We start from the raw sequence: 53,592 nt of genomic DNA on the forward strand, positions 1-53,592 counted from the left end.
CTAGGGAATCTCTGCACAGGGAGGAATCGAGCGAGAAGCGGGAGTCGCCGCCTGAGCAAGAAGCGTGATCCGATCGCAGATCCGTAGATCTGCAGAGGGTCGCGCGACGCAGCGCAGGCGGATGCATCGCGCTGCGCAGCCGCAGCCTCACTGTGCAGAGGTTCCCTAGGCAGCTCCGGACACTCGATGTTCCGAGGCCGGGCTCATGGCGCGGCACTCGGGTGGATTGCACCGACCGGGAAGACGATCGTCTGGTGCATGACGGCGAGCACGAGCCACAGCGCCGCAAATGCGAGCCAGCGCTGCTTCGGACTCCAGTTCGCCAACTCGAGTCCGGCCGGGAACGCAACCAGCGGCACGAGGAACGCCCACACGCGGGCAGTTTCGACGCGCAGCAGACCACTGCCCGCAACGATCGCGACCTGGAGGACGCACAGGCCGACGATCCAGGCCAGGCGCGTGAGTTTCTGGCGAGCAGTGATGCGATCCAGGACGTAGAAACCGAGCAAGAGAATCGGCAGCCAGGCCGCGCCGCGCGCGAAGTCCTGCAGGTCCGAGGGGATCGTCGTCGGCCAGGGACGGTTGTGCCGGGCCGCAAGATCCGCCTGGGTCGAGACGGCGACCAGGAAGGTCTGGATCGGATCGAAACCGGTCACGAGCCACAGCAGTGCGTACGGCACGACGATTGCGGCGAGTGCGAGACCGACCTGAGACAAGATCGGGCGAATCGTCTCGGGGCCTTCGACCGCGATGCGCAACCCGGCCAAAGCGACGATGAAGGCCCCGAGCGTCAGTAACGCGTAGCTGAAAAAGATCCCCACGGCGATCGCGCCACCGGCCAGAAGCGCCCAGCGAGCCCGATCGCTACGCAGGGCCTTGGCCCATGCGCCCAGCATCACGCCCGTGATGCCGATGTACGCCGGATCGAAAAGGGGGGCAAACAAGAGGAGGCTCGGCATCAGCGACACCACGCAAGCGCCGTAAAACGCCGGAGGTCCGGTCGCGCCGAAGCCACGCGCCATGACGTAGGTCGCGGGAACGGAAACGGACGTGAGCAACACGAGACAGAATGCGGCCGTGAGCGCGCGCAGGTTCACATCTTCAAACGCCCAGATGAAGGGCATGTAATAGAGGATCGGACCGGGCGGGTGAGTTCTGCTGTGCAGACTGTAATCGGGTGAACGCTCGTGGAACCGGCCCAGCACTTCCTCTTGTCCGAGTAGTTCGGTCGCGTCGGTGAAGTAACTGGTGGTCTTCGCGTCGTTCACCAGATTGCTCGTGCGTTGAAACGTTCCCGTCTCTTCGAGCCAGCGCGAGCCGACCTGCAGGGTCACGGTCGACAGCGAGACCAGCCCCAGCGCCAGAACGATTCGCAAGCGCTCCTCGCGATAGACCCACAACCCGGCCGCAAGAGGTAGAGCGCAGAGTGCCATGACCGGATAGGCACTCGACGAGGGCAGCATTCGCCACCACCAGAACCAGTACGCTGAACCGTTCAGGCCCTCGACGTGATTCCACAACAGAACCGCCAGGCCCAGCGCACAGGCGACCAGGAGCACTGGTTTCCAGATCGGTGCGGATTCCGCGCCCGATGTTCGCTGGGGTCGCTTGCGGCTTCGACCCACGGCCGCCTAGAACTCTGCGGAACCGGGGACGCGGGGGAATGGAATCACGTCTCGGATGTTGGCCATGCCGGTTACGAACTGAATCACGCGCTCGAAGCCCAGTCCGAAACCGGAGTGGGGAACCGACCCGAAGCGGCGCAAATCCAGATACCAGTCGTAGGGCTCGTGCGGCAGACCGCATTCGGTCAGGCGCGACTTCAATACGTCGAGTCGATCCTCCCGCTGTGAACCTCCGACGATCTCGCCGACCTTCGGTACGAGCACGTCCATCGCCCGCACAGTCTTCTGATCGTCGTTCAGGTACATGTAGAACGCCTTGATGCTCTTGGGGTAGTCGGTGACGATCACCGGTCGACCCACGTGCTCTTCCGCCAGGAAGCGTTCGTGTTCGCTCTGCAGGTTTACGCCCCACTTCACAGGATACTCGAAAGACCGGCCGGTGCGTTCCAGGATTTCGATCGCCTCGGTGTAGGTCAGACGCTCGAAAGAGCTATCGACGATGTGTCGCAGCGTCTCGAGAACGGTCTTGTCGATGCGCTCGTTGAAGAACTCCATGTCGTCGGGACAGTCCTCGAGCACGGAACGGAAGATCTCCTTCAAGAAGGCTTCGGCCAGATCGGCGTCCCCGCGCAGATCGCAGAAAGCCATCTCCGGCTCGATCATCCAGAACTCGGAAAGATGCCGACTGGTGTTGGAGTTCTCCGCGCGAAACGTCGGCCCGAAGGTGTAGACATTGCTCAGCGCCAGAGCGCCGATCTCGGCTTCGAGTTGGCCGGAAACCGTCAGATAGGCCTCGCGTTCGAAGAAGTCCTGTCCGTAATCGACGTCTCCGGATTCTTTTCGCGGCACGCGCGAGGGATCGAGCGTGGTTACGCGGAAAAGATCCCCCGCGCCCTCGGCGTCCGAGGTGGTAATGATCGGCGTATTCAAATAGATGAAGCCGCGCTCCTGAAAGAAGCGGTGCACCGCGCGAGCCGCGGAGTTGCGAACCCGCATCACCGCACCAATCGTGTTCGTGCGCATGCGCAGATGCGCGATCTCGCGCAGGAACTCGAAACTGTGTCGTTTCTTCTGCAACGGATAGTCATCCTCCACCTGCCCGATGACTTCGATCCGCGACACCTGGATCTCGAAGGCCTGGCCCTTGGCAGGAGATTCAGCGAGCGTTCCCTCGACGGCGACGGAACAGCCTGTGCGCAGCTTGCGAAGCTCCGCGTCGTAGTCCGGCAGCGCGGGATCGAGTACGGCCTGTATGCCTGAGAAACACGATCCGTCGCTCACGTCCAGAAAAGACACGCCTTTGGAGTGGCGGGCCGTCCGAACCCAGCCGCGCACGGCGACAACACCCTCGGCCGCCGAACGGCCGAGAACTTCTTTCACCGAGCTGAACGGATTTTCAAACTGCGCCATCTCTCACCCCCAGAGAACCAGACGATAGCCCGACGGCGACGCCCCCCCCACCCCCGAGGACCACCCGGGGTTCCCGTCAGGTGGCATGAACTCCTCGGACAGAGCCCCGGCTGCTGTAGCTTTCGCGCGAGCGCTCAGGCTCGACACCGTTGGACAGTCTGGCCATGGCCGTGGACCTGGTGTCCCGAATCTGCGGATCGCGCGGGACCTGTATGCTGGGTCAGGCAGAAGAACCTCGAGGAATTTCACCATGAAAAACTGCGCATTGTTTGTCGTCTTCTGGCTGGTATGGATACCGGCCCATGCCTTCGAACTGGGTGATCACCAATTGATCGACCTGAGTCATTCCTACGGCGACGACACGCTCTACTGGCCAACCTCTCCCTCGCGTTTCGAGAAACAGCAACTGGCCTACGGCCCGACAGACGGTGGCTGGTTCTATTCCTCCAACTCCGTCTGCACTCCAGAACACGGCGGCACGCATCTCGATGCCCCGATTCATTTTGCCGCGGACGGCCTGACTACAGATCAGATTCCGTTGAAAAATCTGATCGCCCCGGGCGTTGTCATCGATATCAGCCAGAAGGCGGCGAACGATCGAAACTATCGACTTAGCGTTGCTGATGTAGAAGCGTTCGAGAAGAAGCACGGACGCATCGCTTCAAACACGATCGTACTACTGCGGTCCGGCTGGAGCAGATTCTGGCCGGACGCCAAGAAATACCTCGGCGATGACACCCCGGGGGACGCCAGCAAGCTGCAATTCCCGGGTTACGGTGCCGAGTCCGCCCGGTTCTTGGTCGAGAGCCGAAAAGTATCGTTACTCGGCATCGATACGGCCTCCATTGACTACGGCAAGTCCGACGACTTCACGGTGCATCGCATAACAGCTGCGCTGGGTGTTGGCGGACTCGAGAACCTGACCGGACTCGAAAAACTACCGCCTGTCGGTTTTCTCGTCATGGCACTACCGATGAAGATTGCCGGTGGATCAGGTGGCCCGGTGAGGGTGGTGGCAGTCGTGCCCAGGTAGTTCTCGGTGCCAGAGGCCAAGCCAAGGCGGCAATCCACCCGGCGATGAAGACTGGGAGGCGCAGCACCGCAGACCAGATATCCCGCGTCGAGCAAGCTGATCCCTCATTTCAAGGCTAATCTCCTCCAGTGCAGGACGCACCCCCAAAACCCCTCCCTGGCCCTGGCTCGCCTGAAGATTCAGCTGCAGGCGCAGGTCGCGACTCCTTCCTGTCGCGTGTGCGCAATCGCGACCACACGCAGGCGAATCTTCTGGGTTCGATCGCCGCTCTTTCGATCCCGGCGATCTTCATGTCTCTGATGGGCGGAGCTCTGTTTCAGCTGGTAGACCTGAGCTTCCTGGGTCGACTCGGCGACGCTTCACTGGCCGCGGCGGGTGCGACGAACCAGACGCTGCGCCAGTTCTTCTTTCTGATGTCGTTTGGCCTGTCGGTTGCGGCGCAGATGTTGATCGCGCGCTTCGTGGGTGCGGGCAGCATCGAAGGCGCCGAACACGTGGCGGGCCAGACTTTCCTGCTGGGAATCCTTCTGGCGCTGTTCACCGCGGTCATCGGTTTTCTTTTCGCCGAACCGCTGGTTGCACTGGTCATGCGCGACCCCGAAGTGCAGGCGCTCGCGACCACCTATCTGCGCATCACCTTCGCGACGCTCACCTTCACCATAATGGTGCAGTCGTTCAGTTCGGTACTCAACGGTGCCGGAGACTCGACCACGCCCATGCTCATCAGTTTCGTCATCACTCCCATGGGAATCCTCGGCGAGTACACACTGGCCTTTGGGCATTTCGGTTTCCCGGAAATGGGTATCGCGGGGATCGCCCTCGGAGCTGGACTGGGTGGATTCAGCGGTCTGCTCGTCGCCAGCTGGGCTCTGTTCAGTGGACGCTGTCGCGTACACCTGCGAGCCCGACATCTGAAACCCGACCTATCCGTGTTGCGCAGGATCGTCCGTTCAGCGTGGCAACCGGCGCTGCACATGCTGGCCCGTACGTCGATGATCTTCTTCTTCATGTGGCTGGCGAGCCGGATCGGAGGGAAAGTCCAGGCCGCCTTCACGATCGGGCTGCGACTCGAGATGGTTCCGATCATGATCGCGTTCCCGATCGCCAACGCCTGTGCGACGCTGGTGGGTCAGAATCTGGGTGCGAACAACCTGCCCCGCGCCTGGCGGTCGATCTGGGTAACCTACGGCGTGCAGTGCTCGGTGCTCTGGCCCTTGGGTTTGTTCTACTTCGTGTTTCGACACGAACTCGTCGGAGCCTTCACCAGCGACCCGGAAGTCGCCGCGCTGGCCGCGGAGTACTTGACCTTCTCGAGTGCCATCCTGCTGACAGCCGGGCTGTACTTCACCTCGTTTCGAGCACTGCAAGCGGCCGGAGACATGAACTCGCCCATGCTCATCTCCGTGAGCGTCGCGTTCCTGGTCGGCGCGCCACTCGGCTACTATCTCGCCACCGCCAGCGACATGGGCGCGCGCGGTATGTGGATCGGGAACCTGGTATACGCCTACGTGAATGCCGCGTTGATGGTGGGCTGGTTGATGACCGGTCGCTGGAGCCACAAACACGCGAGGTCGATCGCGTGACCCTTCTGGACACTTGGAGTGAACGATGAGCGAGGAAGAAACCGTCCGCTATCCCGGCGCACGCCGTCCCGACCGGCAGCACTTCGTCGGCCCCGAAGGCGCACGCCTCGCCGTGCACGAATGGGGGGAACCCGACGGCAAGCCGATATTACTGGCCCACGGCGGCTTCGATTTCGCGGGCACGTTTGACGGATTCGCGCCCCTGCTCGCGGACGAGGGCTATCGCGTCGTGTGCTGGGATCACCGCGGTCACGGGGATTCCGATCACGCGGCCCTGTACTCCTGGCAGGCGGATCAGCGCGACGCGCTAGCGGTACTCGACACGATATCGCGCGAACCCGTTGCGATGATCGGTCATAGCAAGGGAGGCGGCGTGCTCATGCAGCTTTGCGAAGCGCGACCGCATCGCGTCAGCCGCTTCATCAACATCGATGGCATGCCTTCGAAGTGGAACGCGCCCGACGTGGCCGACCACGAACGCACGCGCCTGCGCGACAGCGAGCTTTCCGCCTGGTTGGATCATCGACGCGTATCTTCGGAACTGAAACGGAAGCCGGGCACGATCGACGAGTTGGCCAAGCGTCGAGGCCGAATGAACCCCCGGCTCACACACGAGTGGTTGCGTTATCTGGTCCCGATCGGCGCGCGCAAAGACGCTGACGGCTGGCGCTGGAAAATCGATCCCGTCATGCGCTTCGGAGGCTTCGGACCCTGGCGACCCGACTGGTATCTGAAGCGCCTGCCCGGCTTTCCGGTACCGCTGCTCGGAATTCTCGGCGAGCAGAAAGAGGAAATGGGCTGGGGCACGAAACCCTCCGAAGTCGAACCCTATCTTCCACCGGACGCAAAACTGGTGGCGTTCGAAGACTCGGGGCACTTCGTGCACATCGAACACCCGCGGCGCGTCGCGGACCTGTGTCTGGAGTTCCTGACTTGATCCACTACCTGGCGCATTCGAAGATCCGCCTCGCGCTACACGAAATCCGCGCGGGCCACGGACGATCTCTACTCCTGCTACACGGACTGGCCGAGCGCTCGCCCGAGCACCTTCCGGAAGAGTACGAGGACTGGCCCGGACCGGTACACGCTCTGGACTTCACCGGACACGGTCAGTCGACGATTCCGGTGGGCGGCGGGTACACCTGCGAACTTCTGATGGGCGATGTCGACATCGCACTCGCCCATCTCGAAACCGCGACGATCGCCGGGCGGGGACTCGGCGGGTACGTCGCGCTACTCACGCTGGGCGCCCGGCCCAAACTCGTGAAGGGGATCATTCTGGGCGACGGACCGGGACTCGCCGGTGGCAGTGCCCGTCCCGGGACTCCACTGGTGCCGGTCGCAGATCCGCATGCGGTCTCGCCGCCCGATCCCTATGCAATCGTGGAACTGGCGGGAGACATCCGGCCGCCGGACTACGCCTCCAGCTTCGTGCGTCAGGCCACCAGTCTGTCGGATCTCGACCGACCGATCAGCGTGTGCGCGCGCGAGCGTCCGGAATGGCTCGAGGCCGTCGCCAAGGAACCCGGAGTCCAGGAAGTCCCACTCGCCGAAGCTCTCGCGGAGTACGCGTCCGTCCAGTAGTCGCCAGCGAAGTGGCCGGTTGCCGAGTAGCCGCAAGCACTTCTGTGGGCGTACAATCTGCCCATCCAAGGGAGGACAGGCCGTGAAGCACGCCGGAGTTCATCACGTATCGCTCAATGTCGACGACACCCAGAAGGTCGCCGAGTTCTACGTAGACGTCCTGGGTATGAAGGAAATCTCGCGGCCGGATTTCGGCTTCCCGGGAACCTGGTTGCAGTGTGGCCCGCAGGAAGTGCACTTGCTGCAGGTCGATGATCACCAGGCCCCGCAGGGACAGCACTTCGCGCTTCGCGTCGAAGACATCGACGGCGCTCGCGAAGAACTGATTGGACGCGGCATCGACGTGAGTCCGATCAACGAGATCCCGCCGATCGCACGGCAGTGCTTCCTGAGAGACCCGGCCGGCAATATCGTCGAACTGAACCAGGCGTACCCGAAATGAGTCGACCGATCATTCTGGTTCACGGAGCGTGGCATGGCGCCTGGTGCTGGGATCACGTGGTTCCGCGTCTACGAGAACGCGAACTCGCCGTTGCGGCCATCGACCTGCCTTTCACTTCGTCTGCCAATGACGTGGAGGCGGCGCGGCAGGCGATCGAGACGCGCCCGGGCGCGGTCGTCCTGGGCCACTCCTACGGCGGCGCTGTCATCACCGAAGCCGCATCTGGGCTCGATGTTTCGCATCTCGTCTATCTGGCCGCATTCATGCAGAACGAGGACGAGACTCTCGCGAGTTTGATGGCCACGGCTCCTCCAACTCCCCTGGTCGGGGGAATGTCGTTCAACGACGACGGTTCGACCACCATCACCCCCGAAGCCGCGTTACCGGCATTCTACGAAGACTGCTCTCCGGAAGATGCTCAGTCCGCAATCGATCGACTGCGACCCGTGTTCTTCACGGCGCCGGAAGGAGAATCGGCCAGACCTGCGTGGTGCGACATCAACTCGACCTACGTCGTCTGCACACAGGACCGCGCACTCGACGCTTCGTTCCAGCGCCGGCTCGCGAAGCGGGCCACGAACATCGTCGAATGGGAGACCTCGCATTCGCCGTTTATGTCGCAGCCCGGGTTGCTCGTAGACCTGCTGACGAAACTCGCGCAGGCCTGAATACTGCGCATCCTGCTAGATCGTCTCGTCCGTCGACGGGCGCCGAGTCCCCCACGAGTTCCAGTACGTGACCTCTTGTGCTGGCTTGCGGTTCGCGGGCTTGAGGACGGCGTCGAGTGTGTAGGCAACCGGAAGCAATACGGTCTGGGTCACATTCTCGGGAATCCCGAGCACCCCCGCCGCCTCTCGTTCGTGCAGGAGATGCAGAGTCGTCCAGGTGGAACCAAGACCGCGGGCGCGCAGGGCAACCATCAACGACCAGGCGGCCGGCAGGATCGAGCCGTAAAACGCGACCTGTAGAGCCACATCGTCGGGGTGCGGACGACCTTCCGCGCACACCAGGACCAGTGCGGGAACCTCGTGCAGGCGTTTGGCCAGCGCCTCTTGAGCCGGTCGCGGCGCGGGACGTTCGCTTCCAGGATCGGCCGGCCCCGCTTGTTCGAGGGCGGTGCGGTAACGGGCGAGGGCCCGCCGGTAAAGCTCGGCAAGTGCGAGTTTCTTTTCCGCATCCGTGACGATCAGAAAACGCCAACTCTCCTGGTCGACACCCGTCGGCGCCTGCGTCGCCGTGTCGATGCAGGCTTCGAGCACTTCGGGGTCGATGGGGCGATCGAAATCGAGTCGTCGGCGCACCGATCGCGTGGTTCGCAGGGCGTGTTCGACGGACTGCGGATCGATCTCCATGCTATTCCGCGGCCGGGCCCGGAAATGCGTCCCTGAGAATGCGCTTCAGGATCTTGCCACTCGGGTTGCGCTGAATCTCTTCGACGAACTCGACACCCCGCGGCATCTTGAACTTGGCGAGCTTGCCGTTGCAGTAGTCGAGTACGTCTTGCGCTTCCGGGAATTCACCGTCGGCGGGAACCACGATTGCCAGTGGCGACTCGCCCCAGCGCTCCGAAGGCTGACCGATCACCGCTACATCCTTGATCTTCGGGTGACCGGACAGGAGGTTTTCGATCTCGGCGGGATAGACGTTCTCGCCTCCCGAAATGATCATGTCCTTCTTGCGATCCTGGATGTAGACGAAGCCCTCTTTGTCGACCGTCGCCAGATCCCCGGAATACAACCAGCCGTCGCGGATCGTTTCGGCGGTGGCCTCCGGGCGGTTCCAGTACTCGGTCATGATGTGCGGACCTCGGATGATCACCTCGCCAATCTCGCCGGGTCCCACATCCTGGCCCGCGTCGCTCACCACGCGCACATCGGTGTGCAGAAAGGCCGGCCCGGTCGAACCCGCCTTCGCGAGAGCCTCTTCCGGACTGATGAGACAGGCGGGGCCACAGGTCTCGGTCAGACCGTAGACCTGCTGGATCTCGATGTTGATTTCCGCGTATTTCTCGATCAGCGAGACAGGCACGGGAGCCGCACCGCTCATGATCCAGCGGATGCTGCTGAGATCCGCGCCCTCGCGCTTCTTTGAAGCCCACATGGCCTGGAGCATGGCGGGAACCGCGAGACCGGTCGTGATCCGCTCGTTCGCGATCACATCGAAGATCGCGTTGGGATCAAACGCGCGCATGACCACCAGGGTACCGCCGCGATGGATGACGCCAGTCGCCGGTGTGAGCGCGCCGACATGAAACAGCGGCATGACCTGCAGATAGCGATCGCGATAGCGCATGTCCGCCGTCATGTTCACGGTGATCGAAGCCCAGATCGTCGTACTGTGCGTCTGCACGACGCCCTTGGGCAGGCCGGTGGTGCCCGAGGTGTACATGATGAAGAGCAGATCGTCGTCGCTGGCCGTGATCTCGGGTTCTTCCTCGGACGCGGCATCCACTGCTGCGTCGTAGCTTTCGATACCCGTTCCCGGTGCGCCTTCGCCCGCGCTCAACCAGTGTTTGACCGTGGTCTTTCGGCCCTGCAGTTCCAGCACGGCGGACTCGAAGGCATCGTCGAAGATCAGAACGGTTGAACCCGAATCGTTGATGATGAACTCCAGCTCATCGGGAACCAGGCGCCAGTTCAGCGGAACCATGACCGCGCCGATCTTGGCCGCTGCGAAATAGGACTCGAGGTACTCGACGCCGTTCATCATCAGCAGCGCGACTCGATCGCCCTTTTTCACGCCTCGCTCCAGTAGAGCGTGGGCCGCGCGATTGGTCCGGATGTTCAATTCCGCGTAGGTAAAGCGACGCCCGCGCTCGACTTCGACCACCGCTTCGATCCCGGGGCAGAGTTGTGCGCGCTTCGCGAGAAAGAGGCCTAAGTTGTTCTTCATGAGGTCCTCCGTTCGTCGATTCAAAGGTCGCCGCATTGTACCGCGACCCGCCCGTCTACTGAGCTTTTTGCTTCTGGGAGCCGCTCTGTGGGGAATCGGACTGCTCCAGGGGTGCGTAACGCCACCACCGGCCCAACCAGACGATCTCTGCGCCGTTTTCTCCCAGCACCGCGCCTGGTATCGAGACGCCAGGGACTCGACCCGGCGCTGGGGCATTCCCGAAGCCACCCAGATGGCAATCATCCACCAGGAATCGAGCTTCCGCGCCCGGGCAAGGCCCGCGCGCTCGCGCTTTCTGTGGGTGTTCCCCGGCGTTCGCCCCTCCACGGCCTATGGCTACGGCCAGGTGATCGACACGACCTGGAGCAACTACATCCGCAGTAGCGGGAACCGCGGCGCGGATCGCGACGACTTCGGAGACGTGACGGATTTCATCGGCTGGTACGGCGACAAGCTCTCCAAGCGCACTTTTGTCTCCAAGGGCGACGCCAGGCACCTGTACATCGCCTACCACGAAGGACCCGGCGGCTATCTACGCGGTACGCACAAGAGCAAGAAGTGGCTGCTCAGCGTTTCCAAGAAAGTCGCGGCCCGTGCAGCCCGCTACGATCGGCAGCTCGGAGAGTGCCGCGAGCGTCTCGAATCCAAGCGCTGGTTCCAGATCTTCTAAACGCGTTGCAGCGGCGATCAGAACCCCGGAGGACGTCGACGATGCCAGTCAGTCACCTGTTGATAGGCGTGTCCGGCCCGACACAACAGCGCCTCGGAAAGATGCGGTCCGATCAGCTGGAAGCCGAGCGGAAGACCGGCCTCGCTGAAGCCTCCCGGTAACGAGATCGTGGGACTACCAGAATAGTCAAACGGCGCGGTGAAGATCAGCAGCGGTGCGAGATTCGGATCGTCGACTCCCGCCGTGCTGTCGGGCACAGTCGGTGGCGGCATCGGCATCGCGGGCGCAATCAAGAGATCGACGCGCTCCCACAGACCTTCGAGCCGTCCCTTGAAACTCGCACGTTCGACCTCGACGCGGGCGTAGTCGGCGCCCGAGACCGTCTGTCCCAGTTCGAGCAGTTGTCGCAGCTGCGGACCGTAGTCCTCGGCCCGACTCGGGAAGGTCTCTGCGTGGGCCATCGCGACCTCGACCGACGTCGTGATCGCCCAGCCCGCGATCAACGCTTCCAGCGCTGGAAGCTCGACTTCTCGAACTTCCGCCCCCAGTTCGCGAAAGCGATCCAGAGCCGCCAGGGCCGCCCCACTCGAGAGCGGGTCCACGCGATCGCACACATAAGAGCGATCCACTCCAATGCGCACGCCTCGAAGATCGCCCTCCAATTCGGCGACATAGTCCGGAACGTCTGCGCGCAGGCTCGTGGGATCTCGCGGATCGTACCCGGCGATCACGCCGAGCATCGCCGCCGCGTCCGCCACCGAACGCGTCATCGGACCGATGTGATCGAGCGAGTGGGCCAGGGGAAAGACTCCGTCGCGACTCACGCGACCGTAGGTCGGCTTGATCCCGACCAGACCGCAGCACGCCGATGGAAAGCGAATCGATCCACCGGTGTCAGACCCCAGGGAACCGAAGCAGAGCCCAGCCGCTGTGGCCACCCCCGAGCCGCTGGATGACACTCCCGTCCAGTGCTCCGCGCTCCACGGATTGACCGGAAGCTGGATTTCGGGGTGGTGCCAGCCGTAGGCCCCTTCCGTGAGTTGGAGTTTGCCCAGAATCACAGCGCCCGCCGCCTGCAGTCGTTCGACCAGAGTCGCGGTGTGATCGGGGACGCGATCGCGCATGACCTTGGTTCCGGCCGCGGTGCGCACACCTTTCATTGCGCACAGATCCTTGACCGCGATGGGAACGCCGTGCAGCGGGCCGCGAATCTCGCCGCGCTCGTACTCCCGCTCTGCTCGCTCGGCCGCTTCGAGAGCGGCTTCGGGCAGAAATTCGGCAAAAGCGTGCAACTCGGGATCGAGCGCTTCCACGCGCGCGAGCATCGCGCGCGTTACTTCGACGGCTGACAACTCGCGCTTGCGCAATCGCCGACTGACTTCGATCAGGTCCAGCGCGTGGATTTCACTCATACCTGCATTGTAGACGATGGCTGGCGACGCTCAGTCCGAAAACTCTCCGTGACGCCCGGCGCCTTCCGCAAAGCGACGCGCGCCGTCGAGGGTTTCTCCGGATCGGATCACTTCGAGCCCGATGCGCGTCTCTTCGAGCAGCGATTCATCGAGCGGCAGATTCCACTGCTTGTACGAGGACATGCGATCCCCGCGCAGGCAAAGCTGGGGAAAGTCGGCGAGTTGCTTTGCGAGCTTCTTCGCCTCGCCCAGTGCTTGTCCCGGCTCGACGAGGCGGTTCGCCAGACCCATGAGCCGGGCTTCTTCTCCCGAAACACCGCGGCCCGTCAGGATCATGTCCAGGGCGTGACTGTGACCCAGCGCGCGCGTCAGACGGATCGTACCGCCGTCGACCAGAGGGACTCCCCAGCGGCGGCAGAAGACACCGAAGACCGCGTCGGCGGCGGCAACGCGCATATCACACCACATCGCCAGTTCGAGTCCGCCGGCCACGGCGTAGCCTTCGACGGCCGCGATTACCGGCTTGCTCAACAGGAAACGGGTCGGACCCATCGGTCCGTCGCCGTCTTCCTGTACGCGGTTCCCCCTGCCCTCGGATACGCCCTTGAGATCCGCTCCGGCACAGAAACAACCGTCTGCACCGGTCAGGATCGCAACGGAGAGCGCGTCGTCCGAGTCGAAGCGCCGAAATACGGCGGCCAATTCGACAGCTGTCGGACCGTCCACACAGTTTCGCACCTTGGGACGATCGACCGTGATGATCGCCGTCTGCTCCTCGGTCTCGTAGCGAACGTTGCTCATCATTCGGACTCCTTCTTCGGGCGACTTCCGTAGTCGCCGAATGGATCATCGCGCTCCCGCACCGCATTTCGGAAACCGACGTCCTGTGCGCGCGAGACAAAATCCAGACCTTCCTGAGTGTGTCTCGCGACCCCGTCGAAGAGCGCTCCGAGCTGGCGGCTCGAAGCCAGACCCATGTTCTCGGCCGTCTGATTGCAGAGCAGCTTCAACATCACGAGCTGGTTGGTCGGAACCTGCGCCATTCGCTTGGCAAAGGCCAGCGCGTGTTCCTGCAGGGAATCATCGGGTACGGCTTCCAGAATCAGTCCGATTTGCGCAGCCTCGTCCGCGCGAATCTCATCTCCGGTCAGCAGATAGCGCTTCGCTCGCTCGAGCCCCATTCGATATACCCACATCGCCGTCGTGGGTGTGCCCCAGACGCGTGAAGGCGGATAGCCGAAACTCGCACCTTCTCCCGCGATGATCATGTCCGCACACAGAACCATGTCGGTTCCGCCACCGATACACCAACCCTGCACGGCCGCGATCGTCGGCTTGCTGGCGTACCACAGCTTCATATACGTATCGACGAAGCGGCCGATCATGCGCATATCGCTCACCGAGTCCCATGCGCGCTTTTTCACCTGGCCACCTTCTTCGGACTGCGCTCGAGTGGACCAGTCGAGTCCGTACCCGGCACAGAAGGCCTTCCCTTCGGCTCGCAACAGAATCACGTGTGCCTCTGAGTGCGCATCGCCCTCATCGATGGCCACCGCGAGTTCATCGCGCAGATCGGGCGTGATCGTGTTGTACTCGGCCGCACGCGTGAGCGTGATCGTGAAGACGCCATCCTCGATCCCTGTTTTGAGACTGGTGTAGCTCATCGCGACAGTATGCCCGACAACGACACCGGAGATTCGCTGCCGTGACTCGGGTCACCCAGTGCTCTACTCGGAAGCCGATGACGGACGGTATTGGGACTCCTTTCGTTTGACGCTCCATATGACCGCACGCGCATTCTGCAGGCCGCAGCACGAGCGCAGGCCCGGCGCCAGAGGCGCCGGGCCATCCGTCTCTACCGCCGGGTCATCGCACTGGAAACCGGCAACGCGGAGTTGCACACGCGCATCGCCCCACTTCTCGCGGAGGTCGGCCAGGATTTCGATGCCTGGATCAGCTATCGGATCGCCGGACGCACCTACCTGAAGGAGGGTCGACCGGAGAGTGCGCTCGCTACCTATCGCGACGCCGTGCGCTGCATGCCGCGTTGTGTCGAAGTCTGGCTGGCGATCGCAAAGCTACATCGACACGAAGGAAGAAGTCACGAAGCCGTCGACTCGCTGCTCGAGGGCTATCGCTACTTCCGCGGCCGCAAACTGCGTCCCCAGGCCATCCATCTTCTACAGGCCTTGCGCGAGATCGAGCCCAGGCATCTGCTCGGCACCCTCGAACTCGCGCGCACCCTGGCCCGTGCCTCTCGCGAAGCGGAATCCAGCGCCCTGCTTCACGACCTCTCCAGACATCTGCGCTCCCCCGAAGAACTGGAAAGGCTGCGCTTCACGCAATGGCGCCTCCACTCATCACTCGGCAACACCGTGCGCTGGCTGAGAGCGCGCTACGAACGCCACTTCCCGAGCGAACCGGAACGCCCCCGACTGCCCGCCCTACGCCCCTACCGGCGTTAACCTGATCGTGGTTCGAAGAATGGGTCTGGTGCCGGAAGGCTCGAAATGAGAACCTCCAGCAACTGCGAGAGTCACTCTGCGTGCCTCTCGCGAGGTTCAGAACCCCGGTAGACGCCGGACCCATTCTTCGGACCACAATTCTCGGGATGCAGCCAGGAGGGGGAATTCCATTGAACAAGAAGATCAACGTCGAAAAGGTCGGCCGATTACCCGCGTTCTCACACGCCACCATCGCAGGTGATCTCATCTTCGTTTCCGGAACGCTCGGCACCAGTGAAGGAGGTTTCGAGCTTGCGGACGGCGGCATGGGACCGCAGACGCGACAAACACTCGAGAACATCGGGGAAATCCTGAAAGGTGCGGGCGCAAGTTTCGAGGACGTGGTGAAGATGAATATCTACGTGACCGATATGTCGGTTTTTCCCGAAATGAACAAGGCCTACATGGAGTTCTTCGGAGACGAGCCTCCCGCTCGTATCACCGTGGGTTGCTCTGCGCTGGCGCTCGGCGCGCTCGTCGAGATCGATTGCATCGCCTGCAAGCCGAGCTGAATGCGTTCAGAGCAGCATGTGGGCGAGTGACTCGAGCCGGTCGTGGTCCAGGATGGTCACGTAGCCGCGATCGAATTCCACGATGCTCTCTTCCGACCAACTGCGCAGTTGCTTGTTGACGCTTTCGCGGCTCGATCCGACGAGTTCACCGAGTTCGCCCTGCGGGAGACGCATTTCGATGCGCGTTCCCTTCTCGCCGGGGCGACCATAGGACTGGGCGAGCGAGAGCAGCTTCTTCGCGAGTCGCGACGGCAGGGTGAGAAACAGCGTGTCTTCCATCAATTCGCTCAAGCGGCGCACCTGACCGGCCAGTACGGCCGCCAGGTTGACCGTGACACGAGGGTGCTTTTCCAGGAACGGAATCAGGTCGCGGCGATGGAGCGTCAATAGCTCACAGGAGTCGACGGCCTCGACGGTCGCCGAGCGTGGGTTCGAATCGAGTAGCGCGATCTCACCCACGACTTCACCGGCGTCCAGAAAACAGAAGACCACTTCCTTGCCGTCCTCGCCCGCGGCCGAAACGCGCAGTCGCCCGCTCATGATCCCGTACAACTGCTTGCCCGGATCGCCTTTCCGAAACAGGACTTCCTTGGGCTTGAGGCGCTTGGTGGTCGTGATCTGGAGCAGGAGATCGAGTTCGGCATCGGCGACATCGCGAAAGATCGAAACCTTCTTGAGCAGGCTGCGTTGGTCGAGACTTCCGACTGCACTCATGACGTCATTCTACAATGAGTTCGCGATTCGTTCGATGAGCCAGAAAGCCGCCAGGCCACCGACCGCGTAGGCCGCGGCGAGGTTCGCCCAGCGCGGCCAGCGCCGTACGAACCGGCGGAAGAGCCCGGCCAGCGCGATCAGCAGGCTCACGAAGAGCAACTGGCCCAACTCGATTCCGATGTTGAAGGATGCGAGGGCCAGCGGAATATCGCCCTGGGGCAAGCCCGTCTCGAGCAGCGCTCCCGCAAAACCCAGGCCGTGTAGCAGGCCAAAGCCGAGCGCCATCCAGCCGGGATGACGCCACATGGGCCGGTCATCGTCCGCAGATTCAACCAGCGCCAGGGCCAGCCACAGAATGCTGAGCGCGATTGCGATCTCGATCGGAGCGGCGGGCAGACGCAACCAACCGAGCGCAGCCAGAGACAGGGTCACGCTGTGCCCCAGCGTGAATGCGGTGATCGTGAACAACAGGCGGCGACCCAGACCCGAAAGCAGTACGAGTCCCGCCACGAAGAGCAGGTGATCCAGACCCTGGAGGATATGCGTGAAACCGAGCCTCTGGTAGGCGAACGCGGTCTCGATCCAGGAAGGCTGCGGAGAAACGAGTAGATTGGGCTGACCCGCATGCAGAACACTTTGCGCAATCCGGCCATCGCCCAGATCGATGCGTGCGATCGCGTTGGTACCACTCTCGCGCAGTCCGGAAACTCCGAAACGCGCACCCACTAGCGAAGCCTCGCCGCAATCGAGCAGTGACTCGACGACCGCGGCCGTCCCGCTCAGGTACACTTTTCCCGATTCCTCGACCCGGCAGCTCTCGGGGTACACGGGCTCGAGCCGCGCTCCCCGCGGTTGAACGACCGGCGTCTTGAAGAGCAGTTTCACACGTCCGTCTTCGCGCACCACGACTTCGAGTAGCGACGGTGCGAGCGGATGGGCACGCACCGTCGGCGCAATCAGCAATAGCACCGCCAACAGCATGAGTCCGCGGATCACTGCTTCAGCCTCACGATCCGGTAACCCTTCTTCAATTCCTGTAGCAGTGTTCCAAGTGCGACCCGCTCGCGTTCGGCGAGCAACTCTGCGGAGATCTTCGCTTTGACCAGCTCGAATCTCTGCGGCCCTTCCGGTTCGAAAGCGCTGATGCGCACGATATGCAGACCGTAGGCCGAGTTCAGCGGTTCCGACCAGTTGTCGCTAGCAAGCGAAAAGGCGGCTCGGGCGAACTCCGGACCGAAGATATTCGCGAGTTCGCGTTCGCCGAGTGACGTGAATTCGTGCCCCTGCAGAAATGGATCCCCCAACGCGATCGCTTCGCGGTTGGAGAGCGGATGTGCGCGAAGGCGTTCGGAAACGACCCGGGCCGTGACTTTGAGCGAAGAGGGGCGACGATCGCGGCTCAAGAAAACATGAGCCAGGGAGACGCGCGCCGGTACCCGAAAGCGCTCGGCCTGCTCATCGTAGACCTCGCGCAGTTCTGCTTCGGGGATCGACTCGCGTCGCACTCGGTCGCCGACGGCCAGCCGAATGCGCTGTATCAAGCGCCTGCGAACGATCGGATCGCTGCGGTCGAGTCCGAGTCGAAATGCCTCGCGTACCAGTTCGTCGTCGGATTTCTCGGTATTGCCATCGACGAAGCGCAGATTGCGCGCCAGACGCTGCCGAACAACGCTATCGGTCTGCTGCATTCCGAGAGCGATCGCCTCGCGAAACAACACCTCTTCGTCGACGGCGCGGGAGATCTCATAGGCGAGTTCACCCTCGGTCGGCTCGCGACCCATTCTCACCATGAACTGACCGCGAATCCCGATCTCCTGCATGGCGCTGATTTCGATGGGTTCGGGCCCAGGGGCGGGACGCGATGCCTCCAGCCAGGACTTCCCGGCGAAGAGCACCGCACCGATCAACAAGAACTGCCCGAGGCGCCAGATCACTCGTGCTTGGCGGGCGTGAACCAGATCGGTGAGGTCCAGGCCCGTTCTCGAACGGTTGTTGGCACGGACGGATCGCAACAGGCTTCGAAACCGTCGCTGATCGTATCCGGTCTCATACAGTCGACACCGCCGGCGTTACAGATATGTGTAGTCCAGCGGCAGGTGGGATTCTCGATCACTCGCGCGTAGTAGAATGCAGCTGACGAGGGGTCAAAGTCCGGATCCGACCACGTGGTGCACAGGGCATCGTCCCCACCGACTGCGACGCGGCAGGTCTTCAGATCGACGCCGGGCCCGTCGGGCCCCTGGCCCGCCACGTCATAGACCCGTTCGCGCGGCGTTCCTCCGGCGTCGAGCCAGCCCTTGATGATCTGGATGCGTTCCAGCCGTGTTCCGGGTCGTCCGGATGAACCCGGGTCTCGCAGTGCAGCGAGTGCGAAACGCGGACCGCGCGCCGCCTGGCGCTCGTCGGGTATCGGCAGGTCGCCACCCATGGGCACCCCCTGCGCGTAACCGATCCGCGCAAAATCAGCTCGGTCGCAGAGATCCTCCGGGTAGTCCCAACCGCCAAAGAAACGCACGAAGGGGCGCGTTCCGCTCGTTCCATAGGTCTCTCGCCGTTGCAGGCCCGCGAAGATCGCATCGCGCGAGTTCTCTTCGGCCCAGACCACTGCCAGCCCCCCGGGATTGAAATCCGCGGAATCGGGCAAGCCGGCGGGGATCGAACCTCGTGCGGGTCTTCCCGCGCCTCCGTGTCCGGCAAAGCTGGCGTCCTCGTCCGCCGCGCCCGGCGCAGCCAGATGCGTATCGGTACTCGCGATGAATCCGTACTTGAACGGATTCACTCCGAGCTTCGCCTGCTGTAGGAGTCCCTCTTTCAGCGCATTCCGCAAGAACTGGCGCGCCGAAGGCACCTCCTTCTCCCAGGGCACGAAGCGTCCGGCGAAGTTGCTGTAGCTGAGCTTCTCGAATCCACAGAGTTCGTCTTCGGTGTCCCCTCCGGGCAAACACTCCGAGTCGCCCTTGTGCTGCATGACTTCGGCCAGCACTTCAAACTCCGCCCGCGACTTCGCCTCGTTCACGCTGATCGCGCCACCGCCAAGCCGCTCGGTCGAAAACATCTGCCCACCACCCAGATTCGAGTTATGCGGGATCACCAGCACCTCACACCCGGGTGTGCCCGAGATGCAAGCCTGGCGTAACTGGTCCCAGAACAGTTCCGGATGTGGCGCCTCGATGAAGCTGACTGGCAGATCGGGCACGTTCTGATTTCGGAAGATGACGTTGCGGTGCATATTGTTTCCGAGGCCCGCTGCGCCGGTCCACTCGTAAGCGACAAAGGACGTGAACTCGCAACTCGAAGAGCGATCATAAGCGGCTTCGGCCGCATCCTGGATCTCCTTCCAGGGCGTGCGCGCGGCTTCGACACAGACTTCTCCATCCGGACCGCAGAAACCGAAACGCGTGGGTCGGTCTTCCGCATCTCCGGTGCTCGAACGGGTGTTCATCAGAAAAAAGGCGACCCGCGGCCACTCGCGGTACACCCAGCACGTCCACGAGCCGTATTCAGGGTGTTCCTTCGAAGTACAGACGTGGACTTCTCCGAAGAGCTCGGAGTGATCGGTAATCGACGCGAAATCGAGCGGCCGGGCGAGCTTCAACTGGCGCAATCCGCGACCGTTCTCGTCGTAGGGCTGGATCTCGAGCTTGTCGCCGCGTGCGAAGCGATAGGCGTCGGCTGGACGCTTGATCGTGCCCTGAGTTCCCGCGTCGAGCGAAATCGCGGTGTGAACGTGCAGATCTCCGAACAAAGGCCTGCGCTGCGGATCGTACGCGGCACAGGCTTCGCGAACCTCGGTGCGCTCGAACGAAGCCTCGCCAGCCTGGGAAATCGGCGAGATCAGCACCAGAAGTGCGAGTGTCACACCAGATCCGACCCTGGAATTCATCCGCACCTTTTCCTCTGTGAGCGCGGCGATTGTACAATACAGATATGGAAGCCACCGGATCGCCGAAGAACACCGTCATCGTGCTACTCGACAGCCTGAATCGCCACCTTCTCGGCGCCTACGGCAGCCGCGAGTTCGACACACCCAACCTCGACCGACTCGCAAAGCGCTCGACGCGATTCTTGCGCCATTACGTCGGCTCCCTGCCCTGTATGCCTGCCCGCCACGACATTCTGTGCGGTGTGCTGGACTTTCTGTGGCGCCCCTGGGGATCGATCGAAATCTGGGAGGAAGCGCTGACCGTTCCTCTGCGCCGATCCGGCGTCACGACCATGCTCGCAAGTGATCACCCGCACCTGTTCGAGGTCGGGGGAGAAAACTACCACTGCGACTTCACCGCCTGGGATTACCAGCGGGGTCACGAATCCGATCCGTGGAAGACACGGCCCGACCCCAGCTGGGTGGGCGCGCCGGATTTCGGTCGGGGACACACCGCCTACGACGATTCGCGGGGGTATTTCCGCGACGAGAGCGACTTTCCCGGTCCGCGCACGCTCGCGGGTGCCGCGGCCTGGCTCGAAGATCACGCGTCCCACCACGAGCGCTTCTTCCTATTCGTCGACGAGTTCGACCCTCACGAACCCTTCGACACGCCCGAACCCTACGCCTCGATGTACGACGACTCCTGGGAAGGTCCACATCTGATCTGGCCGCCGTATACGAAGGCCGGTTTCGCGGACGGCATCCTCAGCGAGCGCGAAGCCCATCAGGTACGCGCCAGCTATGGCGGGAAGCTGACCATGATCGATCACTGGCTGGGTCGCATCCTCGATGTCATGGACCGGCAAGACCTGTGGCAGGACACGGCGCTGATCCTGTGCTCGGATCACGGCCACTATCTGGGCGAAAAGGACTGTTGGGGGAAACCGGGAGTACCGGTCTACGAAACCCTGGGGCACACGCCCCTGATGATCTCGATGCCCGGTGTCGAGCCCGGTACCTGTGACGCGCTGACCACGAACGTCGACATCCACGCGACGGTGCTCGACATCTTCGGCGCTGAATCGTCGCATCGCACCCACGGGCAATCGATGCTCCCGCTGTTGCGGGGCGAAGCTTCCCAGATTCGCGAATACGCACTCAGTGGTTATTGGGGTCGCGAAGTCCACCTGATCGACGCTCAGACCAAGTACGTGCGCGGCCCCGTGGGCAAGAACGAACCGCTTTCCATGTGGTCGAATCGCTGGTCCACGATGCCGGTACACCGACTGCCGGATCTGAAATTGCCCCTACCCGACGAACGTGCAGTACTCGATCGCATGCCCGGATCGAACGTGCCCGTGATCCGCCAGCCGTTCTTCGATGGAGACGTCTTGCCGTTCTGGGGCTACGGCTCGTTTGCCGGAAACCTGCTCTTCGATCTTGCCGAGGATCCGCACGAAGAGCGCGACCTCGCTGGAACGCAGAAGGAAGATCGCGCGGCCGAACAGCTTCGCACGGCACTGCGCGAAATCGAAGCTCCTTCCGATCAGTTCGAACGTCTGGGGTACGGCGATTAGGCGGACGCGGAACTCGGGCGCGATCCGTTACAAGCCCCGGCCGACAATCAGTTCCCGGAGGGGCTGGCCGGTGGCACCTGAACCGAATCGATCTGCGCGTGGGCCCGGGTCGGAGCCTCAGGCCAGTCCGCCACAATCGTCTTCGGCCAGCTGGTCTGCACTCCGAGTAGTGCGGCCAGGGTTTGCGGGATCCCGCGCAGATGGGGTTGACCCGGCGCACGACCGTGCTCGATCCCGCCGCCGATCGCCGTAAAGATTGCGGCCTCGTCGTGCTCGAGCGCAGTGCGAATCCCGTGATCCGACATCACGACCAGCACGTCGTCGGCGTCGAGTTCCTGCCAGACTTCGCCGATGCGACGATCGAGATAGCGATAGGCCCAGAGCAAAGTATGTGCACCGTCATCCTGCTCGGAGCGCAGCATCTCGGTAAAGAAGGTATGAGTCAGAATATCCAGCGGCTCGATGCGAATCAGCAATAGATCGACTTCACCCGAACGCGCGAGATTGGTCGCGGAGTCGAACTCGGCCGCCATCTTCTCGACTTCGGATCGATACGCGCGGTGATGCTTGAAGATCTCCGGCAGCCCGTTCTTTTCTCGATTGTTCAAGGGCCGCATCGCCAGCAACTGGCCCGCCGGTCGACGCTTGCTCGAGGGCCCGATGAGTTCGGCGTGTTCACCGGCATCGATGTAGCCGTGCGAGAACAAGAGGTTCGCAGTCACGTGCGGCCCCGCTCCGACTCGTTCGAAAAGGTTCTCACCCTCTGGAAGCACCTTCTGCAAGAACGCGAACGGGTTCTTGCCCACGGATGCGAGACCGCCGATCTCCATGCCGAGCCTGTTTGCCAGACCCAGGAACGTGACGTGCTTGCCCCGCGTGGGCCAGACCAGGCTCTCCATGGCCGCACCGGTGAACGCGGGTGAGCTTTCGAGCACCGCCCGATAGCCATTGCGCAAGATGAAGTCGTGCACGGGCATCTCACCGCGCGCGCGCAGGTACTGGACGATGCGCCAGTCTTCACAGTCGGGAATCACCACGAACACGCGCCGACGACCGTCGCCCTGCGCGAGTTGCGGCTCGAATTCTTCGGGCGCCTTGGGCGGCCGAGGCTGAATATCGACTCTCGTTTCCCTGCGATCGGGCCACACGGTTCCCGAAGCCAGCGTCTGGCCAGTTTCACCGCGATAGACCCAACGCTGCGGATGGATGGCAGACTTGCGCTCGACGCGCAGACTGCGACCGGGCCGGATGGGTAGCGAGTGAAATTCAGTGTCGGGTTCTTCGTCGATCGCGGGCGAGATCAGCAGGCGACCCGGCGGCGCGTCTTCAGGCGTGTGAAACACGAGTGCGTTGGGAGCGCGATCGGCGCCGAGATCCGAGAGGCGGCTGGACGAAGCCGCACTGCGCAGGATCTCCTCTCGCGAAATCAGCACATTGTCGAGTTTTTCCTTCGCGCGATCGTAGACTTCCAGCGCCTCCGCAGTGTAGCCATCCACCAGGTAGTGGCCGATCAACCGCTCGTAGAGCGTGCGTTTCAGAGCATCGGAGCCGAGTTTCTCTTCGTCGTCCATCGCGTTCTTCAGCAACTCGATGCGCGTGAAATCGGGATCGGACAGACCGAACATGCTCACGCGAATCGCGTAGCGCGCGGCCATATCGGCTGAGTTGCCGCCCATCGACTGCCACCAGTCGTAGGTCTTCTTCAACTCCTCGCGTCGCTCGGAACCGGCAAAAGCTCCCGCACGCCCTTCGAACCAGGCCGTCTGAGCAGAGCCCGGTTCGGGTGGCGGCACTTCGCCCAGGACCTCGAGCGAACCATCCCAATCGCTGCGGCGCTCGTAACCCGCCGAAAGCACCAGACGCAGAGCCAGCGAAGTTTCCAGATCATCGCTCAGGCGTGTGCGCATATCCGCAAGCACGTCGATTTCGTCTTCGTAGATACTGCGGTTGATCATCTCGGCTTCGATCAGCTGGGTGTCGCGCGAGTAAACCTTGTTCGCACGACGCGCCAACTCCGCAGCTTCCTGGAACAAGCCCGATTCCGCGCGCTGGCGAACGACCATGCGGGCAATCGTCACATCGGGCACCCAGTCGTCCGCGGCGGGATCGGCGAGCACCTTCTCCACGAGTTGCACGCATTCGTCGAGCCGATCCTGGGCCGCATATGCCCAGCACAGGCACTCGGCAGCAATCCGGCCTTCCTCACCAGAATCCACCGCATCGTCACCCAGCGAGAGCGCAAGCTCCCACTCGCTATTGCGCGTGGCATCGCAGATTTCGCCGACCATCGCCTGCCGCTGGACGCGGCGAGCAGAGACCACGCCCAGGGAAACGGCGACGACCATCAAGACGACGGCAAGGGTCGCCGAGATCGCGCGGGACTTCACGAGTCGCCCTTTGCTTCGAGTTCAATCTGCAGACGATATTCGCCTTCGCGCACGGAGGTGCGTGCGATCAGACGATCCCACGCGTAATCGAACTTGAAGGCCGCAGGTGGCTTTGGCAGTGTGGCGCGAAGCATCTCGTCGGCTGCCGAGAAACGCTCCAGGAATACGAACAATCCGCCGCGCTCATCGAGAGCCGCCGTCTTTGTCTTCGACAGAGACCTGGAGACACTGGCTTTGTCCCAGCCGATCACCAGGGCCTCGTCGGTCGCGACGTAACAGGGCGCGAACTCCGGCAGGATCTTCAGATTGTCGAGGCAGGCGCCCGAGTGTTCACCAAGCGTCAGCGGTACCGGCGTTACCGGCCAGGTCTCGCGCAGATCTGAGACGAATTGATCCATCGCGGCGATGGCAGCCCGCTTGAAACGGAAGCCCACACTCAGCGCGAGTGGTGGAATCTGCCGTCCGGCTTCGGGCAGGTAGACGGCGAACTCCAGAGTGCCGTCGAGGACAGCCCCCGCAAAGAGCTCACTCTTCATGCGGAACAGGTCGCTCGCCTGGGAATCCTGCGGCACCAGGGCGGCGATGTTCAGACCGCCCTCCGGTCGGAAGCGACCGTGCAAGAGGACGTCGTCGCCGTTCAGTGTCGGCGCTCCGGGCAACTCCGAAGCGGGCAAAAGGAGCTTTCCGGCGTTCGAGTTCGCGTCGAGCTGGAAACGCGCGTCCAGTGACAGAGACCCGTCCGCAGCCACACGCGCAGCGCCCGCCACACGACCGGCGTCGCCAATCGGCAGCAAGACGGCGAAGTCGGCATCGCCCCGGATCTGCTTCAGGGCTTCAGGCAGGGCTTCGACCTCAGCGCAGCGGATCGATCGCATCAACGCGCCAATCTCGCCGTCTGCAGACGAACCGCTGAACGCCTTGCACGCTGCGATGCGCTCGCGCAGTTCGCGCGCGTCCCGGCCCAGAGGCGCCAGTTCGAGTCGTTCCAGGCGTGACAGGGCACGAACCAGGGCGTCCGCATCCCCTCCGATCATGGCGCCCTGGGGCAACTTCGAAAAGAAGTCCCCGCTCCGGCATCCGCCAGAGAAGAGCACCAGAATGCTGGCCATGACGCTCCCGGCCGTCACTGTCCAGTTGATTCTGCGAATCTTCGCCGCCGTCGTCGCGCGTGTCTCGTGTGGCAAACGGTCGACCCCTCTTCGATATGCGGGTCTCATCGGTAAGGCTGCGGTTCCCGTTGAGTTCAGGCGCGGCGAAAAGCGGTTTCCCTCCCGGGGTATTCGACACCTGTTGCGCCCGGCCATGCATAATGAGAACAGTGCAAGACCAGACAGAAACCCCGACGAAGGAACGCTCGGACCGGGAGCCGAGTGCACGGCGCAGCGGCCTTTCCATGGGTTCGGTTCTCGGCTACGGCTCGGGCAACTTCGCGTTTGCCCTGATTGGCCTGGTCGTGGCTGTGAACCTGCAGTTCTTCTACACCGATTACGTCGGACTTTCGGCGGGGCTCGTTTCCTGGTCCCTGCTCCTCGCGCGCTGTTTCGACGCAGTAACCGACCCGGTCATGGGCTACCTATCGGATCACACGCACACGCGCATCGGTCGGCGCAGACCCTATATCCTGGCGACCGCAATTCCCCTGGGGCTGTCGTTCTACATGCTGTTCTCGCCGCCAGCCATCGACGACCCGGCCAACCACCAGGGCTATCTACTGGCCTATATGCTCGGCTTCTACATCCTGACCTACTTCATGTGGACCATCGGGGCCGTCCCGTACTTCAGCCTGGGCGCCGAACTGACAGATGACTACGAGGAACGGGTCAAGGTAATCGCGGTGCGCGAAGGCTGGGCTCTCACCGGCCTGCTCGCGGCCACCGTGCTGCCCGCATACCTGATCAACGCCTACGGCGGACCTGCGGGCTATTCCTTCATGGGTGCGATTCTCGGCTTCAGCACGACGGTCTTCTTGATCGGTTGCGGAGTGACTACCCGCGAACGATCGGAGTTCCACGGTCGCGAACCCATGAACCCCTACGCAGGCTGGCTGGCGACCCTGCGCAATCCGCATTTTCGCCCGCTCTTGCTCGCGTTCACCTGCGCTGCGATCGCGGGAGCGATCCCGGCAGTGCTGGTCATATACATGTCGGTGTACATCATCGGAACGCCCGACTGGTGGTCTGCGGCGATGCCGGGGTGGGTGCCGACCTGGTCGTACTACCTGCTGGTGTACTTCGGAAGTGGCGTGGTCTCGCTGCCGTTCTGGAACCGGCTGGCCGGATCGCTCGGCAAGCGCAACACCTGGGGAGTGGCCCTCGCCATCGCCACCTGCACGAGCATGGCCTGCTTCTGGCTCGACGAGGGCAGCATCTTCTACTTCACGGGAATCCTCGTACTCGGTGGCATGGCTTTTGGGAACTATCTCTCGTTGCCACCTTCGATGGTCGCCGATCTGATTGACTGGGACGAAATGGAGACGGGCCGCCGGCGCGAAGGTTCGTACTTTGCGATCTGGGCTTTCGCTACGAAACTGGGAAACGCGATCACCGGGTTCATCGCCCTACAGGTGCTAGAACACGTCGGCTACCAACCGGGCGTTCCGCAGAGCGAGACCGTCAAGACCTGGATGGTGTGGATGTACTCCTGGTTCCCGGCGCTCTTTTACATGTTTGCGGGAATTGCCCTGGTGCGTTTTCGCTTCTCGCATAGCGACCTGAGAGCCGCTCAGGAGAGCATCGGGCGCGGGGAGGGTTCGTCGTTGTAGTCCACGCATATGGGTGTAGAATGCCAGACGAGTAAATGGCCCGAATCCTTGTCGTCGACGATGATGCGCAGATCCGTGGAGTCATCCGCGGGATGCTCGAAACTATGGGCCACGAGGTGCACGAGGTTTCCGACGGAATGCACGCGACGGTCGCCTACCGTGAGAAACCGGCGGATCTCGTGATCACCGATATCTACATGCCCGACAAAGAGGGCCTGGAACTCATCCTCGAACTTCGCACCGAGTTTCCGGACGTCAAGATCGTGGCAGTCTCGGGAGGCGGCGGCGCCTTCGATCTGGAGCCTCTCGAGACCGCCCAGAATCTGGGCGTGTGCGCCACCTTGAACAAACCCTTCCGCTCTGAAGAGTTGGGCAAACTCGTCGAGCGGGTACTGAAGAGTTAGTTGGCCAAACGATGAATTCCTTCCCACGCGAAGAAATGGAAGAGATGACGCGGCGCTGGGTCGCCGCAAATACTGAAGCCGGTCGCACGGGTGACTGGTCGAAGATGTCCGCCTTCTACACCGAAGACGCCCTGTACACCTGGAACAATGGTTCGGGCTGGGAGTTCGCAGCGCGCAATCGCCAGGAAATCCAGGACTGGGTGTTTGGCTCCGAGATGGAGGGACTGGAGCACTGGTCCTACCCGTACGTTCGCACTCTGATCGACGACCAGAAGGGAGAGATCCTGGGCATCTGGCGTCAGATCGCGCCCGAGAAGGACCCCGAGGGCAAGCCCTACGAGATCGCCGGCACGGGCGGATCCTGGTTCCGCTATGCGGGCGACTTCAAGTGGAGCTGGCAACGCGACTTCTTCGACCACATGAACGCGGGCGCGGTCTTCGGCGCCATGGCGAAGAACAATCAGCTGACTCCGAAGATGCTGGAGCGCATGAAGAAGGGCTCCGATATGCCGGGCTGGATCCGGCGCTCGGAGATCGACTGGTACGAGACGATCAGCGATCGCGAGGACTGAGCAGGTCCGGGGTCGGGTGCGCCACACCTGGCCGCATCGCATCACATCTGATGGGGCTCCGAGGGAGCCTAATCGAACCAGTCATGGGGCAGCGGAGTGTAGCCCCAACCGTCGTCGCCCCGAAGCGGACGCTCCCCCGATAGATGCTGGTAGACCGCCATCGGCACCGAACCATTGACGGCACTGCGCAACGGCGAAGCGGCCCTGCGCGACGCAAGTGGCGGCCCCCATACAGTGACCAGTGCGTTCTTTTCGTGAAACGATTCCCCGGCGTGGCGGCCAGGCACGAACGAGTTATAGCCAATGCCCGCGCGCGGAAAGAGATTGATCGTACCCGCACGCTCAGAGGCGTATAAATGGCCGAGTTGCACCACGGAATCGGGCCGCGGGGTATACGAACAGAGCCGGCGCCAGGCCTCCTCGGTACACCAGGTGCTCACATCGTCTTCCAGGGCACCGAGGCAGCGCTTGCGCAGGACGGCGTGATCGCGGAGATCGTCGTCCGTGAAAACCTCGTAGGGTGAAAGCCGATCCGTGTCGAGCAGGTCCGCTCCCTCGAAGCTGAAGTGCAGGCGATTCCCCCGGCGTCGAATCAGCGCTTCAGCGCGCTCGCCATCCCGCCAGCCGATCAGGCGAACCCTTCCCTCGTCGGGCGAATTGGCTGTCTCGCGCACGGCGAGGTACTCCAACGAGTCGGACAGGCGCGTGACAATCTCTTCCAGCAAGTCAATGGGCGCGGCGTCGGGCTGTGACAGTGGCCGGATCGCGCGCAGTTCCGAAGCCAACGGTTGGCGCGCGAAGCCCGCGTCCTGATCGACAAAGAGATCGAACATATAGTTGCCACCCGCAGTCGAGGCGATGACCACGTCGATGCCCTTCATGCTCGGTGGACGAAATGGATTGGTGAGCTTGGGTCCCTCGCCTTCATCCGACGAAATCTTCACGACCCGGAAATCCAGACCCCGCTCGCGCAATGCGTCGAAGATTTCGACCTCTGGATTCAGGAGATGGAACACGGGCGACAGGCCGTGGTCCCCGGACAGACCGAATACCGTCCTTTCGAGCAAACCGGCCTTCTGGTAGGCGCGTTGCCAGCGACCCAACCAGTAGTCCAGTCGATTGAGTTCGCCCGACGGGGCCAGGATCTCGTCGGCAAACGGTCCCTCGAAGTGCGCGAAATGATCGGGCCAGGGATCGTAGACCATCAGGAGTTCGGGCAGTGTGCGCTGTTCCAGTTCCGCAATCTCCTCGATCCAACCCTCGGCGAGTTTGCGGTCCTGCTCGTCGGCAATCCGCACCCAGAAACGCCACCAGGGAGAAGTCCCGTCGAAACTCGCGCGCTTGTCGAGCAGGCGGTTTCGCAGTTTGCGCAGCTTCAACTCGGTATCCACGCGCTTTTCGAGTTCGGCCGCACACTGACGCTCGCCGAAATCGCGCAGCTTCTCTCCCAGACCCAGGTTGACGAAAGGGTCGATACCGAACTGGGCTCGCTCGTCGTACTGAGCGCTGCAACTCATGCTTCCCACCTCAGGCAGGCGCTCGAAGAGAGTCCGCAGTTCCGCTGCGTCGGTGAGGCGCACCAGATCGACGGCATCACTGCCGTAGAAGTAGTACGCCCTGCCCTGCTGCTGACCGTTGCGTTCGTAGTTGCGCTCAACGAAGTGGAAGTTCGGCAGACCGGTCGAGTTCGCACCCGCCACCGGCGCGCCGGTGAGCCCGATCGGAATATTGCGCACGCTGATCGTGGGAGTGGTCGAGATACCGACGGGAAGCCAGTGCGTGTGCGCATCGGCCAGACGCTCGCGAAAGAACGGCAGATAGTCGGGATGCCGGTAGCCTCGCTGCGCGAAGGCTTCCAGGAAAGCGGTCTGTTGCGCCGCAGGCTCGCGCAGTGACTTCGCCTTCGGAGCGGGCCCACCCGCCGCGCGCTGCTCTTCGGCGATCCGGGCGATGAATGCATCGTCGGCGCCGGAGCCCGCGAGCGCTTGCACGAGGCGTCCCTGCAAGCCATCGACGACGACCACGACGCCGTGGCGTCGCTCGTACTGCGCGTGTTCGAGGTAGGACCAGAGCGCGCCGCCCTGCGGGCGAGCCAGCTCGGCCTTCAGCCAGTTCTTCAGCTGATTCGCGCGAAACGCACGCGACGCAAAGAAGCGGTAATTGCGGCAGACGGTCTGATCGATGAAACGGATCAGCGCGGCCGTCGCCGTCTCCAGCTTTTCGTCGTCCTTCAGCACAGCCGCCAGTGCCGCACCGAGATCCGCTTGCCCCTCCATCTGCTCGCCCAACGCCTCGAGCAGATTGCGGATCGAAGGCAGTGCGGCGCGCGTAGCCCGCTCGAGCGCGGGCAGTTCCGCCCGTCTCTCACAGGCGAGTCGCTCCTCCACCTGCGAAGCATCCGTGCGATCTCGCAGATACAGGACATCGTAGAACGCGAGCAACTCGCGCACGACCTCAGGCGCCAGTCCGGGAAGACTCGGACCTTCAGGCACCTGCTCGGGATTCCACTCGAACATCGAGTGCTCGATTCCCGGCACGTCATCTTCCGGCGCGAAATGCGCGCGAAGGTGATCATCGAAAGTCTCCGCAGACTCCCCTACAGGCGGCTGGTACATCTCGTGTACGAAGAGCAGGAACGGAACCAGCTCATCTACGAAGTCGTCGGCATTCACGCGCGCGCGCAGCCGTTGGTGCAGGGCTTCGGGAAGCTCGAGCTCCGCAAGAAAGCGCTCCAGCTTGACCCGGGCGTAGAGCGAAACCGCCAATTCCACGGGAACCCGTCGCAACCAGGCTCCCGTGTCGTAGATCTGTCGCAGGTGCAGCCGGATCGCGCCCGTCACCGGACGCTGGACTTCACCGCAACCGGTCGGGCCGCAGGCAGCCAGACAGATGGAAACGGCGAGCAGACCGGTGCGGAGTCGCATGGACCCGAGCATACCGAACAGATCGACCGAGCCACGGCCCAGCGGGTACAGGAACGGCCCGGAATTCAAACAGGTGGTGACCCCCGCGGGATTCGAACCCGCACTGCTCTCTGTAAATACCTGTTTGCAAAGACGTTTTTCCTGGACCTTCAGGTCTTGTTACGAGGGTGTGACAACTTTCGTCTCTCCGTGCGAGCGATCGTCGCCAGTCACGTTGCTCTGTTGATCTTTGCGGCGATGATCGAAACCGACCGCATCATGCGAGCTCTTCACCACAGCACGGCCGACCTTCGCTGCCCCAGCGCTGGCCAATGGAGATCCACGAACTCAAGACGTGGCCTGATCAGTTCAACGCCATGCGCTACCGGATGAAGACGGCCGACGTCCGGAGGAACGATCGGAACTTCTAGCCCGGCGACATGTTGCGGTTCCTTGAGTGGGAGCTAGCCAGAGACATGGAGACCGGCGTGATGCTAGGCGCGTCCAACAACTCTGATCGTTCTGGGCGGCAAGGGGCAACTGAGAATCCAAGATTCTCAGGACTAGACGTTGCGTTACTTCTTCTTGAGTACTGTCCCTGTTACATCAACCTTGTATCCGTTCATTACATATGCCCACCACCAGCTCTCCTTCACGGAGATGTTGACCAGCTCGTCGCCGTCTTTCTCCTCGAGGATCCTGTCCACCGCGCGCTGGATCTTGTTCGTGTTCTGAATGGGAATGATGTTGAGAATCATCAAGCCGGTAGCGCTCATCTCGCCTTCCCCGAGATTGGTGTACTTGCTGCTGTCCACATCTACCGCAGCCATCCTATACGCCGTGCCCGAGCAACCCACAGCCAGAGAGGCAACCAGGGACAGTGTTACGAGAGTGAGACGCGTCGTTTCCATCCATGCCTCCAATGTCGATATTCGTATGAATAATATACTCCGCTTTGGAGGGATCTTGCAGACGGGAGCCTTGCGAACTCCCGTAGGCAAAACACAGCAGAGCCTCACACTCTGCGTCGCTCGAATCGCAGGCTCGGGCGCTCCTGCCCGGCCGGGATGGATCCCCATCCACCCTTTGAATTGAGGCTGCAGCCAATAGCGGATCGGCGATGGCAAGTTGCCCGCGCGCTCCGCTAGGAATTGATCCGAGATTCTTTCGTGCGTACCATCGATAGATGGTCGCTCGTATCGCAGCTGCGTTGGATGCGCCCCAGTCGGTCCAAGCTCGTCTCCCCACCGCGGAGCCTTCTGTCGCGTCTCACGTACCGACATGGGCGACTGACCTGGCCGGCGGTGAACCCATCTGGGAGCGCGCTCGGCGCGACCTGGTTCTGAGCGAGGTGGTTGGCGACGAATTCTCCCTCATGTCGGCTCGCACGCCTTGGCCACCCGCGTGGCCTGACGAAGCCCTCGTAGGCGCTGTCATAGACGCATACGCTGCGGTCCTGATGAGGCTAGAGAAGCGGGGCGTTCATCCCGTCCGAATCTGGAACTTCGTTCCGCAGATCAACCGGGAGGCTCTGTCTAGACAACCAAGATATCACCTCTTCAACCGGGGACGTTTTTCCGCATTCCAGAGCCGTTGCGACGGGGAGCCCCTCTCACTAGATCTATGCGCAGCATCGGCGGTCGACATCGGCACGAACGAGCTGGAAGTCCACGTACTCGCGAGCGCACATCCCGGGATCGCCATCGAGAATCCTCGCCAAGTCGCAGCGTACGAGTACTCTCCGCGATATGGAGCGAACCCTCCCTGCTTCACCAGGGCCACGCGGCTGGCCCCACTGGCCCACCGAGATTGGGAAGGCGAGATCGCACTCGTCTCAGGGACCGCGAGCATCGTAGGGGAGGATTCCGAGCATCTGGGAGATGTAGAGGCACAAGCGCGTGAGACGCTCACGAACCTGGCAGTGGTCGCGGCCACTGCGTTCCCTGGCGCCGCCCGCGCTAGCTCGCGCCTTTTGAGCGGTGACCTCGCGCGGCGGGACCTTCTCGCGCTGTACCGTCTCGTTAGGGTCTACGTAGTACGGGAGACCGAGATCGGGGACGTCGTTCGGCTGTTCGAGGAACTCCTCGCGGCGGATTGCGAGCTCGAACTCGTGGTCGCGGATCTGTGCAGACCCTCCCTGTTGTTGGAAGCGGAAGGAGTGGCCGTTTGGAAGCAGGTGGCCATGGAGTCGAATCGTCGTTGATCGATGGCTTTCTCCTTTGTAAATGGATCCACCGAGCCCGTTCCCGCGCGAGTCGAGGAGAGAACAAGATGTCCGTCCATGCCGCCACGATCACCCTAGGGCTGGCCCTTTGCTGACGGGCTGCACCACCACGGGCCGCTTCGTCATCCCCGAGGGAACACAGCTCGAAGTCTATCGTCGGCCCGTGACCGTACAGGCGAGAGCCCTCCCAAAAGGAGCCACCGAGTTCCGACTATCCAAGAATGAGGAAGCGATCCAAGAGGGGCGGCTACACGCGACGTTCCGCGTGGCGTCGATTTTCCGGCTTCCCATCCTCAACGCCGTGATCTATTGGCCAATGGGCTTCAACCCGAGCATCACGCACGACCCCGTGCGGGAAACCCATGAGTAGCGCCGTGCCGGTGTGGAGGCGCACGGTCACGGCACTGCACTGCTGCCTGCTGTTCGGGTGCGCGAGCCTCCCGTACACACCGTCCACTTGCGATAGCGCCGATCTGATGCCACTACGCGCGGGCGAGCCGCAGATCGAGCGCGGTCGCCCGCACGCGCTGCTCGACGGGCTGGGCCACTACGTGCTCTCGGTGCCGAGCAAGATCACCCTGCTTGACTGGAAGGTTGACAACCACGACATCTCGGTGGAGACCGAGACTGCCCTCGTCGAGTACCTCCGAGCCAACGAACTGTGCAACGTCAAGGTGCGACTGAACCAGTACTCGGTTCCCGGCGAGTGGTCGCGACTGTTCCGCAACCGCAACATCGGTGGCTTCTGGCGCTATACTTTCGGGATCCTCACGTTGGCGACCTACACGGCGCTGCCGCAGCGCGCGTTCGGCGGAGACAACTACAATCCGTTCACGAACACGATCAACATCTACTCCGACGTCCCGGCGATCGTCCTTCACGAGGGCGGACATGCCAAGGACTTCGCGCGTCGCGAGTCGAAGGGCCTCTACTCGGCCGTGCGCATCCTCCCGATCGTGCCCCTGTGGCAGGAGGGAATCGCCTCGACGGACGCAGTGAGCTACCTGCGCGCCGAGGGCGACGCCGACGGCGAGAGCGCGGCCTACCCGGCGCTCTGGGGCGCCTACGGCACGTACATAGCGGGAGAGGGGCTGCGCTGGTACAGCGGCCCTGCCTGGGTCTCCTACGCTGTGTTGATCCCGATCGCCTGGACCGGAAAGTTCGTCGGCTGGATCAAGTCGTTGACTGTCTCAGATTCCCCGCCTTCACCCTGACAAACCGCTGACGAAGTCACGACAATGGGGGGCGTTCGATTTCCGGAACTGCTCTCATTATGCGATCTGTTCATCGATCCCGTGGATGCGAATTGCGAGGTCGTCGCTCGGGAAGACCGAAGCTTTCCCTTGGTCTGCCATCTCCTTAGTTCAGCGGGTAGGCCTTGGCATTCATGGGAGGGGTCTTCGTTCAGAAGGAGGCAATTCGATCCTCGACGAACGAAGCCCTTCGGCAGATCTACGCGGAACTCGTCCGCGGCCTCCGGAGAGCCTTGGCCCGACCTCCAGACTAGCTGGGACAGATGAGTTCCCGACGCGAGAGTGTCTCCACTTCGATCTCGTAGTCGTGCAGCCCGTTTCGAAGGTGGACCCGACGAGGAACCTCGCGCGGTGCGACGCCTCCTTTGTAGCTCACAACCACGCTGCCCATGCGTGCCCCCAAGCGGTCCGGGATCGTGCGCTCGACGAGCCGGCCGTCCTGCCAACGCTCGACGAAAGCGAAGCTCCCCAGAAACACAGTGTGACTGCCGTCGGCGAGCGGCGGGTCGGCCACGGGGTAGAGATAGGTTCGATGCACATCGAGCAGGACGCGGTCGGGTGCAAAGGGCCAGGGCTGGGTCGTGAAAGACTGCACCTGCGTCTCGTACCCGCGCTGGGTGATGGAGAAGAGGCGCTGGCCGAGCGGAGACAGGCCCACGATCACTAGCGCACCGCAATGGACCTGCAGCACGGCTTCGAGCGCCCCACTGGTACCGTCGGCGGCCCGGAAGCGCAGGCGCTGGCGCAGGGCGAAGTTCCCGGGAACCTGGCCGCTCGCGAGCAGCTTCACAGTGCTCGCATCGGACAGCATCGGCGGTGGCCGCTGTGGCGGACTGACACAGGCTGCCAGAAGCAGCCCTAGTGCGACGGCGGCGCAACGGCTCACGGGGCGGGCAACTCGAACAGCTCGTCGAGCTCGCGTTGTGTGAACACGCGCTGGCTGTCGACGTCCGTGAACACCATCAGTGTCTCGTCGCCGCCGCGCTCGAGGATCCGGAGTCGCGAGACGGAGCGACCTTGGCCGAAAATCTGCAGCACGCGCAGGCTCCGCTTCAAGGCTTCGGCCCGCGGCTCAAGCACGAGCTCCCAGCGGCGGCCCTCCGGCTTCCCGACGCTCCGAAGCTCCAGAACAAAGTTCATTTGCAGACCTGGAAGATCGCCTCGGAGGAGCATCCGAAAGCTGTCCACGAATACGCCCAGCATCGGATGCACGGCGAGGTCGAGCGCGCCGCGATCCTCGTCGGACGCGTAGCGCAATTGCTCTCCGTCCAGCAGCAGGGTCGAGCGCAGCGGGGCCTCGGTGTGACGCGCGAGCCGACCCGGTGGCGCGAAGTAGATCGTGCCGCGTGTCTCGAGCGGCTCGACCAACAGCGCGAGGTGTTTTTCTTCGTGGAAACGCGCCGCCAGCCCGGGTATGCGTGCGAAGTCGGCGAGGAGCGTCTCGAGATCGAGCGGGGTCTCGCGACCCGGTAGCGGAGACGCGGCGCGCACGGGCGCCTCGGGGATCAACACGGCAAACGCCAGCAGCACGAGCAGAGCGCTGGACAATGAACGTGCCATGGGGCTCCTAGAATATGTAGGTGAGCGTCGGATCATGTTGTTTACAGCCAACAGGGCCACTGGCATTCTGGCGCTCATCCAATGCGATGGCCAGACCGGATCGTTCCCTGCGCGTCCGGTATCATTCAGGAGCGACGAATGAGCGAACGCTGCCGAAATCACGAGAGGGCAAGAGACAAGGAAACGACGCCCCTTCCGGCACCATCGCGGAGCGGCATCGGGCGGCGCCTGGAAAGGCTCTGGCGGGTCTGCGGAACGGCTTTCATGTTCGCAGCCTTCGGTGTCGGCGCCGTCATCTTGGCGCTTGTTGTAGTCCCGCTTTCGGGGCGACTGACGCGAGGCGAGGTACGCCGCGACCTGCTGGCGCAGCGCTGGATCCAGCGTTCCTTCGCACTGTTCGTGCGACTCGGTGTTCTGATTCGGGTCTGGAAGACGAGTCATCATGGCATGCAACATCTCGCCGAGGGCCCTAGCCTGGTTGTGGCTAATCACCCCACCCTCATGGACGTAGTATTTCTCCTCGCGTTCATGCCGCAGGCGGACTGTGTGGTGAAGCGCGCAGCTTGGAGCAACCCGGCCTTACGCGGCATCGTGCGGGCCGCCGGCTACATCCCGAACGATAGCAGTGAGACGCTGGTCGAGGCCTGCGCGGACCGCCTGCGCGCTGGGCGCTCCGTGGTCCTGTTCCCTGAGGGGTCCCGCTCGCCAGATTGCGGCCTCAGGAGCTTTCGGCGCGGCATGGCGCATATCGCTCTCCGCAGCGGCTGCCGGATCGTGCCGGTCGTGATCGACTGCGATCCACCGGCACTCAAAAAGGGACAACCGTGGTACGCTCTGCCGAACGAGACTTTCCACTATACCTTTAGTGTCGGATCCCCAACATACGCGAAAGACCTAGTCGACGCTGACCTCGCACCGTCGGTGGCGGCAAGACGCATCAGCTCCTGGATGCGCAACTACTTCGAAGCAAGGCTGAACCATGGAGTCACTTGAAACGCTGGAGGCAGAGCTGAAGGAGCTGATCATCGGCGTGCTCGTACTGGAAGACATCACGCCTGAGGAGATCAGCAGCACGGACGCGCTCTTCGGCGAGGGTCTGGGCTTGGACTCGATCGATGCGCTGGAAATCGCGATGGGGCTAGAGAAGCGCTACGAAGTCCAGGTTGGCGACGATCCGGAGGAGAACGCGAAGCACTTTGCGAATGTTCGCGGCCTGGCCACCTTCGTGTCCGAAAATCGCAAGAAGTAGCCGCGCGCATGCCCGAGGCTATGACCAAAGAACAGATCTTCCAGCAGGTCAGCGAAATCCTGGTCCAGTCCTTCGAGCTCGACCCCGACGAGATCCTGCTCTCCGCGCACCTGATCGACGATCTGGACCTGGACAGCATTGACGCCATCGACCTTGCCGTCGGGCTTCAGGACGAGACCGGACTCGACGTGGCCGAGGAAGAGCTTCGGGAGATCCGGCGCGTGGAGGACATCGTCGAGCTGGTTCACCGCAGGCTGCAGGACGTGTAGCCAACCGTCGTGATGGCCGCCCTTCAGATCCTAGTCGGCGTCGCGTATCCCGCGTTGATCTACCTCGGGCTCCGCGTGCTCGAGCCGCGTCAGGTCGCGCTCTCGGTGCTCGGGTTGCTCGCGCTCCGCTTGGCGATCGCCGCACCCCATCGGCTCATCCCTTACACGAAGGTGTTCTGGCTGCCCGTGCTCGCCGTGGGCCTGATGGTCATGGCGACAGCCGCCACAAACCATCCGCTGAGCCTGCTGCTGGGTCCGAGTCTCATCAACCTGGCGCTCTTTGCCGTGTTCGCCAGCTCGCTCGTGGGAGCCGAGTCTACGATCGAGCGCCTAGCGCGGATCCAGGTCCCGGACCTGTCCAGAGAAGAACTCGCTTACTGCCGCCGCGTGAACGTGATCTGGAGCGCGTTCTTCGTGATCAACGGCACGATCGCCTTCGGGCTTGCCCTGGCTGCGACCCTCGAGGCTTGGGCGCTCTACACTGGCGGTATCGCCTACGTTCTTATGGGCGTGCTGTTCGCAGCCGAGTTCACATATCGGCACTGGCGCTTCCGGCGTTACCTGGGCGCGCCGACCGACTGGGTCTTCCGCATGTTGTTCGGCGAGGACGAGCAGAGTGACGCAGTGAAACCACGCCTAGACCCGGAGTTCGTGTCAGAGAGGACCGTCGAACAGGGTCGGGAGTTCGAGCTGCGCGTGCCCGAGGATCTCGCCTGCTGGCCTGGACACTTTCCGGTGTATTCCCTGGTTCCGGGCGTCCTCCAGCTCCGGTGGGTCGTGCAGGCGGTCGAGCGCTGCACAGGGACACCCGCCTTTGTCCGGAGCATCGAGGCGCTCAAGTTCAAACGGCCGATGCTCCCCGGTCAGGCCTTCACGCTGGCGGTGCAGCCGGACGAGACGCGCCGCCTATTCCGTTTCAGCCTCAACGCCGGGACCGAAGTCTTCTCTTCGGGACGCCTCCGAGTCGAGTTCGACGAGGAGGGGGCGTGAGGCCCTGCCTGCTGATCCCGAACTACGACCACGGATCGACGATGAAGGATCTGCTCGCCTCCCTCGAGAACCTGGGTCTGGAATGCATCGTGGTGGATGACGGCAGCGGTGCCGCAACACAGCAGATCCTACGAGCGCTAGACGAACGCTATAGTTGGGTTCGGGTCGTGATGCTGCCTGAAAACCGCGGCAAGGGTGAAGCGCTGCGCACAGGCTACCGCCTGGCCCACTCGCTCGGGTTCACGCACGCGGTCCAGCTCGATGCCGACGGCCAGCACGACGCGATCGACGTTCCCCTCTTTCTCGAAATCGCCGAGCAGCGGCCGGACGCGCTACTACTTGGCATGCCTAGCTTCGAAAACGCCTCGCGCGTTCGGCTTTACGGGCGCCTGTTGTCCTGCTTCTGGGTATGGATCGAGACGTTATCGTTCGAGATCCGCGATCCACTCTGCGGACTGCGCTCCATGCCGTTGGGCCCAACGCTTGGTGTTCTGGAGCGTACGCCTTGCGGCGATCGGATGGACTTCGACCCCGAGATCGCTGTGCGCCTGTTCTGGGCTTCGGTGCCGGTCGTCAACGTGCCGTGTCGCGTACGTTACTTTGCGGACGGTCTCTCGCACTTCGACTTCCTGTGGGACAATGTCCGCATGACGCGACTCCATGTGCGGCTGTTCTTTGGCATGGTCACGAGGCTTCCTTGGCTGCTGCGTCGTCGGAGCCGCAATTGAGTCGCGACCGGGACTGGTATGAGCGACGAGAACGCGGTTCGAGGCTCGGTATGCAGATCACCGGCTGGCTCTACCGACACGTCGGCAGCGGGGTGGCGAGCGTTCTGCTCTACCCGATCGTCGGCTACTTTTTCCTCACCGGCCGCGCTGCTCGCCACGCCTCCCTCGTCTACCTTCGACGCGTCTACGCCACGCCGGAAGCAGCCTGCAGACTCGGCGCGCCACCCGGCCTATTGCAGAGCTTCCGACACTTTCTCGAATTCGGTGTCGCCATCCTCGACCGTGTGGGCTTCTGGCTTGGGCGGCGTGACGACTTCGAGTTGGAAGTCGACGGCATGCATCACCTGGACCGGGTCGCGGAGGAAAAGTGCGGATGCTTGATCCTGGGATCGCACCTGGGCAGCTTCGACGCCATGCGTCTACTCGCCGCCACGCGCTCGCCGATCTCCGTCTGCGTGCTCATGCACACGGAGAACGCCGCGCGCATCAACGACCTGTTGAGCAGCGCAAGCGAGCCCGATGAAAACGTCAAGGTGCGCGTGATCCAGGTCCAAGCAGGTTCCTTCTCCCACGCGCTCGATGTCAAGGCCTGCATCGAGCGCGGCGAGGTGGTCGCAGTGCTGGGCGACCGGTTCCATCCCAACGAGAGTGACCGGGTGACGAGCGTTGAGTTCCTGGGAGCACCCGCGGCGCTCCCGCAGGGGCCGCTTCTGCTAGCTAGCGCGCTGGGCTGCCCGGTCCTGCTGATGGTGGGCCTGCGCGTAGGTACCCGACGCTACCGCGTTCACGTCGAGCCCTTTGCCGAGCGCGTGCGGATCCCCCGCAAAGAGCGTACGAAGGCGCTCGCCCACTACTGCCAGCTCTACGCGGACCGAATCTCGTATTTCTGCGTACGAAACCCGCTCCAGTGGTTCAACTTCTACGACTTCTGGGGGAAGGAAGAGGCGAGCCGTGACCCGTGAGTTGCCACCGGTCGCAGAGGTGATCCCTCATTCCGGAAACATGCTCCTGCTTTCCGACATCCTGAGTCACGATCCAGAGGGCGAAACGGTGTGCCTCGTCATCGTCGATCAAGTTCCCTCGTTTCGTGACGCCGCGGGTCATCTGCCCTCATGGATCGGGCTCGAACTCATGGCGCAATGCGTGGCTGTATACGGAGGACTCGTGGATCGGGAACGAGGCGATCCACCTCGCCTCGGTTTCCTGCTGGGCTCCAGGAGTCTGGTCTTTCATCGCGTGCTGTACAATCCCGGACAACGCCTCGAAGTAAGCGCCACTCGAACCTGGGGTGCGGCTTCCGGCATGGTGTCGTTCGACTGCGCGGTCAGAGATGCCGCGACAGCCGAGATCCTGGCGGAAGGGCGACTAAACTGCTTCATCCCAGAGAAGGGCGTAGCACTGGAGGCATTGCCATGAAACGAAGAGTCCTGGTCACGGGAGGCAGTCGCGGCATCGGACGCGCGATCGCGCTGGAGCTGGCAGCCGACGGTTTCGGGGTCGCACTCAACTACCGCAAGCAGCGCGATGCGGCCGAGGCTGTGGTCAAGGAGATCGAGGCGCTGGGGGGAGAGGCCGGGCTCCTGCCCTTTGATGTCGCAGATCGCGATCAGACTCGCCGCGCGCTCGAGAACGAGATCGAGCGTGCCGGTTCGTTCTACGGCGTGGTATGCAACGCCGGCGTGCGTGCCGACGGTCCCTTCCCAGGGCTCAGCGACGAGGCCTGGGACCACGTCCTGCGCACGAACCTCGACGGCTTTTACAATGTGCTTCACCCGCTGGTGATGCCGATGGTTCGGGCACGCAAAGGTGGCCGCATCGTCACCATGTCGTCGCTGGCGGGTGTAGTCGGAAACCGCGGGCAGGTCAACTACAGCGCGTCGAAGGCCGGATTGATCGCGGCCACGCGTTCGCTTTCGTTGGAGCTGGCCAAGCGGAAGATCACAGCGAACAGCGTCGCACCCGGCTTCATCGGAACGGACATGATCGAGGGCCTTCCGGAGGAAATGGCGAAGCTGATCCCGATGCAGCGAGTCGGATCTCCTGAGGAAGTCGCCGCGCTAGTCGCCTTCCTGTTCTCAGATCGGGCCTCATACATCACCGGGCAGACCATCTCGATCAACGGCGGGATGGCCTGATGCGGCGCGTCGTCGTCACCGGCATGGGCGGCCTGTGCCCCCTCGGAAACGACTGGAAGACCGTCTCGGAGGGGCTTCGCAGTGGCTCCTCGGCCGTGGAGTTTCTCGCCGAACTCGAACGCTTCGAGGGCATGAATACGCGCCTGGCAGCGCGCGTGCACGACTTCGAGGCGCCCTCGCACTACCCCCGCAAGCGCACGCGCAGCATGGGACGCGTATCGCTACTCGCCACGCGCGCCACCGAGCTGGCCTTGCTGGATGCCGGGCTCTTGGACGATCCGGTGATCAGGAGCGGGCGCGCCGGTATCTCTTACGGTTCCACCAGCGGCAGCCCGCCGGCTCTCACCGTGTACGCGGTGAACATCGAGACCAAGAGCACGTTGCACGGTATCCGCGCCACCGACTACCTGCAGGTCATGAGCCACACGGTTCCCGCGAACCTGGCTCAGTTCTTCGAGTTGAAAGGCCGCGTAGTCACGACGTGCAGCGCCTGCACCTCCGGTAGTCAGGGAATCGGCTACGGCTACGAAGCGGTTCAGTCGGGCAAGCAGGACGTAATGATCACGGGAGGCGCCGAGGAGTACCACGCGATCGACTCCGCAGTGTTCGACATCATGTACGCGACATCGACCCGAAACTCGACTCCCCACGAGACGCCGCGACCCTTCGACGTCGACCGCGACGGGCTCGTCGTTGGTGAGGGTGCGGCCACATTCGTGCTCGAAGAACTGGAACACGCGCGCGCGCGCGGCGCCCAGATTCATGCCGAGCTCGTTGGCTACGGGACCAACTGCGACGGTAAACACATGACCAATCCGGACTCCGATGGCATGCAGCAGGTGATGGAGCTCTGCCTCGAGGACGCCGGGCTCGACGCTTCTACCGTCGGCTACGTGAATGCTCACGGCACGGCGACAGAGGCCGGGGACATCGCCGAGAGCCAGGCGACCCGGCGCGTGTTCGGCGAGCGATTACCGATCAGCTCGCTCAAGAGTTACATCGGCCACACATTGGGCGCCTGCGGCGCGATCGAGGCCTGGCTTACCATCGAAATGATGCGCGAGGGCTGGTTCGCTCCGACGATAAACCTGGACAGTGTGGATCCCCGCTGCGGTGAGCTGGACTACATTCGCGAGGGGATTCGCGAGCTCGAAACCGAGTACGTGATGAGCAACAACTTCGCGTTCGGCGGCATCAACACGTCGCTCGCCTTCCGGCGTTGGTCAGGGCAGTAACAGGCTCGAACTAGCGGCGGCACACGAAGCGGTTCGATGCACAATCGAGACTCAGGACAGGCTCGCTCGAGAACAGCCAGCGGACGAACTGCAGGGCCTGCGGAAAGTCGTTGGAGTCCCCATCCGTTCCATTCGGTGTGGGCTCGAGAGTGAACTCGAGGCTCTCTCCTTCCTCGACGTCGAGCAGCAGCGCCACCGCGTGCGCCCCGTGATCGTCATCCGAGAGCTCGAGCAGCGGCTCGGGAATCGACTCGTCGCCCACGATCAGCAGCACCGGACGTCCCGGCTGCCTACGCAGCATCGAGAGCGCCTCGAGAAATCCATAGGCGAAGGTGTGCGCACCGGCCGAGACGCAGGTCGATGCCCGCTGGTTCCCGGCCCAGATCGAGAACAGGCCGGCCGGCGTGTTCAGGACCGAGTGACTGAACCGGGCCGGAGACAGCTTGGCATCCTCGGCCAGGCACTCGAGCAACGACACCATGGTGGTGAATCCGCCGTGACGCGAGGCGAAGACCGAGGTCACCTCGGGCAGTAGCGCAGCGCCGCAGCACTCGTGCGCGACGTGCAGCATCATGCGGCTCAGCTGGTCGCAGCGACGACGCATGAGCGATGGAATGAAACGTAGCGCGGGCGCTCCATCCTTCCGCAGCGGACGCGGATCGCGCGCCCAATCGCCCCAGTCCTTCTCGCTCTCGATCCCGGCCGACCACGCAGCCCAGCTCTTCAGGGCGACAGAACTCACCCCGACCTCCGGCCAAGCACGAGTGCGGAATTGCTTCCGCCAAAGCCGAACGAATTGCTCATGAGCATGGGCTCGGCACCGACATCCACCCACGTTTCGTCGCCTGCGAGCCGGAGCTGCGGAAGCTCGCCGTCGAGCTGGCCGTCAAAGCGGTGCGGGGGCACGCGGAGGCGGCCTCCCTGCTGCCGGTCCAGCATCAGCCAGCAAAAGCCCGCCTCCAGCGCGCCAGACGCACCCAGAGTGTGACCTACTAGCGGCTTGGTCGAGCTGCAGCAGACGTTCGATCCGTTGAAGACACGCTCGACAGCTGCACTCTCCATCGCGTCGTTATGTGGCGTGCCCGTACCGTGCAGGTTCAGATAGGCGATCTCGTCCGGGCGAATACTGGCGTCCTGCAGCGCCGCGCGCATGCATGCCTCCGCTCCACGCCCGTTCGGCTCTGGCGCGGACATGTGGTGCGCGTCGCTCGACTCGCCAGCGCCCAGAAGCTGGATGCCTTCGGGATCGCGCGTCAGCAGAAACAGTGCCCCGCCCTCTCCCAGTGTGAGCCCGTCCCGGTTCCTGCTCATCGGGTTGGTGATGACCGCGGACACCGCCTGCAAGGCGGCGAACCCGTTCGCCGTAAGGCGGCAGCGTGAGTCGACTGCGCCGGCGATCACGGCATCGCAGACCCCGAGCTCGAGCAGGCCGCGCGCGGAGATCAACGCCTTGGCGCCCGTCGAACACGCAGTCGAAAGCGCGTAACACGGACCCTGCGCACCCGAGATCCGGCCCAGGAACTCGGGCATCCCGCCAAACTCGAGCTGCACCAGGTCGAACGACGGTGAGAGCGCTCCAGTCCGGCGGCGTTGCTCGAACGCCTGTTCCGCCGCCTCGACGCCTGCGGTGCTCGAGCCTGCGACGATGGCTACGCGGGCCGGCCCGAAGTGCGCGATAGCGCGCTCGACGGCCGGGCGGATCCCCTCGAAAGCGACGAGCGCCAGGCGGTTGTTCCGACAGTCGAAGCGGGAAAGCGACGCGGGCAGATCCGGCAGCGTCTCAGGGGCCTCGCCCAACAGGTGCACGCCGCCGCCGACCAGATTCCCGCGCTCTCGGAAGCCCGACTGGTCGCCCGCGATCAGCCTCCGCCAAGTCTCGTCGAGCGTGCTGCCGAGCGCACTCACCATTCCCAGGGCACTCAGGGCGCAGGGCTCGCTATGCAGCTCGGGGGCCATTCAACGCTGCCCCCCGGCGGGCGCGCGAGCCGCCCGCTCCGCCGCAATCAGCTCGCCGCGCAGGATCTTGCCGGTCGGCGAACGAGGCACGTCCTCGCGCACTTCGATAACACGCGGAACCTTGAGGGCCGCGAGGTGCTCGCGAGCGAAGCGCTTCAGCGCCGCGGAATCCACCTGTTCGCCCCGCTTCGGGATCGCGATCGCCTTGAGGCGCTCCGCCGTATCCGAGAACGGGACCGGAATCACGACCGCCTCCGACACCGTGGGGTGACGGGCGAGACACGCCTCGACTTCGAGCGGGTTCACGCTCTGGGCGCCGACGTCAATCATCAGCTTGAGACGTCCGGTGAGCCGCAGCCTCCCCTGGTCATCGAGCGTCCCGAGGTCTCCGCTGCGTACGAACCCGTCCACGTAGGGCTCGTCGTCGGAATCGACATAGCCCGAGAGCATGCTCGGCGCCGAAACGAGCACCTCGCCTTCGGCACCGGCCGGAAGCGGTTGGTGCCCTGCCGGATCATCACTGCGCACGAGCTTCAGCTGGACCCTGGCAAGCGGTCGGCCGCAGCAGTCCGGATCGAAATCAGGGTCGGCCGGGTCGTTGTAGGTGACGGAACCGAACTCGGTCGCGCCGTAGACCTGGCCGACGCGAACGCCGAAGCAATGCTCGAACTGGTCGAATACGCGGCGCGGGAGCGGGCTCCCCGCGGAAATCACACGGCGCAGCGCCGGAGGTTGCCCCACCCCGGTGCTGGCGGAGACCGCATCCAGCATCAGGGGCACCGCGGGCCATACGCTGACGCGCTGGGCGACAAGCGCAGACCGGACCCGCCCCGGGACAAAACTGGAGTGCAACTCGGTCGCACACCCGGCGATCGTCGCGCCCATGAGTGCGAAGTCGATCCCGTACGAATGGTGCAGCGGAATCGTGACCAGCATCAGATCGGATGCGCGAAGCTCGAGCGCACGGCAGAGGTTGCGCCCGACGGCATCGAGCACCGAAGCGGGCCGGCGTACGATCTTCGGCAAACCCGTGGTCCCTGAACTCTGCAGGAGGATCACACCGGGCCCGCAGCGCATCGACTCCCCAGCTGCCGGTGACTCGCCTTCGAGCAGCGACTCGACCGGGATGATCTGCTCGATCTCTCCATCGAGCGCGCGGCGCGGCGCCGCATCCCCGATCAGGAGCGACACACGCGCGCGTCGTGCCAAACCCCGCAGCTCGGTCTCAGTCGACACAGGCGAGACCGGAAGTACGTCGGCGCCCGCCCAAAGACCGCCGATAAGCCCGATCTGCGCCTCGATGCGGTTCGGCACCGCCAGCATCAACACTATCCTGTCCGTAGACAATCGCAGCAGCTGCCCCCGCAGCCGCGCTGCAGCGTCGCGCAGCTGCTGCCACGTGAGCTGGCGGCCGCTCCCGAGCACGTCGTCCTCCCGGATCGCCAACTCGTGTGGACGCTCACTCGCGTGAGATTCGAGTGCGCGAATCAGCTCCGACGGCCCTCCTTCCTGTTCCGCAGCCGGGAAGGGGCCGACCCGTCCGCTCACCGCGTCGCTCCTTGGAGCTCGTCGGTGCTGGGCCCGCGGGGCAGAAGACGTGCGGCGATCGAGTCGGGCGTGCGGTGCAGCATCTCACCGGTCGGCGTCGTCGCCACGAGCGTGGTGTGCCCGCGCGCGCTGCGCACTCCCAGGCTCAGGTTCGAAAGTTCGTAGGCGATCAGGATGCGGTGCGTCACGTCTCCGAACCAGGCGGCAATCCGGACCCGGTCCCCGTAGCGCAGCGGCGCGGTGTGGCGGCACGCGCTCTCGATCACCAGCAATCCGTGGCCGAGCGAGATCAGATCCTTCACATCGAGCTTGCGCGAGCGCAGTAGCTGCGTGCGCGCGATCTCCATGTACTTGTAGTAGTGGCCGTGCCAGACGATCCGAAGCGCATCCACGTCGTGAAACGGAACCTCTAGCTCGGTGCTGCACTCGTGCAGCCTAGCACCGCGCCTCCCGCGCCCCTGGAGTTGAAGTCGGCCTTCGCTGGCTTCAGTGTCAGAGGAGGTCATGCTCGTTCGACCTTAGAATGCTCGTTTCAGTTGCGGGACTCGTTCCCCAGGGCGCCGAAGCAGAAACCTCGACCCACCAAGCGACAGATCGGGCGCGCTCCGATCCTCGCGATAGAGTATCATAGCGGCTCCCCACAACCCCTTCCGATCCTTCGCTGAGGCGCTGAAGCGCCCCGGGAGTTGTGCCGTGCGAGTCGCGTTCGTATCCGGAAACCGCGAGAAGCTGCCCGATGCCGTGATCCCGCTCGGCATCCTTAGCGTGCTGGCCAGCACGCCGGACCGCCACGAGAAGCGACTGATCGATCTTTGCTTCGAGCGTTACCCAACGAAGGCGCTGCAGTCCGAACTCGAGTCCTTCCGACCCGACGTGATTGGGCTCGGCATGCGCAACATCCAGAATGCGGATTATACAGGCAACGACGACCATCTCGCCTACTACACGGAGCTGATCACCGCAGCGCGGCAAGTCAGCTCAGCCCCGATCGTGCTCGGCGGGTCAGGGTTCAGCGTGGCGCCGAAAGAGCTGATGGAGCGCCTTCAGCCCGACTACGGGATCGCAGGCGAGGCCGAGGCGTCCTTTCCGCAGTTGCTCGATCGGCTTGAGGGACGCACGCCGTTGGACCAGCAGATTGGCGGGCTGTTCGCGCGCCAGAACGGTCGCATCACAACGACACCGGCGGATGAGTTTCTGAACCTCGCGACGCTAGCGATGGTCGACCGCTCGCTGCTCGATCCGCGCTACTACGAACGCTACGGCATCGACTCCGTCCAGACCAAACGGGGCTGCCCGCTGCACTGCGACTACTGCACCTATCCGACGATCGAGGGACGGGTCGGGCGCCTGCGCCCGCCGACTGCAGTCGTCGACGAGATGCACCTCGCACTCGAGCAGCAGCCGGAGATCAGGCACTTTTTCCTAGTGGACTCGGTCTTCAACCTGCCGCGCTCCCATGCCAAGGACGTGTGCCGCGAACTGATCTCGCGAGACTGGCGCATCCCGTGGACCTGCTACGCCAACCCGTTGGGCTTCGATCGCGAGTTCGCGCGGCTCGCGCGCAACGCGGGCTGCACTGGAATGGAGATCGGCTCCGACTCTGGCGTCGATCGCACCCTGGAACGCCTGCGGAAAGGTTTCACTACGCAGCAGATCCGCGAGATGCACAAGGTCTGCAAGGACGAGGGCATTCCCGACTGTCACACCTTCATCCTCGGCACGCGCGACGAAACGCTCGAAGACGTAGAGCGTTCGCTCGAATTCATCGTCTCGCTCGACCCCTACGCCGCGATCCTGACCATTTGGGTGGAAGACTACGAGGCGCTGGACCCCGAACTGCGGCGCGATCGGCTGCGCCTGCGCGCGCGCATCGAGGAGCGGCTGTCCGAGCACAAGGACGAGTTCCCCTACTGGATCATCCCGCCGCTCGGCGTCAACTTCGACCGTGGTCTGTTCCGCAGGCTGCGGCGCCAGGGATTGCACGGACCACTGTGGCAATATCTGCGCTCGACTGACGAGGTCGAGGCACTGGGCGCGGCATTCAGGGCGCGCGCTCGTTCGGTCCCGTGAGCAGCAGCACTGCCGGGGCCAGGACGAGGCTCAGCGGCACCCCGATCGCCGTGCTCAACCCGAGCGCGCGCAACGCGGGAAACGACGACGCCGCCAATAGGCCAAAGGCGAGGCACGTGGACAGGCACGCCGCGCACAGACTCAACAGCGCGGCCGCCCGGCCCGGGCCGCTCGCGTCGCTCGCGACCAGGAAGATCGCGTAGTCCACCCCAATGCTCAGCACGAGAAGTAGACCCAGCAGGTGGAGCAGGCTAATCGGAATCCCGGCGATCCCCAACAACGCGAGGGTCAGCGCTGCCGCCAACACCGCGGGTAGCGCGGTCGCGACCGCGATCCCGATACTGCGGTAGCGCGCGAAGAGCAGAGCGACGACCGCTGCGAGACCAACGGCGATCAGCACGCTCGTACGCTCGCGGTAGCGACCGTAAATCTGTGCGAGAAAGCGCCGCTGATCGAAATAGTGCACGCCGTCCAGATCTGCCAGCCGGGCACCCAGTGCGGCGGGATCGGAGACGCCCTGCAGGAAGGTCAGGAGCGCCACCCGCTCGCCCAGGTCCACGCGGAACGCGGCGACGCTGCTCGCCAAGCTCGAAGCCACGAGATCTGCGAAGCGCAGTGGCGGCGTAGAGTGGTCGGCGAGCGCGCGGGTGAAGCCCTCGAAGGCATCCGGCCGGAACCCCTCAGCCGACAGGGCCGAGAGCATCTGCCGAGGAAGCTCGGGCATGTCGGCCAGCACCCCGCGGTTGCGCTCCTGCAAGGACACCGACGGCAGGAACACGTGTAGTGAACGGAAGCCCGTGATCTCGCCTGCCTCACGGGCAGACACGAGTCGCTCGTAGGCCGCGTCGTTCAGGCGCAACGCGTCCTGCTCGCTCTCGGCAATCGACACGACGAAGCGGCCCGGGTCCATCTGTGCGACCCGGCCGCGAACGCCGGCGTCTTCGGCGAGCCAGCCCTCGGGCGGCGACAGCCCGAGCGCGAACACATCGTCCTGCATGGACACATGCGGCAGGCCGACCGCGGTGACGGCCACTGCACCTAACAACAGAAGCACCAGCGCGAGCCTCCGCTCGCGCATTCCAGCCAGCAGGCGCGCCAGAAGCTGAGAGACCCCAGCTTGCAGCGGCGTCGCGACCGGAGCGCGGGGCAGGAGCGGCGGAAGCAGTACGCGCGTCGTGACGAGCGCCCCGATCACACCGGTTCCGGCGAAGATGCCGATCTCGCGGATTCCAGGAAAGTCCGACCACGCCAGGCCGACGAAGCCGGCGACCGTCGTCAGCGCGCCCATCACCAGCGCACCCCAGATCTGCGCCAGAGACGCACGCGGCCCGTCGGGTGCCGGAACCAGCGTGTGGTGGCTCACATAGTGGATCGGGTAGTCGATACAGACACCGATCAGCGTCGATCCGAACACCAGCGTCATCAGGCCCAGCTCGCCGAAAATCAGGATGCCGACGCTGGTGGCGGTGAGCACGCCGCCCGCGATCGGCAGCAGCGAGATCACCAGCAGGCGCAAGGATCCGAACACGACCAGGAAGAGCAGCACGATACCGACCAGGGAAACCGCCGAGATCCCCTGCATGTCGGCACGCGCGCGCTGCTCCGAAGCCACCGCGAAGCGGTGTACACCACTGCGCTCGAGCCGCACAGCCCCGGGCTGGCCGGTGGCCAGCTCGGCGAAGCTCCGCTCCAGGAACGCTTCGAGCGGCGCCTGGTGCGCCACGTCAAACGCCGAGTGCCGAGTAGTCAAGAACAGGATGGCAGCGCGCTCCGCCGGGGATGCAAACTGGCCGGAGACCAGCTCCAGCGGCCCCTGCTGCGCCCCTTCGAACTCGCGTAACAGCGCGGGAAAGGCCAGCAGCGGATCTTGCCCCGCGATCTCCTTGACGAGCTGCGCCTGCGGAAGCGCGAGCTGCTCGCGTAGCCGCCGCGCGGCGTTCCGCAGTTCCGCCGGCGAGAGTCTCTGGGCGAGCTCGACCTCGGGCTGGCTCGACAGCAGAAGCAGCCGGCGCGGGAAGTACAGCTCAAAGACGGCGCGCGCGAACTCCGGGTCCGGACCAGCACGTACGCTCTCCACCTCCGGATGCCCTTGAAGCACCGCCTGCCAGCGTCGCGCTGTCTTCAGCGCCGTCCTCAGATCCGGCGCGGTCACACTGAGCACCATGGTGCGCGTCAGTGGGCTGTCAACCAGGCGCGCAGAGATGTGGGCCAGCTCCAGATCGGACGACTCGGACAGCAAGCTCGCGAGCCCAGTCGATAACTGGAGATTGCGGGCCGTGAACAACGCCATGCCGGCCAGAAGCAACAGACCCGCGGCGGGGACGACGAGCGCGCGATGACTCACGGGGGCTGGGCGACCTCCATCTCTCAGCGATCCCGCGCTTCCGCGCATTGGCCCTCACGGTCACCGTAGACGATCACCCAGCTCTGCGTCCAGATTCCCAGGATACTCAAGACCTCGAAATCGGCGTAATAGGCCTTGTCGAAGCCGGCCTGTCGGGCGACCTGCCCGATGCCGTTGCCGTCCCAGCGGAAGTCCAGGTACCGGTAGCGGACCTGTTTCACGTCCGAGCGCGCCGGCGCGCAGCCGTGCACCGGGGTTCGCGCGAAGTCCGTGCTTAGCGGTTCGACCGTCCGGCGGAAGATAAAACCCTGCGCGCAGGCGCTCAAGGCCAGGAGAGCGACGAGAAGTACAGCCAGAGCGAGTCGTCGGCCGGCATTAGTCACCGTACACCACGGTCGTCACCCGCGAGTAGACGCCGCCCAGGAGGACGAAGATCTCCTGGTCTGCGTGGTTGATTGTAGTGAGACTTCCGGCCTCGGCGGCCGCCTGGGTTCCCGCGTCTCCCCAGACCACAGCCCAGAGAACCCCCTGCGTGGACGCCTTACCGATCTTGCTCCCCAGATGGGTGCGATCCAGATTTCTGTCCAACGGCAGCACGGTGTGGACATAGCAGCCGGGCAGAGCGAACAGGGCTAGTGCGAGAAGCAGTGGCCGGGTCATAAGCACCTCTTGGATCCCGAAGCTAGCTACTGACCGTCGAGTTTGCGACATCGGCGAGCGCGCCCGCAGAGTTGACTCGCCGATTCACCGCCCGCGCAGAGCTGTCAAGGAATGTAGGGCAAGTGCGGTGGTCGCTGCCGCATAGTATGCTTCCAGACTGGGAGGACGATTCGCATGAACAGACTTCTTATTGCCATAGCCGTCGGGCTCACGACGGCGACCGTAGCGAACTCCACGTCCGCGCGGAACACATTCCACGAGCTCGACGTGAATGCCGCAACAAGCAGCTCGATCGGCAATGAGCGACTGCTCGATGTGCCCATCTATATGGCCGGTCAGCACCACCCGACCGTCATCAAAGATCTAGGAGTGTTCCGCTCTAACCGACGCACCAGCGCGTTCGCCAAGTCCGACGAGAATGCCTGCAACGTCGCGTTCCTCTCGGCCGTGATCTCCCTGCAGAGGCGCGCGCAGAGTCTGGGCGGCGACGCGGTCGTCGACATCAAGTCAATCACTCGGAATCGCGACCTCGAGAGCGCCACTCAGTTCCGCTGCGTCGCGGGCGCGTTCATCGCGAACGTCGCGCTGAGCGGGAGAGTGGTGAAGGTCCAAAAGTAGCCCTAAAGGATAGGTGCATGGTCACGACTCAGACGAGAGGTTGGAGGAACTGGATGCGCCTGTCCTTGCGTCGACATGCAACTCTCGCGGTCCCACTTATCTTGGCCGTCGCGTTTCCGTCTGGCTGCACGACTCTCAAGCGGATCGTCAGCTTCAGGGACCAGCTCGAGATGGCGCAGCAGATCAGTCGGATCGACGGGCGAATCGACGCGGAAGGAAAGACGGGCGGCAATCTGGTCGTGGTCCTCTCGCACGAACCGGAGGTGGACGGCGACCCGCTGATTGGGGTCGACTCCTATGTCAGGGTGAGGCCGGGTACCTTTGCGTTCCGCGTGCAGGAAGGTCGCTACCGGCTCGGCGCCTACGAGGACAGGAATCGAAACGGGCTCGTCGATCTTGACGAACGCGTCAGCCGGAACCGCGACAACCCGATCATCGAGGTGGGTCCCGGCGAGGACCACAGCCAGAACATCGTGCTCCAGACCGGCTCCAACTTCGCAGCCTACGCCGACGAGCCTCTCGACGTTCTCGGTCTAGTCGAGCGCACGCCGGAGGAACAGCGGCGGTTCAGCCTGTGGTCATGGTCCGTACAGGGAGAGATCTGCGAGGACCTGGACGACGCCAAGTTCGGTCCGGAAGCCGGCTCGCGAGGTCTGTGGGAGATTATGGAATTCCTGAACGATGGGATCGCGGGCGTCTACTTCTTGGAACCCTACGACCCGAGCCGGATTCCCGTTCTCTTCGTCCATGGCATCAGCGGCTATCCCCAGCAGTTCTCGACGCTGATCGAATCGATCGATCGCGACCGCTACCAGCCGTGGTTCTACTTCTTCCCGTCTGGGTTCGGCCTCGACGGCCTCTCGAACCACCTGGCGACGCTCCTCGAGCGACTCGCCATCGGGCACGGCTTCGAAGAAATTGCTGTCGTCGCGCACAGTATGGGGGGACTCGTCGCGAGGGGCGCCATCCTCAAAGCCGAGCAAGTGGCGGCGCGAGGCAACGTCCGGCTATTCATCTCGATCTCCACTCCCTGGGGAGGCGACGTCAATGCCAGGAACGTCGACGGCGCCCCGATCAAGCTACCTCTTTCCTTCCACGACATGAACCCCTCGAGCGACTACCTACGCCGGATGTTCTATGACGGAGACAAAGTCCGCTCCCTCCTCCCCGCCGTAGAATTTCACCTAGTGTACGGCTTCAAGATGAGCAGCTCGAAACCGGTGGCCGACGACGGAACTGTGACGGTGGCCAGCCAGACGCGCACCGAGGCCCAGGACCAAGCCGCGACTCAGCGCGCCTACGACCACGGCCACGTCGGCATCCTTCACGCCCCAGAAGTCGCAACGCGGCTGAACTGGCTGCTCAGCCAACGCTTCGACTAGGAGCTTTTGCTGATCGGCTTTGCGAAGCCCTCGTCGAGTACCTCCGAGCCAACGAACTGTGCAACGTCAAGGTGCGACTCAACCAGTACTCGGTTCCCGGCGAGTGGGCGCGACTGTTCCGCAACCGCAACATCGGTGGCTTCTGGCGCTATACTTTCGGGATCCTCACGTTGGCGACCTACACGGCACTGCCGCAGCGCGCGTTCGGCGGAGACAACTACAATCCGTTCACGAACACGATCAACATCTACTCCGACGTCCCGGCGATCGTCCTTCACGAGGGCGGACATGCCAAGGACTTCGCGCGTCGCGAGTCGAAGGGTGTACGTCGTCAAAAGTTTCCAGACTCGAGATAGCTCTGGCTAAGAGACGGTTCTTGGTTTCGACCTAGGCCGCCATCGCGGCTAGGGAATCTCTGCACAGGGAGGATTCGAGCGAGAAGCGGGAGTCGCCGCCTGAGCAAGAAGCGTGATCCGATCGCAGATCCGTAGATCTGCAGAGGGTCGCGCGACGCAGCGCAG

Annotated in this window: 54 protein-coding genes; 30 read left to right on the forward strand and 24 right to left on the reverse strand. The window is 63.5% G+C overall.

What is annotated here, in order from left to right; translation table 11 throughout:
• Positions 1 to 203 precede the first annotated feature (203 nt).
• Both GY725_08290 and asnS read right to left on the reverse strand, forming a co-directional pair.
• Complete coding sequence (locus GY725_08290; GenBank protein MCP4004178.1) at positions 204 to 1,625, reverse strand: hypothetical protein; 1,422 nt, start codon at positions 1,623 to 1,625, stop codon at positions 204 to 206.
• Between the two features lie 6 nt (positions 1,626 to 1,631).
• Entirely contained in the window at positions 1,632 to 3,035 is a 1,404-nt protein-coding gene (gene asnS, locus GY725_08295; protein MCP4004179.1) for an asparagine--tRNA ligase, read from the reverse strand.
• Between the two features lie 250 nt (positions 3,036 to 3,285).
• Here asnS and GY725_08300 point away from each other — a divergent pair, with 250 nt between their 5' ends.
• The 6 genes from GY725_08300 to GY725_08325 all read left to right on the forward strand — a co-directional run bounded on the left by GY725_08300 (position 3,286) and on the right by GY725_08325 (position 8,345).
• A complete protein-coding gene (locus GY725_08300) occupies positions 3,286 to 4,068 on the forward strand; it encodes a cyclase family protein (GenBank protein MCP4004180.1) in 783 nt (260 codons plus the stop codon).
• 218 nt (positions 4,069 to 4,286) lie between these two features.
• Positions 4,287 to 5,651: an MATE family efflux transporter gene (locus tag GY725_08305; GenBank protein ID MCP4004181.1), complete on the forward strand. Its 1,365-nt coding sequence runs from the start codon at positions 4,287 to 4,289 to the stop codon at positions 5,649 to 5,651.
• Positions 5,652 to 5,676: 25 nt separating this feature from the next.
• Entirely contained in the window at positions 5,677 to 6,588 is a 912-nt protein-coding gene (locus GY725_08310) for an alpha/beta hydrolase (GenBank protein MCP4004182.1), read from the forward strand.
• Entirely contained in the window at positions 6,585 to 7,235 is a 651-nt protein-coding gene (locus GY725_08315; protein ID MCP4004183.1) for an alpha/beta hydrolase, read from the forward strand. The genes GY725_08310 and GY725_08315 overlap by 4 nt, the downstream gene beginning before the upstream one ends.
• 82 nt (positions 7,236 to 7,317) lie before the next feature.
• Positions 7,318 to 7,677: a lactoylglutathione lyase gene (locus GY725_08320; GenBank protein ID MCP4004184.1), complete on the forward strand. Its 360-nt coding sequence runs from the start codon at positions 7,318 to 7,320 to the stop codon at positions 7,675 to 7,677.
• Entirely contained in the window at positions 7,674 to 8,345 is a 672-nt protein-coding gene (locus GY725_08325) for an alpha/beta hydrolase (GenBank protein ID MCP4004185.1), read from the forward strand. Before GY725_08320 ends, GY725_08325 begins: the two co-directional genes overlap by 4 nt.
• 15 nt (positions 8,346 to 8,360) lie before the next feature.
• On the opposite strand, the gene GY725_08330 is transcribed toward GY725_08325, so the two are convergent.
• Positions 8,361 to 9,029, reverse strand: coding sequence for a nitroreductase family protein (locus GY725_08330; protein ID MCP4004186.1), 669 nt, complete (start codon positions 9,027 to 9,029; stop codon positions 8,361 to 8,363).
• Position 9,030: 1 nt separating this feature from the next.
• Positions 9,031 to 10,569: a long-chain fatty acid--CoA ligase gene (locus GY725_08335; protein MCP4004187.1), complete on the reverse strand. Its 1,539-nt coding sequence runs from the start codon at positions 10,567 to 10,569 to the stop codon at positions 9,031 to 9,033.
• A gap of 58 nt (positions 10,570 to 10,627) precedes the next feature.
• On the opposite strand from GY725_08335, the gene GY725_08340 reads away from it, so the two are divergent.
• Entirely contained in the window at positions 10,628 to 11,239 is a 612-nt protein-coding gene (locus GY725_08340; GenBank protein ID MCP4004188.1) for a hypothetical protein, read from the forward strand.
• A gap of 17 nt (positions 11,240 to 11,256) precedes the next feature.
• On the opposite strand, the gene GY725_08345 is transcribed toward GY725_08340, so the two are convergent.
• The 3 genes from GY725_08345 to GY725_08355 are packed head-to-tail and all read right to left on the reverse strand — an operon-like array spanning position 11,257 to position 14,315.
• Positions 11,257 to 12,651 (reverse strand): amidase, encoded by a 1,395-nt coding sequence (locus tag GY725_08345; protein MCP4004189.1) that lies wholly within the window; start codon positions 12,649 to 12,651, stop codon positions 11,257 to 11,259.
• A gap of 30 nt (positions 12,652 to 12,681) precedes the next feature.
• Positions 12,682 to 13,455 carry a crotonase/enoyl-CoA hydratase family protein gene (locus GY725_08350; protein MCP4004190.1) on the reverse strand — a complete coding sequence of 258 codons (774 nt, stop codon included), beginning with the start codon at positions 13,453 to 13,455 and terminating at the stop codon, positions 12,682 to 12,684.
• The gene (locus tag GY725_08355; protein MCP4004191.1) at positions 13,452 to 14,315 is read right to left on the reverse strand and encodes a crotonase/enoyl-CoA hydratase family protein; all 864 of its coding nucleotides are present in this window, start codon (positions 14,313 to 14,315) and stop codon (positions 13,452 to 13,454) included. The genes GY725_08350 and GY725_08355 overlap by 4 nt, the downstream gene beginning before the upstream one ends.
• A gap of 90 nt (positions 14,316 to 14,405) precedes the next feature.
• Here GY725_08355 and GY725_08360 point away from each other — a divergent pair, with 90 nt between their 5' ends.
• Both GY725_08360 and GY725_08365 read left to right on the forward strand, forming a co-directional pair.
• Positions 14,406 to 15,116, forward strand: a complete 711-nt coding sequence (locus GY725_08360; GenBank protein MCP4004192.1) for a hypothetical protein — start codon at positions 14,406 to 14,408, stop codon at positions 15,114 to 15,116.
• 170 nt (positions 15,117 to 15,286) lie between these two features.
• Positions 15,287 to 15,667 carry a RidA family protein gene (locus tag GY725_08365; GenBank protein MCP4004193.1) on the forward strand — a complete coding sequence of 127 codons (381 nt, stop codon included), beginning with the start codon at positions 15,287 to 15,289 and terminating at the stop codon, positions 15,665 to 15,667.
• 6 nt (positions 15,668 to 15,673) lie between these two features.
• Here the strand turns inward: GY725_08365 and GY725_08370 are convergent, their stop codons facing one another.
• The 4 genes from GY725_08370 to GY725_08385 are packed head-to-tail and all read right to left on the reverse strand — an operon-like array spanning position 15,674 to position 20,264.
• A complete protein-coding gene (locus GY725_08370; GenBank protein ID MCP4004194.1) occupies positions 15,674 to 16,381 on the reverse strand; it encodes a Crp/Fnr family transcriptional regulator in 708 nt (235 codons plus the stop codon).
• Positions 16,382 to 16,390: 9 nt separating this feature from the next.
• Positions 16,391 to 17,377: a HupE/UreJ family protein gene (locus tag GY725_08375; protein ID MCP4004195.1), complete on the reverse strand. Its 987-nt coding sequence runs from the start codon at positions 17,375 to 17,377 to the stop codon at positions 16,391 to 16,393.
• On the reverse strand, positions 17,374 to 18,315 hold the full coding sequence (locus GY725_08380; GenBank protein MCP4004196.1) for a peptidyl-prolyl cis-trans isomerase: 942 nt from the start codon (positions 18,313 to 18,315) through the stop codon (positions 17,374 to 17,376). Before GY725_08380 ends, GY725_08375 begins: the two co-directional genes overlap by 4 nt.
• On the reverse strand, positions 18,312 to 20,264 hold the full coding sequence (locus GY725_08385) for a DUF3604 domain-containing protein (GenBank protein ID MCP4004197.1): 1,953 nt from the start codon (positions 20,262 to 20,264) through the stop codon (positions 18,312 to 18,314). Before GY725_08385 ends, GY725_08380 begins: the two co-directional genes overlap by 4 nt.
• Before the next feature lie 44 nt (positions 20,265 to 20,308).
• Between GY725_08385 and GY725_08390 the strand changes: the two genes are divergently transcribed.
• Complete coding sequence (locus tag GY725_08390) at positions 20,309 to 21,823, forward strand: sulfatase (GenBank protein ID MCP4004198.1); 1,515 nt, start codon at positions 20,309 to 20,311, stop codon at positions 21,821 to 21,823.
• Positions 21,824 to 21,870: 47 nt separating this feature from the next.
• Here GY725_08390 and GY725_08395 read toward each other — a convergent pair whose 3' ends face one another.
• Both GY725_08395 and GY725_08400 read right to left on the reverse strand, forming a co-directional pair.
• On the reverse strand, positions 21,871 to 24,210 hold the full coding sequence (locus GY725_08395) for an alkaline phosphatase family protein (protein MCP4004199.1): 2,340 nt from the start codon (positions 24,208 to 24,210) through the stop codon (positions 21,871 to 21,873).
• Positions 24,207 to 25,394 (reverse strand): hypothetical protein, encoded by a 1,188-nt coding sequence (locus GY725_08400; protein ID MCP4004200.1) that lies wholly within the window; start codon positions 25,392 to 25,394, stop codon positions 24,207 to 24,209. The genes GY725_08395 and GY725_08400 overlap by 4 nt, the downstream gene beginning before the upstream one ends.
• Positions 25,395 to 25,528: 134 nt before the next feature.
• Here GY725_08400 and GY725_08405 point away from each other — a divergent pair, with 134 nt between their 5' ends.
• From GY725_08405 to GY725_08415, 3 genes are read left to right on the forward strand one after another with little or no spacing between them, the layout of a single operon-like run.
• On the forward strand, positions 25,529 to 26,971 hold the full coding sequence (locus tag GY725_08405) for an MFS transporter (GenBank protein MCP4004201.1): 1,443 nt from the start codon (positions 25,529 to 25,531) through the stop codon (positions 26,969 to 26,971).
• Between the two features lie 35 nt (positions 26,972 to 27,006).
• Positions 27,007 to 27,375, forward strand: coding sequence for a response regulator (locus GY725_08410; protein MCP4004202.1), 369 nt, complete (start codon positions 27,007 to 27,009; stop codon positions 27,373 to 27,375).
• Between the two features lie 11 nt (positions 27,376 to 27,386).
• The gene (locus GY725_08415) at positions 27,387 to 27,947 is read left to right on the forward strand and encodes a nuclear transport factor 2 family protein (GenBank protein ID MCP4004203.1); all 561 of its coding nucleotides are present in this window, start codon (positions 27,387 to 27,389) and stop codon (positions 27,945 to 27,947) included.
• A 68-nt stretch (positions 27,948 to 28,015) separates the two neighbouring features.
• Here GY725_08415 and GY725_08420 read toward each other — a convergent pair whose 3' ends face one another.
• Entirely contained in the window at positions 28,016 to 30,940 is a 2,925-nt protein-coding gene (locus GY725_08420) for a hypothetical protein (GenBank protein ID MCP4004204.1), read from the reverse strand.
• Positions 30,941 to 31,182: 242 nt separating this feature from the next.
• Between GY725_08420 and GY725_08425 the strand changes: the two genes are divergently transcribed.
• Positions 31,183 to 31,281 carry a DUF3850 domain-containing protein gene (locus GY725_08425; protein MCP4004205.1) on the forward strand — a complete coding sequence of 33 codons (99 nt, stop codon included), beginning with the start codon at positions 31,183 to 31,185 and terminating at the stop codon, positions 31,279 to 31,281.
• A 144-nt stretch (positions 31,282 to 31,425) separates the two neighbouring features.
• Here GY725_08425 and GY725_08430 read toward each other — a convergent pair whose 3' ends face one another.
• A complete protein-coding gene (locus tag GY725_08430) occupies positions 31,426 to 31,761 on the reverse strand; it encodes a hypothetical protein (GenBank protein MCP4004206.1) in 336 nt (111 codons plus the stop codon).
• Between the two features lie 548 nt (positions 31,762 to 32,309).
• On the opposite strand from GY725_08430, the gene GY725_08435 reads away from it, so the two are divergent.
• The 3 genes from GY725_08435 (at position 32,310) to GY725_08445 (ending at position 34,288) form a co-directional block, all read left to right on the forward strand.
• Complete coding sequence (locus GY725_08435) at positions 32,310 to 33,053, forward strand: hypothetical protein (protein ID MCP4004207.1); 744 nt, start codon at positions 32,310 to 32,312, stop codon at positions 33,051 to 33,053.
• Positions 33,054 to 33,162: 109 nt separating this feature from the next.
• The gene (locus GY725_08440; protein ID MCP4004208.1) at positions 33,163 to 33,444 is read left to right on the forward strand and encodes a hypothetical protein; all 282 of its coding nucleotides are present in this window, start codon (positions 33,163 to 33,165) and stop codon (positions 33,442 to 33,444) included.
• On the forward strand, positions 33,437 to 34,288 hold the full coding sequence (locus GY725_08445) for a hypothetical protein (GenBank protein ID MCP4004209.1): 852 nt from the start codon (positions 33,437 to 33,439) through the stop codon (positions 34,286 to 34,288). Before GY725_08440 ends, GY725_08445 begins: the two co-directional genes overlap by 8 nt.
• Before the next feature lie 289 nt (positions 34,289 to 34,577).
• On the opposite strand, the gene GY725_08450 is transcribed toward GY725_08445, so the two are convergent.
• Positions 34,578 to 35,117 carry a DUF3261 domain-containing protein gene (locus GY725_08450; GenBank protein ID MCP4004210.1) on the reverse strand — a complete coding sequence of 180 codons (540 nt, stop codon included), beginning with the start codon at positions 35,115 to 35,117 and terminating at the stop codon, positions 34,578 to 34,580.
• 92 nt (positions 35,118 to 35,209) lie between these two features.
• The gene (locus GY725_08455) at positions 35,210 to 35,887 is read right to left on the reverse strand and encodes an outer membrane lipoprotein carrier protein LolA (protein MCP4004211.1); all 678 of its coding nucleotides are present in this window, start codon (positions 35,885 to 35,887) and stop codon (positions 35,210 to 35,212) included.
• A gap of 138 nt (positions 35,888 to 36,025) precedes the next feature.
• On the opposite strand from GY725_08455, the gene GY725_08460 reads away from it, so the two are divergent.
• From GY725_08460 to GY725_08500, 9 genes are read left to right on the forward strand one after another with little or no spacing between them, the layout of a single operon-like run.
• Positions 36,026 to 36,880 carry a 1-acyl-sn-glycerol-3-phosphate acyltransferase gene (locus GY725_08460; GenBank protein ID MCP4004212.1) on the forward strand — a complete coding sequence of 285 codons (855 nt, stop codon included), beginning with the start codon at positions 36,026 to 36,028 and terminating at the stop codon, positions 36,878 to 36,880.
• A 4-nt stretch (positions 36,881 to 36,884) separates the two neighbouring features.
• Positions 36,885 to 37,136 (forward strand): acyl carrier protein, encoded by a 252-nt coding sequence (locus GY725_08465; GenBank protein MCP4004213.1) that lies wholly within the window; start codon positions 36,885 to 36,887, stop codon positions 37,134 to 37,136.
• Between the two features lie 20 nt (positions 37,137 to 37,156).
• A complete protein-coding gene (locus GY725_08470; GenBank protein MCP4004214.1) occupies positions 37,157 to 37,405 on the forward strand; it encodes an acyl carrier protein in 249 nt (82 codons plus the stop codon).
• Positions 37,406 to 37,417: 12 nt separating this feature from the next.
• A complete protein-coding gene (locus tag GY725_08475) occupies positions 37,418 to 38,395 on the forward strand; it encodes a hypothetical protein (GenBank protein MCP4004215.1) in 978 nt (325 codons plus the stop codon).
• Complete coding sequence (locus GY725_08480) at positions 38,392 to 39,123, forward strand: glycosyltransferase family 2 protein (protein MCP4004216.1); 732 nt, start codon at positions 38,392 to 38,394, stop codon at positions 39,121 to 39,123. The genes GY725_08475 and GY725_08480 overlap by 4 nt, the downstream gene beginning before the upstream one ends.
• Positions 39,120 to 40,085, forward strand: a complete 966-nt coding sequence (locus GY725_08485) for a hypothetical protein (GenBank protein MCP4004217.1) — start codon at positions 39,120 to 39,122, stop codon at positions 40,083 to 40,085. Before GY725_08480 ends, GY725_08485 begins: the two co-directional genes overlap by 4 nt.
• Complete coding sequence (locus GY725_08490; GenBank protein MCP4004218.1) at positions 40,075 to 40,539, forward strand: 3-hydroxylacyl-ACP dehydratase; 465 nt, start codon at positions 40,075 to 40,077, stop codon at positions 40,537 to 40,539. The genes GY725_08485 and GY725_08490 overlap by 11 nt, the downstream gene beginning before the upstream one ends.
• A complete protein-coding gene (fabG, locus tag GY725_08495; GenBank protein ID MCP4004219.1) occupies positions 40,536 to 41,258 on the forward strand; it encodes a 3-oxoacyl-ACP reductase FabG in 723 nt (240 codons plus the stop codon). The genes GY725_08490 and fabG overlap by 4 nt, the downstream gene beginning before the upstream one ends.
• On the forward strand, positions 41,258 to 42,493 hold the full coding sequence (locus GY725_08500; GenBank protein ID MCP4004220.1) for a beta-ketoacyl-ACP synthase: 1,236 nt from the start codon (positions 41,258 to 41,260) through the stop codon (positions 42,491 to 42,493). Before fabG ends, GY725_08500 begins: the two co-directional genes overlap by 1 nt.
• A gap of 10 nt (positions 42,494 to 42,503) precedes the next feature.
• Here GY725_08500 and GY725_08505 read toward each other — a convergent pair whose 3' ends face one another.
• Genes GY725_08505 through GY725_08520 form a run of 4 tightly spaced genes read right to left on the reverse strand, consistent with a single transcriptional unit; the run spans position 42,504 to position 46,503 of the window.
• Entirely contained in the window at positions 42,504 to 43,235 is a 732-nt protein-coding gene (locus GY725_08505) for a beta-ketoacyl synthase chain length factor (protein ID MCP4004221.1), read from the reverse strand.
• A complete protein-coding gene (locus tag GY725_08510; GenBank protein MCP4004222.1) occupies positions 43,232 to 44,449 on the reverse strand; it encodes a beta-ketoacyl-ACP synthase in 1,218 nt (405 codons plus the stop codon). Before GY725_08510 ends, GY725_08505 begins: the two co-directional genes overlap by 4 nt.
• Positions 44,450 to 45,997 carry a long-chain fatty acid--CoA ligase gene (locus tag GY725_08515; GenBank protein MCP4004223.1) on the reverse strand — a complete coding sequence of 516 codons (1,548 nt, stop codon included), beginning with the start codon at positions 45,995 to 45,997 and terminating at the stop codon, positions 44,450 to 44,452.
• A complete protein-coding gene (locus GY725_08520; GenBank protein ID MCP4004224.1) occupies positions 45,994 to 46,503 on the reverse strand; it encodes an acyl-CoA thioesterase in 510 nt (169 codons plus the stop codon). Before GY725_08520 ends, GY725_08515 begins: the two co-directional genes overlap by 4 nt.
• A 187-nt stretch (positions 46,504 to 46,690) precedes the next feature.
• Between GY725_08520 and GY725_08525 the strand changes: the two genes are divergently transcribed.
• Complete coding sequence (locus GY725_08525) at positions 46,691 to 48,067, forward strand: radical SAM protein (GenBank protein MCP4004225.1); 1,377 nt, start codon at positions 46,691 to 46,693, stop codon at positions 48,065 to 48,067.
• Here the strand turns inward: GY725_08525 and GY725_08530 are convergent.
• Genes GY725_08530 through GY725_08540 form a run of 3 tightly spaced genes read right to left on the reverse strand, consistent with a single transcriptional unit; the run spans position 48,039 to position 51,071 of the window.
• Positions 48,039 to 50,411 carry an MMPL family transporter gene (locus GY725_08530; GenBank protein ID MCP4004226.1) on the reverse strand — a complete coding sequence of 791 codons (2,373 nt, stop codon included), beginning with the start codon at positions 50,409 to 50,411 and terminating at the stop codon, positions 48,039 to 48,041. The two genes, GY725_08525 and GY725_08530, sit on opposite strands and share 29 nt — an antisense overlap.
• 23 nt (positions 50,412 to 50,434) lie before the next feature.
• Positions 50,435 to 50,794: a hypothetical protein gene (locus GY725_08535; GenBank protein MCP4004227.1), complete on the reverse strand. Its 360-nt coding sequence runs from the start codon at positions 50,792 to 50,794 to the stop codon at positions 50,435 to 50,437.
• A complete protein-coding gene (locus tag GY725_08540) occupies positions 50,787 to 51,071 on the reverse strand; it encodes a hypothetical protein (GenBank protein MCP4004228.1) in 285 nt (94 codons plus the stop codon). The genes GY725_08535 and GY725_08540 overlap by 8 nt, the downstream gene beginning before the upstream one ends.
• A gap of 174 nt (positions 51,072 to 51,245) precedes the next feature.
• On the opposite strand from GY725_08540, the gene GY725_08545 reads away from it, so the two are divergent.
• The 3 genes from GY725_08545 to GY725_08555 all read left to right on the forward strand — a co-directional run bounded on the left by GY725_08545 (position 51,246) and on the right by GY725_08555 (position 53,427).
• Positions 51,246 to 51,689 (forward strand): excinuclease ABC subunit A, encoded by a 444-nt coding sequence (locus GY725_08545; protein MCP4004229.1) that lies wholly within the window; start codon positions 51,246 to 51,248, stop codon positions 51,687 to 51,689.
• Positions 51,690 to 51,706: 17 nt separating this feature from the next.
• On the forward strand, positions 51,707 to 53,071 hold the full coding sequence (locus GY725_08550; GenBank protein MCP4004230.1) for a putative lipase: 1,365 nt from the start codon (positions 51,707 to 51,709) through the stop codon (positions 53,069 to 53,071).
• A gap of 71 nt (positions 53,072 to 53,142) precedes the next feature.
• Positions 53,143 to 53,427, forward strand: a complete 285-nt coding sequence (locus GY725_08555) for a hypothetical protein (GenBank protein ID MCP4004231.1) — start codon at positions 53,143 to 53,145, stop codon at positions 53,425 to 53,427.
• Positions 53,428 to 53,592: the final 165 nt, after the last annotated feature.

The organism is bacterium (assembly GCA_024226335.1).
Taxonomy (GTDB): Bacteria; Myxococcota_A; UBA9160; order SZUA-336; family SZUA-336; genus JAAELY01.

Coding starts and splice junctions, on each gene's coding strand:
- GY725_08475 (MCP4004215.1), top strand. CDS start 37,418: ATGGCCGCCCTTCAGATCCTAGTCGGCGTCGCGTATCCCGCGTTGATC.
- GY725_08425 (MCP4004205.1), top strand. CDS start 31,183: ATGGAGATCCACGAACTCAAGACGTGGCCTGATCAGTTCAACGCCATG.
- GY725_08500 (MCP4004220.1), top strand. CDS start 41,258: ATGCGGCGCGTCGTCGTCACCGGCATGGGCGGCCTGTGCCCCCTCGGA.
- GY725_08545 (MCP4004229.1), top strand. CDS start 51,246: ATGAACAGACTTCTTATTGCCATAGCCGTCGGGCTCACGACGGCGACC.
- GY725_08470 (MCP4004214.1), top strand. CDS start 37,157: ATGACCAAAGAACAGATCTTCCAGCAGGTCAGCGAAATCCTGGTCCAG.
- GY725_08435 (MCP4004207.1), top strand. CDS start 32,310: ATGAGGCTAGAGAAGCGGGGCGTTCATCCCGTCCGAATCTGGAACTTC.
- GY725_08520 (MCP4004224.1), bottom strand. CDS start 46,503: ATGACCTCCTCTGACACTGAAGCCAGCGAAGGCCGACTTCAACTCCAG.
- GY725_08335 (MCP4004187.1), bottom strand. CDS start 10,569: ATGAAGAACAACTTAGGCCTCTTTCTCGCGAAGCGCGCACAACTCTGC.
- GY725_08410 (MCP4004202.1), top strand. CDS start 27,007: ATGGCCCGAATCCTTGTCGTCGACGATGATGCGCAGATCCGTGGAGTC.
- fabG (MCP4004219.1), top strand. CDS start 40,536: ATGAAACGAAGAGTCCTGGTCACGGGAGGCAGTCGCGGCATCGGACGC.
- GY725_08330 (MCP4004186.1), bottom strand. CDS start 9,029: ATGGAGATCGATCCGCAGTCCGTCGAACACGCCCTGCGAACCACGCGA.
- GY725_08460 (MCP4004212.1), top strand. CDS start 36,026: ATGAGCGAACGCTGCCGAAATCACGAGAGGGCAAGAGACAAGGAAACG.
- GY725_08355 (MCP4004191.1), bottom strand. CDS start 14,315: ATGAGCTACACCAGTCTCAAAACAGGGATCGAGGATGGCGTCTTCACG.
- GY725_08345 (MCP4004189.1), bottom strand. CDS start 12,651: ATGAGTGAAATCCACGCGCTGGACCTGATCGAAGTCAGTCGGCGATTG.
- GY725_08300 (MCP4004180.1), top strand. CDS start 3,286: ATGAAAAACTGCGCATTGTTTGTCGTCTTCTGGCTGGTATGGATACCG.
- GY725_08325 (MCP4004185.1), top strand. CDS start 7,674: ATGAGTCGACCGATCATTCTGGTTCACGGAGCGTGGCATGGCGCCTGG.
- GY725_08390 (MCP4004198.1), top strand. CDS start 20,309: ATGGAAGCCACCGGATCGCCGAAGAACACCGTCATCGTGCTACTCGAC.
- GY725_08350 (MCP4004190.1), bottom strand. CDS start 13,455: ATGATGAGCAACGTTCGCTACGAGACCGAGGAGCAGACGGCGATCATC.
- GY725_08510 (MCP4004222.1), bottom strand. CDS start 44,449: ATGGCCCCCGAGCTGCATAGCGAGCCCTGCGCCCTGAGTGCCCTGGGA.
- GY725_08430 (MCP4004206.1), bottom strand. CDS start 31,761: ATGGAAACGACGCGTCTCACTCTCGTAACACTGTCCCTGGTTGCCTCT.
- GY725_08445 (MCP4004209.1), top strand. CDS start 33,437: ATGAGTAGCGCCGTGCCGGTGTGGAGGCGCACGGTCACGGCACTGCAC.
- GY725_08385 (MCP4004197.1), bottom strand. CDS start 20,264: ATGAATTCCAGGGTCGGATCTGGTGTGACACTCGCACTTCTGGTGCTG.
- GY725_08310 (MCP4004182.1), top strand. CDS start 5,677: ATGAGCGAGGAAGAAACCGTCCGCTATCCCGGCGCACGCCGTCCCGAC.
- GY725_08540 (MCP4004228.1), bottom strand. CDS start 51,071: ATGACCCGGCCACTGCTTCTCGCACTAGCCCTGTTCGCTCTGCCCGGC.
- GY725_08370 (MCP4004194.1), bottom strand. CDS start 16,381: ATGAGTGCAGTCGGAAGTCTCGACCAACGCAGCCTGCTCAAGAAGGTT.
- asnS (MCP4004179.1), bottom strand. CDS start 3,035: ATGGCGCAGTTTGAAAATCCGTTCAGCTCGGTGAAAGAAGTTCTCGGC.
- GY725_08415 (MCP4004203.1), top strand. CDS start 27,387: ATGAATTCCTTCCCACGCGAAGAAATGGAAGAGATGACGCGGCGCTGG.
- GY725_08550 (MCP4004230.1), top strand. CDS start 51,707: ATGGTCACGACTCAGACGAGAGGTTGGAGGAACTGGATGCGCCTGTCC.
- GY725_08455 (MCP4004211.1), bottom strand. CDS start 35,887: ATGGCACGTTCATTGTCCAGCGCTCTGCTCGTGCTGCTGGCGTTTGCC.